The organism is Burkholderia stagnalis, assembly GCF_039848545.1.
GTDB lineage: Bacteria > Pseudomonadota > Gammaproteobacteria > Burkholderiales > Burkholderiaceae > Burkholderia > Burkholderia stagnalis.
In genome coordinates this window covers 3,065,867-3,121,185 of the sequence record NZ_CP156685.1, presented here as the reverse complement: position 1 = coordinate 3,121,185, position 55,319 = coordinate 3,065,867, and the positions used below count along the sequence as shown (strand labels likewise).

The 55,319-nt window shown below is 66.7% G+C and carries 55 protein-coding genes, 1 other RNA gene and 1 pseudogene (2 of these 57 running past the window's edge); 35 read left to right on the top strand and 22 right to left on the bottom strand.

The window, feature by feature from the left end:
* Both ABFO07_RS14450 and ABFO07_RS14445 read left to right on the top strand, forming a co-directional pair.
* A protein-coding gene (locus ABFO07_RS14450) for a hypothetical protein (protein ID WP_059563407.1) crosses the window boundary here: on the top strand, positions 1-156 show its 3' portion. It extends 114 nt beyond the left edge of the window; only the last 156 of its 270 coding nucleotides appear in the window; the start codon falls outside the window, past its left edge; the stop codon is at positions 154-156.
* A gap of 302 nt (positions 157-458) precedes the next feature.
* The gene (locus ABFO07_RS14445; RefSeq protein WP_059993410.1) at positions 459-812 is read left to right on the top strand and encodes a DUF4148 domain-containing protein; all 354 of its coding nucleotides are present in this window, start codon (positions 459-461) and stop codon (positions 810-812) included.
* Between the two features lie 253 nt (positions 813-1,065).
* On the opposite strand, the gene ssrA is transcribed toward ABFO07_RS14445, so the two are convergent.
* The 4 genes from ssrA to ompA form a co-directional block, all read right to left on the bottom strand.
* Positions 1,066-1,435, bottom strand: a transfer-messenger RNA (tmRNA) gene (gene ssrA, locus ABFO07_RS14440).
* A 17-nt stretch (positions 1,436-1,452) separates the two neighbouring features.
* The gene (locus tag ABFO07_RS14435; RefSeq protein ID WP_059884871.1) at positions 1,453-2,169 is read right to left on the bottom strand and encodes an HAD family hydrolase; all 717 of its coding nucleotides are present in this window, start codon (positions 2,167-2,169) and stop codon (positions 1,453-1,455) included.
* A 16-nt stretch (positions 2,170-2,185) separates the two neighbouring features.
* A complete protein-coding gene (gene ubiG / locus ABFO07_RS14430; RefSeq protein WP_059563415.1) occupies positions 2,186-2,884 on the bottom strand; it encodes a bifunctional 2-polyprenyl-6-hydroxyphenol methylase/3-demethylubiquinol 3-O-methyltransferase UbiG in 699 nt (232 codons plus the stop codon).
* Positions 2,885-3,037: 153 nt separating this feature from the next.
* Positions 3,038-3,709, bottom strand: coding sequence for an outer membrane protein OmpA (gene ompA / locus ABFO07_RS14425; RefSeq protein ID WP_059563416.1), 672 nt, complete (start codon positions 3,707-3,709; stop codon positions 3,038-3,040).
* A 512-nt stretch (positions 3,710-4,221) separates the two neighbouring features.
* On the opposite strand from ompA, the gene gyrA reads away from it, so the two are divergent.
* The 16 genes from gyrA (at position 4,222) to cysM (ending at position 22,068) form a co-directional block, all read left to right on the top strand.
* Complete coding sequence (gene gyrA, locus ABFO07_RS14420; RefSeq protein WP_059802226.1) at positions 4,222-6,825, top strand: DNA gyrase subunit A; 2,604 nt, start codon at positions 4,222-4,224, stop codon at positions 6,823-6,825.
* Positions 6,826-6,926: 101 nt separating this feature from the next.
* Positions 6,927-7,523 carry a DUF2059 domain-containing protein gene (locus ABFO07_RS14415; protein ID WP_059802557.1) on the top strand — a complete coding sequence of 199 codons (597 nt, stop codon included), beginning with the start codon at positions 6,927-6,929 and terminating at the stop codon, positions 7,521-7,523.
* A 171-nt stretch (positions 7,524-7,694) separates the two neighbouring features.
* Complete coding sequence (serC, locus tag ABFO07_RS14410) at positions 7,695-8,777, top strand: 3-phosphoserine/phosphohydroxythreonine transaminase (RefSeq protein WP_059802224.1); 1,083 nt, start codon at positions 7,695-7,697, stop codon at positions 8,775-8,777.
* 36 nt (positions 8,778-8,813) lie between these two features.
* Positions 8,814-9,896: a prephenate dehydratase gene (gene pheA, locus ABFO07_RS14405; protein ID WP_059884869.1), complete on the top strand. Its 1,083-nt coding sequence runs from the start codon at positions 8,814-8,816 to the stop codon at positions 9,894-9,896.
* A 186-nt stretch (positions 9,897-10,082) separates the two neighbouring features.
* On the top strand, positions 10,083-11,036 hold the full coding sequence (locus tag ABFO07_RS14400; RefSeq protein WP_347467703.1) for a prephenate dehydrogenase: 954 nt from the start codon (positions 10,083-10,085) through the stop codon (positions 11,034-11,036).
* 12 nt (positions 11,037-11,048) lie between these two features.
* The gene (gene aroA / locus ABFO07_RS14395) at positions 11,049-12,353 is read left to right on the top strand and encodes a 3-phosphoshikimate 1-carboxyvinyltransferase (protein WP_059802222.1); all 1,305 of its coding nucleotides are present in this window, start codon (positions 11,049-11,051) and stop codon (positions 12,351-12,353) included.
* Between the two features lie 13 nt (positions 12,354-12,366).
* Positions 12,367-13,053: a (d)CMP kinase gene (cmk, locus tag ABFO07_RS14390; RefSeq protein WP_347467701.1), complete on the top strand. Its 687-nt coding sequence runs from the start codon at positions 12,367-12,369 to the stop codon at positions 13,051-13,053.
* Between the two features lie 141 nt (positions 13,054-13,194).
* Positions 13,195-14,907 (top strand): 30S ribosomal protein S1, encoded by a 1,713-nt coding sequence (gene rpsA / locus ABFO07_RS14385; protein WP_059563423.1) that lies wholly within the window; start codon positions 13,195-13,197, stop codon positions 14,905-14,907.
* A 22-nt stretch (positions 14,908-14,929) separates the two neighbouring features.
* The gene (locus ABFO07_RS14380; RefSeq protein ID WP_026044908.1) at positions 14,930-15,253 is read left to right on the top strand and encodes an integration host factor subunit beta; all 324 of its coding nucleotides are present in this window, start codon (positions 14,930-14,932) and stop codon (positions 15,251-15,253) included.
* Positions 15,254-15,474: 221 nt separating this feature from the next.
* On the top strand, positions 15,475-15,768 hold the full coding sequence (locus tag ABFO07_RS14375) for a LapA family protein (protein WP_059563424.1): 294 nt from the start codon (positions 15,475-15,477) through the stop codon (positions 15,766-15,768).
* Between the two features lie 58 nt (positions 15,769-15,826).
* Complete coding sequence (gene lapB, locus ABFO07_RS14370) at positions 15,827-16,999, top strand: lipopolysaccharide assembly protein LapB (RefSeq protein ID WP_059909922.1); 1,173 nt, start codon at positions 15,827-15,829, stop codon at positions 16,997-16,999.
* A gap of 93 nt (positions 17,000-17,092) precedes the next feature.
* On the top strand, positions 17,093-18,493 hold the full coding sequence (locus ABFO07_RS14365; RefSeq protein ID WP_059909924.1) for a UDP-glucose dehydrogenase family protein: 1,401 nt from the start codon (positions 17,093-17,095) through the stop codon (positions 18,491-18,493).
* A 7-nt stretch (positions 18,494-18,500) separates the two neighbouring features.
* A complete protein-coding gene (gene rfaE1, locus ABFO07_RS14360; RefSeq protein WP_059563427.1) occupies positions 18,501-19,451 on the top strand; it encodes a D-glycero-beta-D-manno-heptose-7-phosphate kinase in 951 nt (316 codons plus the stop codon).
* A 65-nt stretch (positions 19,452-19,516) separates the two neighbouring features.
* A complete protein-coding gene (gene rfaD / locus ABFO07_RS14355) occupies positions 19,517-20,509 on the top strand; it encodes an ADP-glyceromanno-heptose 6-epimerase (protein WP_059563428.1) in 993 nt (330 codons plus the stop codon).
* A gap of 74 nt (positions 20,510-20,583) precedes the next feature.
* Entirely contained in the window at positions 20,584-20,943 is a 360-nt protein-coding gene (locus tag ABFO07_RS14350; protein WP_059802218.1) for a ComEA family DNA-binding protein, read from the top strand.
* Between the two features lie 222 nt (positions 20,944-21,165).
* Positions 21,166-22,068 (top strand): cysteine synthase CysM, encoded by a 903-nt coding sequence (gene cysM, locus ABFO07_RS14345; protein ID WP_017333096.1) that lies wholly within the window; start codon positions 21,166-21,168, stop codon positions 22,066-22,068.
* 68 nt (positions 22,069-22,136) lie between these two features.
* Here the strand turns inward: cysM and mltB are convergent, their stop codons facing one another.
* Positions 22,137-23,357: a lytic murein transglycosylase B gene (gene mltB / locus ABFO07_RS14340; protein WP_059563430.1), complete on the bottom strand. Its 1,221-nt coding sequence runs from the start codon at positions 23,355-23,357 to the stop codon at positions 22,137-22,139.
* A gap of 168 nt (positions 23,358-23,525) precedes the next feature.
* On the opposite strand from mltB, the gene ABFO07_RS14335 reads away from it, so the two are divergent.
* On the top strand, positions 23,526-24,449 hold the full coding sequence (locus tag ABFO07_RS14335; protein WP_059885058.1) for a histone deacetylase family protein: 924 nt from the start codon (positions 23,526-23,528) through the stop codon (positions 24,447-24,449).
* 16 nt (positions 24,450-24,465) lie between these two features.
* Here the strand turns inward: ABFO07_RS14335 and ABFO07_RS14330 are convergent, their stop codons facing one another.
* A complete protein-coding gene (locus ABFO07_RS14330) occupies positions 24,466-25,371 on the bottom strand; it encodes an alpha/beta hydrolase (RefSeq protein WP_060270515.1) in 906 nt (301 codons plus the stop codon).
* Between the two features lie 229 nt (positions 25,372-25,600).
* On the opposite strand from ABFO07_RS14330, the gene ABFO07_RS14325 reads away from it, so the two are divergent.
* The 6 genes from ABFO07_RS14325 to ABFO07_RS14300 all read left to right on the top strand — a co-directional run bounded on the left by ABFO07_RS14325 (position 25,601) and on the right by ABFO07_RS14300 (position 31,934).
* Positions 25,601-26,635, top strand: coding sequence for a methionine ABC transporter ATP-binding protein (locus ABFO07_RS14325; protein WP_059563432.1), 1,035 nt, complete (start codon positions 25,601-25,603; stop codon positions 26,633-26,635).
* On the top strand, positions 26,625-27,278 hold the full coding sequence (locus tag ABFO07_RS14320; RefSeq protein ID WP_059563433.1) for a methionine ABC transporter permease: 654 nt from the start codon (positions 26,625-26,627) through the stop codon (positions 27,276-27,278). The genes ABFO07_RS14325 and ABFO07_RS14320 overlap by 11 nt, the downstream gene beginning before the upstream one ends.
* 30 nt (positions 27,279-27,308) lie before the next feature.
* Entirely contained in the window at positions 27,309-28,106 is a 798-nt protein-coding gene (locus ABFO07_RS14315) for a MetQ/NlpA family ABC transporter substrate-binding protein (RefSeq protein WP_059802212.1), read from the top strand.
* Positions 28,107-28,335: 229 nt separating this feature from the next.
* Complete coding sequence (locus ABFO07_RS14310; RefSeq protein WP_059891614.1) at positions 28,336-29,085, top strand: electron transfer flavoprotein subunit beta/FixA family protein; 750 nt, start codon at positions 28,336-28,338, stop codon at positions 29,083-29,085.
* A gap of 15 nt (positions 29,086-29,100) precedes the next feature.
* Positions 29,101-30,036 carry an electron transfer flavoprotein subunit alpha/FixB family protein gene (locus ABFO07_RS14305; protein WP_059884855.1) on the top strand — a complete coding sequence of 312 codons (936 nt, stop codon included), beginning with the start codon at positions 29,101-29,103 and terminating at the stop codon, positions 30,034-30,036.
* Positions 30,037-30,143: 107 nt separating this feature from the next.
* Positions 30,144-31,934, top strand: coding sequence for an acyl-CoA dehydrogenase (locus tag ABFO07_RS14300; RefSeq protein WP_322233678.1), 1,791 nt, complete (start codon positions 30,144-30,146; stop codon positions 31,932-31,934).
* Between the two features lie 95 nt (positions 31,935-32,029).
* Here ABFO07_RS14300 and ABFO07_RS14295 read toward each other — a convergent pair whose 3' ends face one another.
* The gene (locus ABFO07_RS14295) at positions 32,030-33,316 is read right to left on the bottom strand and encodes a D-amino acid dehydrogenase (RefSeq protein WP_059921163.1); all 1,287 of its coding nucleotides are present in this window, start codon (positions 33,314-33,316) and stop codon (positions 32,030-32,032) included.
* 144 nt (positions 33,317-33,460) lie between these two features.
* Here ABFO07_RS14295 and ABFO07_RS14290 point away from each other — a divergent pair, with 144 nt between their 5' ends.
* Positions 33,461-33,949 (top strand): Lrp/AsnC ligand binding domain-containing protein, encoded by a 489-nt coding sequence (locus ABFO07_RS14290; RefSeq protein WP_017333107.1) that lies wholly within the window; start codon positions 33,461-33,463, stop codon positions 33,947-33,949.
* Between the two features lie 80 nt (positions 33,950-34,029).
* Positions 34,030-35,202 (top strand): PA0069 family radical SAM protein, encoded by a 1,173-nt coding sequence (locus tag ABFO07_RS14285; protein WP_322233654.1) that lies wholly within the window; start codon positions 34,030-34,032, stop codon positions 35,200-35,202.
* Between the two features lie 52 nt (positions 35,203-35,254).
* Here the strand turns inward: ABFO07_RS14285 and ABFO07_RS14280 are convergent, their stop codons facing one another.
* Together ABFO07_RS14280 and ABFO07_RS14275 are read right to left on the bottom strand one after the other, a co-directional pair.
* The gene (locus tag ABFO07_RS14280; protein WP_059885707.1) at positions 35,255-35,722 is read right to left on the bottom strand and encodes an NINE protein; all 468 of its coding nucleotides are present in this window, start codon (positions 35,720-35,722) and stop codon (positions 35,255-35,257) included.
* Positions 35,723-35,832: 110 nt separating this feature from the next.
* The gene (locus ABFO07_RS14275; protein ID WP_060350741.1) at positions 35,833-36,972 is read right to left on the bottom strand and encodes a PQQ-dependent sugar dehydrogenase; all 1,140 of its coding nucleotides are present in this window, start codon (positions 36,970-36,972) and stop codon (positions 35,833-35,835) included.
* Between the two features lie 154 nt (positions 36,973-37,126).
* Here ABFO07_RS14275 and rpsP point away from each other — a divergent pair, with 154 nt between their 5' ends.
* The 6 genes from rpsP (at position 37,127) to ABFO07_RS14245 (ending at position 41,258) form a co-directional block, all read left to right on the top strand.
* Entirely contained in the window at positions 37,127-37,381 is a 255-nt protein-coding gene (gene rpsP, locus ABFO07_RS14270) for a 30S ribosomal protein S16 (protein WP_006400702.1), read from the top strand.
* Positions 37,382-37,423: 42 nt separating this feature from the next.
* Positions 37,424-38,101, top strand: coding sequence for a ribosome maturation factor RimM (rimM, locus tag ABFO07_RS14265; RefSeq protein WP_322233641.1), 678 nt, complete (start codon positions 37,424-37,426; stop codon positions 38,099-38,101).
* The gene (trmD, locus tag ABFO07_RS14260; RefSeq protein WP_059559236.1) at positions 38,102-38,896 is read left to right on the top strand and encodes a tRNA (guanosine(37)-N1)-methyltransferase TrmD; all 795 of its coding nucleotides are present in this window, start codon (positions 38,102-38,104) and stop codon (positions 38,894-38,896) included. It abuts the gene before it with no gap.
* Between the two features lie 134 nt (positions 38,897-39,030).
* On the top strand, positions 39,031-39,423 hold the full coding sequence (gene rplS, locus ABFO07_RS14255; RefSeq protein WP_006400699.1) for a 50S ribosomal protein L19: 393 nt from the start codon (positions 39,031-39,033) through the stop codon (positions 39,421-39,423).
* Positions 39,424-39,511: 88 nt separating this feature from the next.
* Positions 39,512-40,198, top strand: a complete 687-nt coding sequence (locus ABFO07_RS14250) for a CoA pyrophosphatase (protein WP_059986091.1) — start codon at positions 39,512-39,514, stop codon at positions 40,196-40,198.
* 121 nt (positions 40,199-40,319) lie between these two features.
* Entirely contained in the window at positions 40,320-41,258 is a 939-nt protein-coding gene (locus tag ABFO07_RS14245; protein ID WP_059559225.1) for a CobD/CbiB family protein, read from the top strand.
* Between the two features lie 83 nt (positions 41,259-41,341).
* Here the strand turns inward: ABFO07_RS14245 and ABFO07_RS14240 are convergent, their stop codons facing one another.
* The 3 genes from ABFO07_RS14240 to ABFO07_RS14230 all read right to left on the bottom strand — a co-directional run bounded on the left by ABFO07_RS14240 (position 41,342) and on the right by ABFO07_RS14230 (position 43,924).
* Positions 41,342-41,659: a DUF2007 domain-containing protein gene (locus ABFO07_RS14240; RefSeq protein ID WP_059559221.1), complete on the bottom strand. Its 318-nt coding sequence runs from the start codon at positions 41,657-41,659 to the stop codon at positions 41,342-41,344.
* 64 nt (positions 41,660-41,723) lie between these two features.
* Positions 41,724-42,668, bottom strand: coding sequence for a ribosome small subunit-dependent GTPase A (rsgA, locus tag ABFO07_RS14235; protein ID WP_059559217.1), 945 nt, complete (start codon positions 42,666-42,668; stop codon positions 41,724-41,726).
* Positions 42,665-43,924: a M48 family metallopeptidase gene (locus tag ABFO07_RS14230; RefSeq protein ID WP_059559212.1), complete on the bottom strand. Its 1,260-nt coding sequence runs from the start codon at positions 43,922-43,924 to the stop codon at positions 42,665-42,667. Before ABFO07_RS14230 ends, rsgA begins: the two co-directional genes overlap by 4 nt.
* Before the next feature lie 114 nt (positions 43,925-44,038).
* Here ABFO07_RS14230 and orn point away from each other — a divergent pair, with 114 nt between their 5' ends.
* Entirely contained in the window at positions 44,039-44,665 is a 627-nt protein-coding gene (orn, locus tag ABFO07_RS14225; protein WP_059559208.1) for an oligoribonuclease, read from the top strand.
* 28 nt (positions 44,666-44,693) lie between these two features.
* On the opposite strand, the gene mog is transcribed toward orn, so the two are convergent.
* The gene (gene mog, locus ABFO07_RS14220; RefSeq protein WP_059802955.1) at positions 44,694-45,311 is read right to left on the bottom strand and encodes a molybdopterin adenylyltransferase; all 618 of its coding nucleotides are present in this window, start codon (positions 45,309-45,311) and stop codon (positions 44,694-44,696) included.
* Entirely contained in the window at positions 45,295-45,897 is a 603-nt protein-coding gene (gene yjgA / locus ABFO07_RS14215; protein WP_059559199.1) for a ribosome biogenesis factor YjgA, read from the bottom strand. The genes mog and yjgA overlap by 17 nt, the downstream gene beginning before the upstream one ends.
* 206 nt (positions 45,898-46,103) lie before the next feature.
* Between yjgA and pmbA the strand changes: the two genes are divergently transcribed.
* On the top strand, positions 46,104-47,474 hold the full coding sequence (gene pmbA / locus ABFO07_RS14210; RefSeq protein WP_347467688.1) for a metalloprotease PmbA: 1,371 nt from the start codon (positions 46,104-46,106) through the stop codon (positions 47,472-47,474).
* A 120-nt stretch (positions 47,475-47,594) separates the two neighbouring features.
* Here the strand turns inward: pmbA and ABFO07_RS14205 are convergent, their stop codons facing one another.
* The 8 genes and pseudogenes from ABFO07_RS14205 to ABFO07_RS14170 all read right to left on the bottom strand — a co-directional run.
* Entirely contained in the window at positions 47,595-48,095 is a 501-nt protein-coding gene (locus ABFO07_RS14205; protein ID WP_059802953.1) for a dihydrofolate reductase, read from the bottom strand.
* Between the two features lie 69 nt (positions 48,096-48,164).
* Positions 48,165-49,736 (bottom strand): annotated as a pseudogene (locus ABFO07_RS14200) (sigma 54-interacting transcriptional regulator); the annotation flags it as partial.
* Positions 49,669-51,051, bottom strand: a complete 1,383-nt coding sequence (locus ABFO07_RS14195) for a hypothetical protein (RefSeq protein WP_059907464.1) — start codon at positions 51,049-51,051, stop codon at positions 49,669-49,671. The gene ABFO07_RS14195 and the pseudogene ABFO07_RS14200, both read right to left, overlap by 68 nt.
* Positions 51,052-51,166: 115 nt before the next feature.
* Positions 51,167-51,994 (bottom strand): peptidase C39, encoded by an 828-nt coding sequence (locus ABFO07_RS14190; protein WP_124490287.1) that lies wholly within the window; start codon positions 51,992-51,994, stop codon positions 51,167-51,169.
* A 6-nt stretch (positions 51,995-52,000) separates the two neighbouring features.
* Positions 52,001-52,711: a C39 family peptidase gene (locus tag ABFO07_RS14185; RefSeq protein WP_059564710.1), complete on the bottom strand. Its 711-nt coding sequence runs from the start codon at positions 52,709-52,711 to the stop codon at positions 52,001-52,003.
* Positions 52,712-52,782: 71 nt separating this feature from the next.
* Positions 52,783-54,225, bottom strand: coding sequence for a cell wall anchor protein (locus tag ABFO07_RS14180; RefSeq protein WP_124490288.1), 1,443 nt, complete (start codon positions 54,223-54,225; stop codon positions 52,783-52,785).
* Between the two features lie 24 nt (positions 54,226-54,249).
* Positions 54,250-54,882, bottom strand: a complete 633-nt coding sequence (locus tag ABFO07_RS14175) for a hypothetical protein (RefSeq protein ID WP_059564712.1) — start codon at positions 54,880-54,882, stop codon at positions 54,250-54,252.
* A 38-nt stretch (positions 54,883-54,920) separates the two neighbouring features.
* Positions 54,921-55,319, bottom strand: partial view of a hypothetical protein gene (locus tag ABFO07_RS14170; protein ID WP_124490289.1) — the 3' portion only. The gene runs 78 nt beyond the window's last position; 399 of the gene's 477 nt are visible here — the last part of the coding sequence; the start codon falls outside the window, past its right edge; it ends in the stop codon at positions 54,921-54,923.

Below are 55,319 nucleotides of genomic sequence, written 5' to 3'. Positions count from 1 at the left end.
GAACAGTTCCGCCTGAACGAACATCCGCAGATGCCGTTCGCGGCGTCGGCGCCGTCGAAGAAATATCAGAGCGGCAAGAAGTCCGCGCTGCGCCGCAAGGCGGACCTGGGCGACCCGAACGGCTGCAACCTGAAGTGCCCGATGGACAGCGAATGAAGCCAGGGTGACGGCGTCCGGGCGGTGCCAAAGCGGTATCGCGCCCGGACGGACCGACACGCCTCATGCATTGCGAGCCCCGCGAAGCACGCCGCTTCGCGGGGCTCGCGCGTTTCTGCGCGTGCCGTCAGCCAGTGACGCGGATGACGATCCGGCGCTTATGTAGTGGTTAACCCGCATTCTGGAAGTATGTCTTCCCGAAACCTGCCTTATTCTTAAGCAGCTGCCTACATAAACTTCAGTTGTCGGCGATGAACAAGGTGTTCATCGCGAAAAACGGACAAATCTGGAGGTAGGTCATCATGAAGTCGCTCGTTCAAGTCGCCGTTGTTGCTGCCGCTCTCGTTGCCCCGGTCGTGTCGTTCGCCCAGCCGGGTTCGCAGATCACCCGCGCCCAGGTGCGCGCCGAACTGATCCAGCTCGAACAGGCCGGTTACAACCCGGCGCGCGGGGAAGATCCGCACTATCCGGACTCGATCCAGGCCGCGACGGCGCGTGTTGCAGAGCAGCAGCGCAATGCAGTCGCGCAGGCGCAGGGTGTGGATGCCAGCGGTTACGGCGCGCAAGCGCAGGGCGCATCGGCATCGGGTTCGCGCGCGGCAATCGTGCGTCCGGCCAGTGACGAAGAAATGAAGTCGCTGTATCGCGGCAGCTAAGCTGCGCGTCGCCGGGCATGCCGGACGGTGCGCCGGGTGCGACGATCGGTCGCGTCGCGCCGCGCGACGCCGATGGGCCCGGCATCCGTTACCTCCTGTCGCCGGGGTTCCGGCGGCATTCCGCCTGGCCCGTCGCGGCTAGGCGCTTTTTCCCGAAGGAGGGCGGCAGCGTGCGCAGCAGACGGCGTTTCGCCGGCAACAAAAAACCCCGCAGACGATTGTCGTGCGGGGTTCGTGCGTCGGAACGCGAATTTGGTGGAGGCGGCGGGAATCGAACCCGCGTCCAGAAGCGCTCCACGACCAGTTCTACATGTTTAGTTCTGTCATTTGATTTAACCGCAGCGACGCGGACGAACACGCTGCACTACGGCGATTCGCTAGATTTTCGACCCTGGCGTCGCGACGCCGACAGGGCTTAACTGACGTATATGACCTCTGTCGGTATTGCTACCGGTCTTGCGACACTAGCCCGTCAGTGAACTAGGCAGAGGACGGCGGCCCTTAGGCTGCCAGTGCGAACGTATCGTCGTTTGCAGTTACGTTTTTCCCATTGATTAACGAGGTGACGGGTCCTCGACATGCCCTAGCCGCTTCACAACCCCTGTCGAAACCAGGTCGCCCCCGCGGATAAGATTGACCATTATAGCCCAACATCGCGCAGCAGCTCGCGCAATTGCAAGGTCGTCTCGACGAGATGCTGTGCTTGCCAGTCCACCGGCGCGGCGCCGTCGCCGCAATAGCCGTATGCGGCCGCGATCGTTGCCATACCTGCGGCGCTGCCGGCCTGGATATCGCGCAGATCATCGCCGACATAGACGATGCGTTCCGGCGCGAGCGTCAGTTGCCCGGCCGCGTGCAGCAGCGGGGCAGGGTGCGGCTTCGGGTGCGGCGTTGTGTCGCCCCCGACGACGCACGCGGCGCGCGGGCCGAGACCGAGCAGGCCGACGAGCGGTTCGGTCAGGTGCATCGCCTTGTTCGTGACGATCCCCCAGCGCACGCCGCGCGCGTCGAGTTCGTCGAGCAGCGTATCGATGCCCGGGAACAGCGTCGTGTGCACGCAGAGATCCGTCGCGTAGTTCGTCAGGAACTCGTCGCGCATCGCATCATAGTCGGGCGACTGCGGATGGATGCCGAACGCGCCGCCGAGCAGGCCGCGCGCACCGGCGGACGCCAGCGGCCGCAGCGTGTCGAGCGGCGTCTCTGGCAGCCCGCGCACGCGCTGCATCTTGTTGACGGCGGCCGCCAGATCCGGCGCCGTATCGGCGAGCGTGCCGTCGAGATCGAACAGCACCGCGTCGCAGCGTTGCAGCGGCTGTTCGTCGAGCGTGGCCTGCGTGGGCGAAAGGGGAGTCGTCATGCCGGTCGAATGGTGATCACGCGCCGCGACGGCACGCGACGAGATAGTTGATGTCGGTGTCGTTCGACAGCGCAAAGCGCTTGCCGAGCGGGTGATACGTGATGCCCTTGATCTCCGCGATGTGCAGATCCGTCGCGCGCACGAAGCCGGCCAGTTCCGACGGGCGGATGAAGCGCGCGTAATCGTGCGTGCCCTTCGGCAGCAGCTGTGCGATGTACTCGGCGCCGATCACCGCGAACAGGTAGGACTTCAGGTTGCGGTTCAGCGTGGAGAAGAACACCCAGCCGCCCGGCTTGACGAGCGTCGCGCAGGCCTCGACCACCTTGGCCGGCGACGGCACGTGCTCGAGCATTTCCATGCACGTGACCACGTCGTAGGTGCCGGGTTCGCGCGCCGCGATCGCCTCGGCCGCGATCGCCTCGTAGTCGACCGTCACGCCGCTTTCGAGGCTGTGCAGGTCGGCGACACCGAGCGCTTCGGTGGACAGGTCGATGCCCTTCACCTGCGCGCCGAGGCTCGCCATCGACTCGGACAGGATGCCGCCGCCGCAGCCGATATCGAGTACGCGCTTGCCGGCCAGGTGGGCATGCGCATCGATCCAGCCGAGACGGACCGGGTTCAGGTCGTGCAGCGGCTTGAATTCGGCATTCGGATCCCACCACCGATGGGCGAGGTCGCTGAATTTCTGGAGTTCGTGCGGATCGGCGTTGGTCATGTCGGCAAACGGGCTACGGGAGGAGGGCGACGCATGGCTGCATCAAGCCCCGAGTATATAAGCGGGCGCACGGCGAAGCCAGCGAGCGCCGGAGCGGGCATCAATGAAAAAGCCCCGCCGAGGCGGGGCTTCGAAGCAGGCGAGAGCCGTGGCTTACTGCGCCGGAACGGTCGTCTTCTGCACTTCTTGCGTACCGACCACTTCGACTTCCACGCGGCGGTCCGGTGCGAGGCAGGCGATCAGTTGCTTGCGGTTCTTCTGGTTGCAGCCGGTCGTGACCGGGTTGCGCTTGCCCTTGCCTTCCGTGTAGATCTTGTTGGCCGGGATGCCCTTGCTGACCAGGTACGACTTGACAGCTTGCGCACGGCGCAGCGACAGACGGTCGTTGTACTTGTCCGAGCCGATACGGTCGGTGTAGCCCGTTGCGACGACCACTTCCGTGTTCATGCCCTGGATCTTGCCAGCCAGATCGTCCAGCTTCTGCTTGCCCAGCGGCTTCAGCGTTGCCTTGTCGAAGTCGAACAGTGCGTCGGCTTGGTACGTGATCTTCTGGCTCGAGATTGCCGGAGCAACCGGTGCGACCGGTGCCGGTGCCGGAGCCTGGGCGACCAGTGCGCCATCGCACTTTGCGTTGGCGGTGGCCGGCGTCCAGAATGCATCGCGCCAGCAAAGCTCGTTCGTGCCGTTCATCCAGACGTATTCGCCGGTACCATTCACCCAGTTGTCATTCACGGCTTGTCGCGACGCCGGCACCGACTGTGCCGATGCGGATGCAGCCATAACTGCGGTAGCTGCAATGAACGCGAGCTTTGAAAGTTTATTCATATTTCTCCTCTCGAAATTGAGATTACCGCAGGTTTACTGCGAGCCTGTTGACGGTGACAAGTCATACATTGCTCGAAGTATAACATTGGTGCGGCACAAAAAACGCGGCGCCGCTCTGTGTAGACTTCGAGCAGCGTCTAACTTTCAGTGCGTTGGCATTTTGCCATATCGTTCCCTTCCCACGAAAAAAAATCCTCCCCACCCTAACATCGCCTATCCGTTTGTGGCGCATGCGCAACACCGACCTGCCGTAACTTTTAGAGATTGTCAAGCGTGCACACGCAAAATTGCGCGGGAAGACAGGAATGTTTACACGCGGGCGTGAGACGGCGGCGCGCGGCGCTCGCCGGCGGCGAAGGGAGCGCCGGCCGCGCCGCGACTTTTGCCCTTCTTATATAGAGGGGGCGCCGAATTGGCGCGAGAAGGGCGCATGTTAGAATCTCGCGTTGCGTTGCTGATGCAGCGCCCACGCGAAAGGCGTTTCCGTCTTCGCCCCGAATAGATACGGATACATGGATCAATTCGCCAAAGAGACCCTGCCCACCTCCCTCGAGGAGGAAATGCGCCGTTCGTATCTCGATTACGCGATGAGCGTAATCGTCGGACGTGCCCTCCCGGATGTCCGCGATGGCCTGAAGCCCGTGCACCGGCGCGTCCTGTTCGCGATGCACGAACTGAACAACGACTGGAACCGCGCGTACAAGAAGTCGGCGCGTATCGTCGGCGACGTGATCGGTAAATACCACCCTCACGGCGATAGCGCGGTCTACGAGACGATCGTGCGGATGGCGCAGGATTTCTCGCTGCGCTACATGCTGGTCGACGGGCAAGGCAACTTCGGCTCGATCGACGGCGACAATGCCGCCGCGATGCGTTACACCGAAATTCGCATGGCGAAGATCGGTCACGAGCTGCTCGCCGACATCGACAAGGAAACCGTCGACTTCGGCCCGAACTACGACGGCAGCGAGATGCAGCCGCTGATCCTACCGGCGCGGATTCCGAACCTGCTGATCAACGGCTCGTCGGGCATCGCGGTCGGCATGGCGACCAACATCCCGCCGCACAACCTGAACGAAGTCGTCGACGCTTGTCAGCACCTGCTGAACAACCCGGAAGCGACGATCGACGAACTGATCGAGATCATCCCGGCGCCCGACTTCCCGACGGCCGGCATCATCTACGGCGTCGCCGGCGTGCGCGACGGCTACCGGACGGGCCGCGGCCGCGTCGTGATGCGCGCGGCCACGCACTTCGAGGAGATCGACCGCGGCCAGCGCATGGCGATCATCGTCGACGAGCTGCCGTACCAGGTGAACAAGCGTTCGCTGCTCGAACGCATCGCCGAACTCGTCAACGAGAAGAAGCTCGAGGGCATCTCCGACATCCGCGACGAGTCCGACAAGAGCGGCATGCGCGTCGTGATCGAGCTGAAGCGCGGTGAAGTGCCGGAAGTGGTGCTGAACAACCTGTACAAGGCGACCCAGCTCCAGGACACCTTCGGCATGAACATGGTCGCGCTCGTCGACGGCCAGCCGAAGCTGCTCAACCTGAAGGAAATCCTCCAGTGCTTCCTCGCGCACCGCCGCGAAGTGCTGACGCGCCGGACGATCTACGAACTGCGCAAGGCGCGCGAACGCGGCCATGTGCTCGAAGGCCTCGCGGTCGCGCTCGCGAACATCGACGACTTCATCGCGATCATCAAGGCCGCGCCGACGCCGCCGATCGCGAAACAGGAGCTGATGGCGAAGTCGTGGGATTCGTCGCTGGTGCGCGAGATGCTCACCCGCGCCGAAACCGAGAATGGCGCGGCGGGCGGGCGCGACGCGTACCGTCCGGAAGGGCTGAACCCTGCGTTCGGCATGCAGGGCGACGGCCTGTACCGTCTGTCCGACACGCAGGCCCAGGAAATCCTGCAGATGCGCCTGCAGCGCCTGACCGGCCTCGAGCAGGACAAGATCATCGGCGAATACCGCGACGTGATGGCGCAGATCGCTGACCTGCTGGATATCCTGGCCCGCCCCGAACGGATCACCTCGATGATCGGCGAGGAGCTGACGTCGGTGAAGGCCGAGTTCGGCGACGCGCGCCGCTCGAAGATCGAGCTGAACGCGACCGAGCTGAACACCGAAGACCTGATCACGCCGCAGGACATGGTCGTCACGATGTCCCATTCCGGCTACGTGAAGTCGCAGCCGCTGTCCGAATACCGCGCGCAGAAGCGCGGCGGCCGTGGCAAGCAAGCGACGCAGATGAAGGAAGACGACTGGATCGAGACACTGTTCATCGCGAACACGCACGACTATATGTTGTGCTTCTCGAACCGCGGCCGCGTGTACTGGATCAAGGTCTACGAAGTGCCGCAGGGTTCGCGCAACTCGCGCGGCCGCCCGATCGTCAACATGTTCCCGCTGCAGGACGGCGAGAAGATCAACGTCGTGCTGCCGGTCAAGGAATTCTCGGCCGACAAGTTCGTGTTCATGGCGACGTCGCTCGGCACCGTGAAGAAGACCCCGCTCGAGGCGTTCAGCCGCCCGATGAAGAAGGGCATCATCGCGGTCGGCCTCGACGACGGCGATTTCCTGATCGGCGCGTCGATCACCGACGGCGCGCACGACGTGATGCTGTTCTCCGACGCGGGCAAGGCGGTGCGTTTCGACGAGAACGACGTGCGCCCGATGGGCCGCGAGGCGCGCGGCGTGCGCGGCATGCAGCTCGAGGACGGGCAGCAGGTCATCGCGATGCTGGTCGCGGGCAGCGAGGAGCAGTCGGTGCTCACCGCAACCGAGAACGGCTACGGCAAGCGCACCCCGATCACCGAGTACACGCGTCACGGCCGCGGCACGAAGGGCATGATCGCGATCCAGACGTCCGAGCGCAACGGCAAGGTGGTCGCCGCGACGCTCGTCGATGCCGAGGATCAGATCATGCTGATCACGACGGCCGGCGTCCTGATTCGCACGCGTGTTTCCGAGATTCGCGAAATGGGGCGCGCCACGCAAGGTGTTACACTCATCAGCCTCGACGAGGGTACCAAGCTCTCCGGCCTGCAGCAGATCGCGGAAGCCGAAGAGGGCGACGGCGAGGCCGACGAGGCGTCGGACGGCGAAGCCTGACCAAGGATGTGACTCTCGAGCGGCCCCAGGCAGGCGCGCCACGTAAAAGGCGCGCCGCGTGAGGCGAAGTACTTATTCATATTTCCAAGAAGGGAGTGATGATGCAAAAGCAATTCAAGCAACTGGTCCTGCTGGCTGCCCTGGTGCCGACGTTCGCAATGGCGCAAGCGCTGTCGAACCCCGCACCGGCTCCGGCGGCAGCTGCGCCGATCGACGCCGACAAGAAGGCGGCGATCAAGGATCTGCTCGATGCGATCGACGCGCCGAAGCTCGTGTCGGCAATCGGCAACAGCGCCGAAATGCAGGCGAAGCAGCTGGTTCCGGCGATCCTGTCGGACGCGCTGTCGGAAAACAAGACGCTGAACGACAAGCAGAAGCAGGCTGCGGTCCCGACGCTGCAGAAGAACGCAGTGCCGAAGCTGGTCGACGGCGCGGGCAAGGTGTTCGCGACGCAGGCGTTCAGCAGCGATGCGATGCAGGCTCAGTATGACGCCTACGCGAAGTACTACAGCACGTCGGAAATCAAGGATCTGACGACGTTCTACAAGAGCCCGACGGGCCGCAAGTTCATCCAGGTGCAGGATCAGGTTGGCCGCGACGTGGTCAACGGCCTGATGCAGAAGTACATGCCGCAAGCGATCCAGGCAACGCGCGCCCAGGCCGACAAGGAAGTCGCGGCGGTCAAGCCGGGCAAGTAAGCCGTCTCGGCCCGCCCCTGGCCGTGCGGCCGGGTTTGGCGACAGCCTGACGACAGTGCGATAATGGCCGTTTGCGCGCGAGCGCAAGCGGCCATTTCTTTTCTGGCGCGGCTCATTTGCAACTGACTTGCCGGCGGCTAGCCGGCCGCGTTCCCTCCCGAGGTTTTCACGATGCGCGTCTTTAATTTCTCCGCTGGTCCCGCGGCAATGCCGGAAGAAGTGCTGCGGCAAGCCGCCGACGAGATGCTCGACTGGCATGGCAGCGGCATGAGCGTGATGGAGATGAGCCATCGCGGCAAGGAATTCACGTCGATCCACGAAACGGCGCTCGCCGACCTGCGCGAGCTGCTCGACGTGCCGGCGAGCCACCGGATCCTGTTCCTGCAGGGCGGCGGCATCGGGGAGAATGCGATCGTGCCGATGAACCTGCTGGGCACGCGCAAGACGGCCGATTTCGTCGTGACGGGCTCGTGGTCGCAGAAGTCGTTCAACGAGGCGAAGAAGTACGGCACGCCGCACCTGGCCGCGACGGGCAAGACCGACGCCGGCTACACGCGTGCGCCGGCCCGCGCGGAATGGCAGCTGTCGGACGATCCGGCTTACGTGCACCTGTGCACGAACGAGACGATCGACGGCGTCGAGACGTTCGAGATCCCCGATCTCGGCAACGTGCCGCTCGTCGCGGATGTCTCGTCGCACATCCTGTCGCGCCCGATGGACGTCGCGAAGTACGGCGTCATGTTCGGCGGCGCGCAGAAGAACATCGGGATGGCAGGCGTCACGCTCGTGATCGTCCGCGAGGACCTGCTCGACCGCGCGCTGTCGATCTGCCCGTCGGCGTTCGACTGGAAGACGGTCGCCGAGAACAACTCGCTGTACAACACGCCGCCCACCTACGCGATCTACATCGCCGGCCTCGTGTTCCAGTGGCTGAAGCGGCAGGGCGGCCTGCAGGCGATCGAGGCCCGCAACATCGAAAAGGCGAAGCTGCTTTACGACACGATCGATGCAAGCAGCTTCTATCTGAACAAGGTCGAGCCGGCGGTGCGTTCGCGGATGAACGTGCCCTTTTTCCTGGCCGACGAAACGCGCAACGAAGACTTCCTTGCCGGCGCAAAGGCGCGCGGGCTGCTGCAGCTGAAGGGCCACAAGTCCGTCGGCGGTATGCGGGCGTCGATCTACAACGCGGTGCCGCTCGAGGGCGTGAAGGCGCTCGTCGAGTACATGAAGGATTTCGAGCAGCACCGCGCCTGACGGCGGCGGCGCTGGTCAACAGCACGGCAACTACGCATGGACGACGAACTGAATTCCCGCCTGAAACCGCTGCGCGACCGCATCGATGCGATCGACGCGCAGCTGATCGAGCTCCTGAACCAGCGCGCCGCGGTGGCGCTCGAGGTAGGCGAGGTCAAGAAGCATTTCAACGCGCCGGTATTCCGGCCGGAACGCGAGCTGCAGGTGATCGCGCGCCTGCAGGACATGAGCGCGGGCCCGCTCGCGAGCGACCACATCAGCGCGATCTGGCGCGAGATCATGGCCGCGAGCCGCGCGCTCGAACAGACGATCCACGTCGCGTTCCTCGGGCCGGTCGGCACGTATACCGAACAGGCGATGTTCGAGTATTTCGGCCAGTCGATCGAAGGGCTGCCGTGCCCGTCGATCGACGAGGTGTTCCGCTCGGTCGAGGCGGGCGCCACGGCGTTCGGCGTTGCGCCGGTCGAGAATTCGACCGAAGGCGCGGTGTCGCGCACGCTCGACCTGCTGCTGCAGACGCAACTGCTGATCAGCGGCGAACTCGCGCTGCCGATTCACCACAACCTCCTCACGCAGGGCGGCACGCTGGATGGCGTGAAGCGCGTGTGTGCGCACGCGCAGGCGCTCGCGCAGTGCCAGCAATGGCTGTCGGCGAATGCGCCGCAGCTCGAGCGGCAGGCGGTCGCGAGCAATGCGGAAGCTGCGCGCCTCGCCGCGGCCGATCCGACGGTCGCGGCCATTGCCGGCGACCGCGCGGCCGCGCACTACGGCCTGCAGATCGCGTTCGCGCTGATCCAGGACGATCCGCACAACCGCACCCGCTTCGTGATCGTCGGCAAGCATCCGGCGGGGCCGACCGGCAACGACCAGACGTCGCTGATCGTGTCGGTGAAGAACGAGCCGGGCGCGGTGTTCAAGCTGCTCGAGCCGCTCGCGCGGCACGGCGTGTCGATGACGCGCTTCGAGTCGCGTCCGGCGCGCGTCGGCACGTGGGAGTATTACTTCTACATCGACATCGAAGGGCACCGGGACGACGCATCGGTTGCGGCCGCACTGACGGAACTCGGCAAGAAGGCCGCGTTCCTGAAGGTTCTCGGCTCGTATCCGCGCGCGCGCTGACGCGGCCCGTGCGGCCTGCGCCGGCATGGCGCGGGTCGTGCCGAAGCAGGCGAGGCAGGCTGGTGGCGCTGCCGAAGGCGGGGCGGGCGGCGTCCGGCGCGGTGTGTGCGCGCCGGTTGTCGGCCCACCCGGAATCTGGACCCCGCGTGGCGCGGCACCGCCGCTACGCGTAACTTGGCTCTTGTCGTGTCAGGCTTTGCATTCAACAAACTGGTCATCTTCGGCGTCGGCCTGATCGGCGGATCGCTGGCCCGCGCGCTGCGCGAGCGCGCGCCGGGCGACGCGGGCGAGATCGTCGGCGTCGGACGTTCTGCTGCGTCGGTCGCGCGGGCGCTGGCGCTCGGCGTGATCGATCGCGCCGCGGCGCTCGACGACGACGCGCAATTGCGCGACGCGCTCGCGGGCGCCGATCTGGTGCTGCTGGCCGCGCCGGTCGCGCAGACGGGCCCGCTGCTCGCGCGCATCGCGCCGTGGCTCGACGGCGCGACGATCGTCACCGATGCGGGCAGCACCAAGTCGGACGTCATCGCGACCGCGCGCGACGCGCTCGGCGCGCGCATCGCGCAGTTCGTGCCCGGCCATCCGATCGCCGGGCGCGAGTCGAGCGGCGTCGAGGCCGCGCTGCCGGACCTGTACGTCGGCCGCAATGTCGTGCTGTGCCCGCTGCCCGACAATCCGGCGGCGTCGGTCGCGCGAATCGATGCGATGTGGCGCGCGACGGGCGCCGACGTGCGGACGATGAGCGCTGCGCAGCACGACCGCGTGTTCGCGTCGGTGAGCCATCTGCCGCACCTGCTGTCGTTCGCGCTCGTCGAGCAGATTCTCGGCGAGGCGGACGCGGAACTGAAATTCTCGTACGCGGCGGGCGGATTCCGCGATTTCACGCGGATTGCCGCGTCGAGCCCGGAAATGTGGCGGGACATCTGCGTCGCGAACCGCGCCGCGTTGCTCGACGAGCTCGACGGCTACACGCGCGTGCTTGCGCGGCTGCGGGCCGCGATCGACGCCGGCGACGGCGCGGCGCTCGAGGCCGTGTTCGCGCGGTCGCGCGATGCGCGTTCGGCGTGGCAGGAGCGCGGCGGCAAGCCCGCATCCGGCGAGCCGGTTTCCGGGCAGCCGGCCCACACGATCAGGAAATAACAGGAAGCCCTCATGGAACATCTCGATCTCGGCCCGTACTCCAGCGCGTCGGGCACCGTGCGTCTGCCCGGCTCGAAGAGCATCTCGAACCGCGTGCTGCTTCTCGCGGCGCTCGCCGAAGGCGAAACGACCATTACCAACCTGCTCGACTCCGACGACACGCGCGTGATGCTCGACGCGCTCGGCAAGCTCGGCGTGAAGCTCGCGCGCGACGGCGACACCTGCGTCGTCACCGGCACGCGCGGCGCGTTCACCGCGAAAACGGCCGACCTGTTCCTCGGCAACGCGGGCACCGCGGTGCGGCCGCTCACGGCGGCGCTCGCGGTGAACGGCGGCGACTATCGCGTGCACGGCGTGCCGCGCATGCACGAGCGGCCGATCGGCGATCTCGTCGACGGGCTGCGGCAGATCGGCGCGCAGATCGACTACGAGCAGAACGACGGCTTTCCGCCGCTGCGCATCAAGCCGGCGTCGATCACGGTCGACGCGCCGATCAGCGTGCGCGGCGACGTGTCGAGCCAGTTCCTGACCGCGCTCCTGATGACGCTGCCGCTCGTGAAGGCGAAGGACGGCCGGATCGTCGTCGAGGTCGATGGCGAGCTGATCTCGAAGCCGTACATCGAGATCACGATCAAGCTGATGGCGCGCTTCGGCGTGATCGTCGAGCGCGAAGGCTGGCAGCGCTTCATCGTGCCGGCCGGGGTCCGCTACAAATCGCCGGGGCAGATCATGGTCGAGGGCGATGCGTCGTCGGCGTCGTATTTCCTCGCGGCCGGCGCGCTCGGCGGCGGGCCGCTGCGCGTCGAGGGCGTGGGGCGCGCGAGCATCCAGGGCGACGTCGGCTTCGCGAACGCGCTGATGCAGATGGGCGCGAACGTGACGATGGGCGACGACTGGATCGAAGTGCGCGGCATCGGCCACGACCACGGCAAGCTCGAGCCGATCGACATGGACTTCAACCTGATTCCCGATGCGGCGATGACGATCGCGGTCGCGGCGCTATTCGCCGACGGCCCGAGCACGCTGCGCAACATCGCAAGCTGGCGCGTGAAGGAAACCGACCGCATCGCGGCGATGGCGACCGAACTGCGCAAGGTCGGCGCGAGCGTCGAGGAGGGGCCGGACTATCTCGTCGTCACGCCGCCGGCGCGATTGACGCCGAACGCCGCGATCGATACCTACGACGATCACCGGATGGCGATGTGCTTCTCGCTCGTGAGCCTCGGCGGCGTGCCGGTGCGCATCAACGACCCGAAATGCGTCGGCAAGACGTTCCCCGACTATTTCGACCGCTTCACCGCGCTCGCGAAGGCCTGACCCCGTATTTTCGATGAAATCCAACCGACCCTTTCACCCGACCTCGGTCATCACGATCGATGGCCCGACCGCATCCGGCAAGGGCACCGTCGCGGCGCTCGTTGCCGCCCACCTCGGCTTTCACCTGCTCGACAGCGGCGCGCTGTACCGTCTCGCCGCGCTCGCGAGCATGCGCTACGACATCGCAGCCGAAGACGTCGACGCGCTCGTGAAACTGATCGACGATCTCCACATCACATTTCGCGAGGGCTGCGCGCAGCTCGACGGCGTCGACGTGTCGAACGACATTCGTGCGGAGGCGGTCGGCAATCGCGCGTCCGCGATCGCCGTGCATGCACCGGTGCGCACCGCGCTCGTCGCCCGCCAGCGCGCGTTCCGCAAGACGCCGGGCCTCGTCGCGGACGGCCGCGACATGGGCACGGTGATCTTCCCGGACGCCGTGCTGAAGGTGTTTCTGACGGCCAGCGTCGAGGCGCGCGCGGCCAGACGGCATAAGCAATTGATGCAAAAAGGTTTTTCTGCTAATATTGATAACTTGCTCCGGGATCTTCGAGAACGCGACGCGCGCGACAGCAATCGTGCGGCCGCGCCGTTGAAGCCCGCGGCAGACGCCAGGCTGCTCGATACGTCGGCGCTCTCGGTCGATCAGGCGGTCGATCAAGTGCTGCAGTGGTACCGGGCGCCCGGTCAGCCCGCCTGAGAAGGCGGGGTGGCGGTAGGTGCTTCGCGCGCAAGCGCGAAGCGTGTTTCAACCCTTAACCCCGTGTGGCTTTCGCTCTGGCCCTCGTAGCCGACCATTCCGGACGGCGCGGCCCTGCGATCCATGCACAATCAGATTTTTATGTCCGACCTGCAAACCTCCAACCCGAATACCGAATCCTTTGCGGCTCTGTTCGAAGAGTCGCTGACCCGCCAAGACATGCGCGCCGGCGAAGTGATTTCCGCCGAAGTCGTGCGCGTCGACCACAACTTCGTGGTCGTCAATGCAGGCCTCAAGTCCGAGGCTTACATTCCGATCGAGGAATTCCTGAACGATCAGGGCGAGGTTGAGGTGCAGGCGGGCGATTTCGTGTCCGTCGCGATCGACGCGCTCGAAAACGGCTACGGCGACACGATCCTGTCGCGCGACAAGGCGAAGCGCCTTGCATCGTGGCTGTCGCTGGAAAAGGCCCTCGACAACAACGAACTCGTCACCGGCACGATCACCGGCAAGGTGAAGGGCGGCATGACCGTGATGGTCAACGGCATCCGCGCGTTCCTGCCGGGTTCGCTGGTCGACACGCGTCCGGTCAAGGACACGACCCCGTACGAAGGCAAGACGCTCGAGTTCCGCGTCATCAAGCTCGACCGCAAGCGTAACAACGTCGTGCTGTCGCGCCGCGCAGTGATCGAAGCAACCCAAGGCGAAGAGCGCGCGAAGCTGCTCGAGACGCTGAAGGAAGGCGCGATCGTCAACGGCGTGGTCAAGAACATCACCGACTACGGCGCGTTCGTGGACCTCGGCGGCATCGACGGCCTGCTGCACATCACCGACATCGCATGGCGCCGCGTGCGTCACCCGAGCGAAGTCCTGTCGGTTGGCCAGGAAGTCACCGCGAAGATCCTCAAGTTCGACCAAGAGAAGAACCGCGTCTCGCTGGGCATCAAGCAACTGGGCGACGATCCGTGGGAAGGCATCTCGCGCCGTTACCCGTCGGGCACGCGCCTGTTCGGCAAGGTCACGAACATCACCGACTACGGCGCATTCGTCGAAGTGGAATCGGGCATCGAAGGCCTGGTCCACGTGTCGGAAATGGACTGGACGAACAAGAACGTCGCTCCGTCGAAGGTTGTCCAGCTGGGCGACGAAGTCGAAGTCATGGTCCTCGAGATCGACGAAGACCGTCGTCGTATCAGCCTCGGCATGAAGCAGTGCAAGCCGAACCCGTGGGATGACTTCAGCCGCAACTTCAAGAAGGGCGACAAGATCACGGGCGCGATCAAGTCGATCACCGACTTCGGCGTGTTCATCGGTCTGCCGGGCGGCATCGACGGCCTGGTCCACCTGTCGGACCTGTCGTGGAGCGAAGCTGGCGAGGAAGCCGTCCGCAAGTACAAGAAGGGCGACGAAGTGGAAGCGATCGTGCTCGGCATCGACGTCGAGAAGGAACGCATTTCGCTGGGCATCAAGCAGCTCGAAGGCGACCCGTTCAGCAACTACGTTGCAATGAACGACAAGGGTTCGATCGTCGACGGCGTGGTGAAGTCGGTCGATGCGAAGGGTGCCGTGGTCACGCTGACCGGCGACGTCGAAGGCTACCTGCGCGCGTCGGAAATCTCGCAAGACCGCGTGGAAGACGCTCGCAACGTGCTGAAGGAAGGCGACAAGGTCAACGCGATGGTGATCAACATCGATCGCAAGTCGCGCGGCATCAACCTGTCGATCAAGGCGAAGGATTCGGCCGAGCAGCAAGAGGCGATCCGTGGCCTGCAGTCCGACAGCAGCGCAGCGGCAACCGGCACGACGAACCTCGGCGCGCTGCTGAAGGCCAAGCTCGACGGCCAGAACCAGTAAGCCTTACGAGGTCTGCTGAAGTATGACCAAATCCGAGTTGGTCGCACAGCTGGCATCGCGATTTCCGCAACTTGTTCTCAAGGATGCGGATTTCGCGGTGAAAACGATGCTCGATGCGATGTCCGAAGCTCTGTCCAAAGGGCATCGCATCGAAATTCGGGGCTTCGGCAGCTTCGGCCTCAACCGTCGCCCGGCGCGCGTCGGGCGCAACCCGAAGTCGGGGGAGAAAGTGCAGGTGCCCGAGAAGTTCGTGCCGCACTTCAAGCCCGGCAAGGAATTGCGCGAACGCGTCGACGGCCGGGCCGGCGAACCGTTGAAGCCCGAGGACCCGGACGACGATCGTTGAACGTCATCCGGCCTGCCTGGAACCCATCCAGCAAAGGCTGAAGAAGAGCGCCCCCTCGCGGGGCGCTTTTTTGTTTTCGCGGCAAGCATTCGATGCGTGCCGGCGCACGCGCGAAACGGATGCGCTGTCGCAGAAACGCATCCTTTACAATACGGGTCGATTCGGCGTGGCGAGGGGGAGTCGCGTGCGCCGCGGTGAAATCTCAATCAAGAGAGGGCTTCATGAAATTTATCGTCTGGCTGATCCGGGTATTGGTGTTCGTGCTGTTGCTGGTGCTCGCACTGGCCAATACGCAAACCGCGACGCTGAATTTCCTCGCCGGGTACGCCTGGCAAGCTCCGTTGATCCTGATCGGTCTCGCCTTCTTCGCGGTCGGCCTGGCGGCCGGCCTGCTGTCCGCGCTGCCCTCGATCTTCCGCATGCGCCTCGAGAACGGGCGCCTGAAGCGCGACTTGCGCACGGCGCGCGAAACCCCGGCCATCGTCGACCAACCGCCGATGCCGCCGGTCATTTAACGACCCTGTGAGCCGCGCGAAACGCCGCGCGGTTTTCGTTTCCGCTTCGATATTTCGCATGGATCTGGATTTCTGGTGGTTGCTCGCGATTCCGGTCGCTTTTGCGCTTGGCTGGGCCGCATCGCGCTATGACCTGAAGAATCTGCTGTCGGAGAGCGCCAATCTGCCGCGCTCGTATTTCCGCGGCCTGAATTTTCTGTTGAACGAACAACCCGACAAGGCGATCGACGCGTTCATCGAGGTCGCGAAGCTCGACCCCGAGACGGTCGAACTGCACTTCGCGCTCGGCAACCTGTTCCGCCGCCGCGGCGAGACGGATCGCGCGATCCGCGTGCATCAGAACCTGCTGAGCCGCACCGACCTGCCCGTCAACGAGCGTGATCACGCGCTGTACGAACTCGGCCAGGATTTCCTGAAGGCCGGCCTGCTCGATCGCGCGGAAGAAACCTTCCACATGCTGGCCGACGGCGACCGCGCGCTCGGCGCGCAGCGTGCGCTGCTGACGATCTACGAGATCGAGAAGGACTGGAACAAGTCGATCGACACCGCGAAGCGCATCGAGTCGATGGGCGGGGGGCAACTCGGCACCGAGATCGCGCAGTTCCATTGCGAGCTCGCGCAGGAGGCGCTGCAGCGCAAGAACGCCGCGGCTGCCGCGGAGCAGCTGCGGCTCGCGCTGGTCGCGAATCCGCAGAACGTCCGCGCGACGATCCTGTCCGGCGATGCGGCGGCGGCGGCGGGCGACCACGCGGGCGCGATCGGGCACTGGAAGCGCGTCGAGGCGCAGAACCCGGCCTACCTGCCGCTCGTCGCCGACAAGCTGATGAAGGCTTTCATCGCGCTCGACCGGGCCGGCGAAGGCGCGGAGCTGCTGATGGGCTACGTCGACCGCTATGCGTCGAACGACCTGCTCGAGATCGCGTACCAGCACATCGCCGCATTGCGCGGGCAAGATGCCGCGCACGTGCTCGCGCGCACGCAGATGGAGAAGTCGCCGAATCTGTCGGGCATGCTGCACCTGCTCGATGCGCAGATCGCGGCGGCCGACGAACCGCGCCGTAAGGAGCTTGAAATGATGCGTGCGCTGATCAAGCAGCGCACCAAAAATCTGCCGCGGTATACGTGCCAGAATTGCGGTTTCCGGGCACGGCTCTTTTACTGGCAGTGCCCCGGTTGCAGCGGTTGGGAAACCTATGCGCCGCGCCGCGTCGAACCTGCCGTGCCGAACTGATCGGCGCGGGCGGGACGAACGCGATGCGGATGCCGCCGGGCCCGGCCCGGCGGCCAAGTCAGTCAATCACCGGGAACCCTTACCGGAACATCTATGAAAATCACCATCATCGGCACCGGGTACGTCGGTCTCGTCACGGGCTCCTGTCTCGCGGAAATCGGTCATGACGTCTTCTGTCTCGACGTCGATCCGCGCAAGATCGACATCCTGAACAACGGCGGCATGCCGATTCACGAGCCAGGGCTGCTCGACATCATCGCGCGCAACCGCGCGGCGGGGCGCCTGCGCTTCTCGACCGATGTCGAGGCGAGCGTCGCGCACGGCGAGATCCAGTTCATCGCGGTCGGCACGCCGCCCGACGAAGACGGCTCCGCCGACCTGCAATACGTGCTCGAGGCGGCACGCAACATCGGCCGCCACATGACCGGCTTCAAGGTGATCGTCGACAAGTCGACCGTGCCGGTCGGCACCGCGCAGCGCGTGCGCGGCGTGGTCGACGAGGCGCTGGCCGCGCGCGGCCTCGCGGGCAGCGTCGCGCACCGCTTCTCGGTCGTGTCGAATCCCGAATTCCTGAAGGAAGGCGCGGCGGTCGAGGACTTCATGCGCCCGGACCGGATCATCATCGGCGTCGATGACGACGAGGTGGGCGTGATCGCGCGCGAGAAGATGAAGAAGCTGTACGCGCCGTTCAACCGCAATCACGAGCGCACGATCTACATGGACGTGCGCTCGGCGGAATTCTCGAAGTACGCGGCGAATGCAATGCTCGCGACGCGCATCTCGTTCATGAACGAGATGTCGAACCTGGCCGACAAGGTCGGCGCCGACATCGAAGCCGTGCGGCGCGGGATCGGCTCCGATCCGCGCATCGGCTATCACTTCCTGTATGCGGGCGTCGGCTACGGCGGCTCGTGCTTCCCGAAGGACGTGCAGGCGCTGATCCGCACCGCGGGCGAGAACGGCCAGCCGCTGCACATCCTCGAGGCGGTCGAGGCGGCCAACCACGCGCAGAAGAGCGTGCTGATCGGCAAGATCGAGCAGCGCTTCGGCGCGGATCTGAGCGGCCGCGAGTTCGCGGTCTGGGGCCTCGCGTTCAAGCCGAACACCGATGACATGCGCGAGGCGCCGAGCCGCCGCCTGATCGCCGCGCTGCTCGAGCGCGGCGCGACGGTGCGCGCGTACGACCCGGTCGCGATCGAGGAGGCGCGGCGCGTGTTCGCGCTGGATCTCGGCGCGGACCCCGATGCGCTGTCGCGCCTGCATTTCGTCGACACGCAGGACGTCGCGGTGACCGGTGCGGATGCGCTCGTGATCGTCACCGAGTGGAAGGAATTCAGGAGCCCCGATTTCGCGCGCCTGAAGGCGGAACTGAAAGCGCCGGTGATCTTCGACGGGCGCAACCTGTACGAGCCGGATGCGATGGCCGAGCTCGGCATCGACTACTACGCGATCGGGCGTCCGCATGTCGATCCCCAGACCGTTTCCCGTGGATGACCGGACGATGAACGCCCCTCGTGAAATCGGCCCGGTGCCGCGCGAGCAGATCGCGCGCTCGCGCGTGCTCGTCGTCGGCGACGTGATGCTCGATCGCTACTGGTTCGGCAATGTCGACCGCATCTCGCCGGAAGCGCCGGTGCCCGTCGTGCACGTGCAGCGCCAGGAAGAGCGCCTCGGCGGCGCGGCGAACGTCGCGCGCAACGCGGTGACGCTCGGCGGCCAGGCCGGGCTGCTGTGCGTCGTCGGCTGCGACGAGCCGGGCGAGCGGATCGTCGAGCTGCTCGGCACGAGCGGCGTGACGCCGCACCTCGAGCGCGATCCGTCGTTGCCGACGACGATCAAGCTGCGCGTGCTTGCGCGCCAGCAGCAACTGCTGCGCGTCGACTTCGAGGCGACGCCGACGCACGAAGTGCTGCTTGCCGGGCTCGCGCGCTTCGACGCGCTGCTGCCGCAGCACGACGTGATCCTGATGTCGGATTACGCGAAGGGCGGCCTTACGCACGTGACGACGATGATCGCGAAGGCGCGCGCGGCCGGCAGGCCCGTGCTCGTCGATCCGAAGGGCGACGACTGGGAGCGCTATCGCGGCGCGTCGTTGATCACGCCGAACCGCGCGGAGCTGCGCGAGGTCGTCGGGCAATGGAAATCGGAAGACGACCTGCGCGGGCGGGTCGCGAAGCTGCGCGCGTCGCTCGACATCGACGCGCTGCTGCTCACGCGCTCGGAGGAGGGCATGACGCTGTTCTCCGGCGCGGGCGAGCTGCATGCGCCGGCGCTGGCGCGCGAAGTGTTCGACGTGTCCGGCGCGGGCGACACGGTGATCGCGACGGTCGCGACGATGCTCGGCGCGGGCGTGCCGCTCGTCGACGCGGTCGTGCTTGCGAATCGCGCGGCGGGGATCGTGGTCGGCAAGCTCGGCACCGCCACGGTAGACTACGACGAACTGTTTCACTGAGCGCATGCGCGCGGCGCGCTCGTTGCGCCGCGCGCTGCCTCGCCACTTTTTCAGACAGGACGACCATGACCCTCATCGTCACCGGCGCGGCCGGTTTCATCGGCGCGAACATCGTCAAGGCGCTCAACGAGCGCGGCGAGACGCGCATCATTGCGGTCGACAATCTGACGCGCGCGGACAAGTTCAAGAACCTCGTCGATTGCGAGATCGACGACTACCTCGACAAGACCGAATTCGCCGAGCGCTTCGCGCGCGGCGATTTCGGCAAGGTGCGTGCGGTGTTCCACGAAGGCGCGTGTTCGGACACGATGGAACACGACGGCCGCTACATGATGGACAACAACTTCCGCTACAGCCGCGGCGTGCTCGATGCGTGCCTCGCACAGGGCGCGCAGTTCCTGTACGCGTCGTCGGCAGCGACCTACGGCGGCTCGACGCGCTTCGTCGAGGAGCGCGAGGTCGAGGCGCCGCTCAACATCTACGGCTATTCGAAGTTCCTGTTCGACCAGGTGATCCGCCGCGTGCTGCCGGGCGCGAAGAGCCAGATCGCCGGCTTCCGTTACTTCAATGTGTATGGCCCGCGCGAGACGCACAAGGGCCGCATGGCATCGGTCGCGTTCCACAACTTCAACCAGTTCCGCGCGGAAGGCAAGGTCAAGCTGTTCGGCGAATACAACGGCTACGCGCCGGGCGAGCAGACGCGCGATTTCGTGTCGGTCGAGGACGTCGTGAAGGTGAACCTGTTCTTCTTCGATCATCCGGAGAAGTCGGGCATCTTCAACCTCGGCACCGGCCGCGCGCAGCCGTTCAACGACGTCGCGACGTCGGTGGTCAACACGCTGCGCGCGCTCGACAGCCTGCCGCCGCTGACGCTCGCACAGCAGGTCGAGCAGGGGCTGATCGAATACGTGCCGTTCCCGGACGCGCTGCGCGGCAAGTACCAGTGCTTCACGCAGGCTGACCAGACGAAGCTGCGCGCGGCCGGCTACGATGCGCCGTTCCTGACGGTGCAGGAAGGCGTCGACCGTTACGTACGTTGGCTGTCCGGCCAGGTTTAAGCCGGCGCGCCGATTCCTTAGACTGGGTCTCACGGTCGGCGGCCGCCGGCCGTTTTCACTTGGAGATCCGGAACATGATCAAGAAATGGTTCGCTGCGGCAGCCCTGTTCGGCGCGATCGCGTCGGCGTGGGCGGCCGTCGACGTCAATGCCGCGAGCGAGGATGCGCTCCTCGGCATCAAGGGCATCGGGCCCGCGAGGGCCAAGGCGATTCTCGACGAACGCAATGCGCGGGGGCCGTTCAAGAATGCGGACGACCTCGCGGCACGCGTGAAGGGGATGGGCGGTCACACCGTCGAGCGCCTGCAGCGCGAAGGGCTGACGGTTGGCGCGGCGCCGCCGGCTGCCGCGGCGAAATCCGCTGCCGCACCGACTGCCCCGGCCACGGCGACTGCGCCGGCCAAGCCCGGCGCGGCGCGCACCGCACAGAAATAGCGTTCGAGCGATCGCGTACGCGAGCCGGACGAACAGGCTCCTTCAGCCGTCGTCATTGCGACGGTTTCCCGCGGCATGCCGCGGGTTTTTTGCGTGGCGATGCCGCGCGCATGTCGTCGCCGGGTGGCGGGTATTCCATCGCGGCGAAGGGGGTAGAACGCGTGTGCTGCGTCGCTGGTTTACAATCGACCGATTGATCAGCCTCGTACTCACGGTATCTCCATGGCTTACAAAACTATCGAAGACACGATCGGCAACACGCCGCTCGTGCAACTGGTCCGCCTGCCGGATGACGAGATTCGCGCGCGCAACAACGTGATTCTCGCGAAACTCGAAGGCAACAATCCGGCGGGGTCCGTGAAGGATCGTCCGGCGCTGTCGATGATCCGCAAGGCCGAGCAGCGTGGCCGCATCAAGCCGGGCGATACGCTGATCGAGGCGACGAGCGGCAACACGGGCATCGCGCTCGCGATGGCCGCGGCGATCCGCGGCTACAAGATGGTGCTGATCATGCCGGAGGATCTGTCGGTCGAGCGCCGCCAGAGCATGGCCGCATACGGCGCGGAAATCATCCTCACGCCGGTGAAGGGCGGGATGGAGCTGGCGCGCGATCTCGCGGAGCAGATGCAGCGCGAAGGCAAGGGCGTGATCCTCGACCAGTTCGCGAACCTCGACAACCCGCTCGCGCACTACGAAGCGACGGGGCCGGAAATCTGGCGCGACACGGACGGCCGCATCACGCACTTCGTGTCGGCGATGGGCACGACCGGCACGATCATGGGCGTGTCGCAGTATCTGAAGGAGCGCAACGAGAAGATCGAGATCGTCGGCGCGCAACCGGAAGAGGGCTCGCGCATCCCGGGCATCCGCAAGTGGCCGGAAGCCTACCTGCCGAAGATTTTCGATCGCAGCCGGGTCGACCGCGTCGAGAGCGTGAGCCAGGCGGCCTCCGAAGCGATGGCGCGCAAACTCGCGGCCGTCGAAGGGATCTTCGCGGGCATCTCGTCGGGCGGAGCGTGCGAAGTCGCGATGCGCATCGCGCGGCAGGTCGAGAACGCGACGATCGTGTTCATCATCTGCGACCGCGGCGACCGCTACCTGTCGACGGGCGTGTTCCCCGCGTAAGCGACATCGTTCGCACGCAATAAAAAAACGCCGCGATGCGGCGTTTTTTGTTGTCCGTGCGTGATGCTTTACTGCGGTGCCTGCGTATTCGAGTCGGCGGGCGCGAGCGCACCGTTCGCTTCCATCTGCGCCTTCACGCTTTCGCCGAGCTCGTAGACCGCGAGCGCGTAGAAGAAGCTGCGGTTGTAGCGCGTCAGCACGTAGAAATTCTTGAGCCCGAGCATGTATTCGGTCGCGCGCCCCGGCGACGGCAGATCGACGACGGTCACCGGCGTGTCTGCCTCGCCGGCCACGTTGATCGTCGGCTCGTTGAGCGTCAGGCCCGCGCGCAGCAGTTGCGACAGTGCCCAGTGCGGCTCCGGCTGCCCGTCCGCCGCGGCTTGCGCGATGCCCTGGCTGCCCGTGTCGGGCGCGATCTGCCAGACCACCGGCCGGTTGGTTTCCCAGCCGTGCTGCTTCAGGTAGTTCGCGACGCTGCCGATCGCATCGGCCGGGCTGTTGCGCAGGTCGACGTGGCCGTTGCCTTCGAAATCGACCGCATATTCGCGGATGCTGCTCGGCAGGAACTGCGGGATGCCGATCGCGCCCGTGTACGAGCCGAGCACGGTCGTCGGGTCGAGCCGGCTGTCGCGCGTCCAGACGAGGAAATCCTCGAGGTTCTTGCGGAACGTCGCCTGGCGGCTGTCGCGGTTCGGCGTGTCCGGATAGTCGAAGGTGAGCGTCGTCAGCGCGTCGAGCACGCGGAAGTTGCCCATGTAGCGGCCGTAGATCGTCTCGACGCCGATGATGCCGACGATCACCTCCGGCGGCACGCCGAATTGCTCCGACGCGCGCTGCAGCGTCGCCTGGTTCGCTTTCCAGAACTTCACGCCCGCATTGATGCGGATCGGCTCGATGAAGCGCGAGCGATACAGGCGCCAGTTCTTGACCGACGGCGTCGGCGCGGGCTTCACGAGCTTGACCGCGGTCGCCGAGTAGCTCACGCGTGAAAACAGCGTGCGCAGGCTCGCCTGATCGAAGCCGTGGCGGCTCGCCATCTCGTCGATGAATGAATCCACCTGCGTATTGTTCGCGTAGCGCTGCGGGACGATCTCTTCCTCGAAGGTCTGCCCTTGCTGCGCCGCCTGTTGCGGCTGGGCCTGCGCGACGAGCTTGCCGGCGGGCTTCGCCGTCTTCGTCTGCGCGCCGGCCGGCGCGGCACAGAACGCGGCGGCGAGGACGGCGGCAATGAACGGGAGACGGAGGCGGGACAGCGCGGCGGGAGATGCGGCAGGCTTGTTGTAATTCATGACGAACCGGGTCGGACAGGGCGAATGTGTTCGGCGCAGTATACCCGACGCATCTGGCACATCGGGGCGGTTCGGCCTTCCGTTGTGGTAAGTTAGCGGCGAATTCGCGACAGACGATGGACCTTATCGATGGAGACCTGCGGCGCCGGCGCGCCGCGGACGACGCTTATGGCAACCGCCTTTTATACGCACCCCGACTGCATGCTGCACGAGATGGGGGAATGGCATCCGGAATGCCCGGCCCGGCTGTCGGCGATCCAGGACCAGCTGATTGCCAGCCGCATCGACGACCTGATCGCGCACGAGACCGCGCCGTTCGCGAGCGAAGTGGCGCTCGCGCGCGTGCATACGCAGGCGCATATCGACTATATCCGAAGCATGACGCCGGTCGACGGCTACGTCGAGATCGATCCCGATACGCTGATGAACCGCGATACGTGGCGCGCGGCGCTGCGCGCGGCCGGCGCCGCGATCGCGGCGACCGACGCGGTGATCGAGGGGCGCTACGACAATGCGTTCTGCAGCGTGCGGCCGCCCGGCCATCACGCGGAGCCGGCGCGCGCGATGGGCTTCTGCTTCTTCAACAACGTCGCGATCGCGGCGCGGCATGCGCTCGACGTGCACGGGCTCGAGCGCGTCGCGATCGTCGACTTCGACGTGCATCACGGCAACGGCACCGAAGCGGCGTTCGCGAACGACGAGTGCGTGCTGATGTGCAGCTTCTTCCAGCATCCGCTGTATCCGTTCTCGGGCGCCGAGCACCAGGCGCCCAACATGGTCAACCTGCCGATGCCCGCGCGCAGCAACGGGATGGCGATCCGCGAGGCGGTCGACATGTTCTGGCTGCCGCGCCTCGAAGCGTTCAAGCCGCAGATGCTGTTCGTGTCGGCGGGCTTCGACGCGCACCGCGAGGACGATATCGGCGGCCTCGGCCTTGTCGAGGCGGACTTCGAATGGCTGACCGCGCAGGTCGTGGACGTCGCGCGCCGTCACGCGCAGGGCCGCATCGTCAGCTGCCTCGAGGGCGGTTACAACCTGTCCGCGCTCGGGCGCAGCGTCGTCGCGCATCTGCGCGCGCTGGCCGGCATCTGACGCCGCGCCGCCGCGCTCAGCGCGCCGGCGCGCGCGCGTGAATCCACGCGATCAGCGCGCCGATCACGCGCTCGCGGTCGAGATCGTTCATCGTCTCGTGGAAGCCGCCCTCGTATAGCGTGAGCGTGCGGTCGGGCGAGCCGACACGCGCGCCGAACGCGCGGCTGCCGTCGGGCTCGGTCAGCTTGTCGTCGGTGCCGTGATAGACGAGCACCGGCACGCGCAGCGCGCCGCGGCCGCGTTCGATGCGCGCCATCGCATCGAGGATCTCCGCGCCGGTGCGCGCGGGCACGGCCGCGTGATGCACGAGCGGGTCGGTGCGGTTGGCCTCGACCACCGCCGGATCGCGCGACAGCAGCGCCGGATCGATCCGGATCGCCGGAAAGGTCGGCCACACGCGGCTGATCACGCGGCTGACCGCGAGCATCCAGCGCGGCACGTCGCGGCCCGGCGCCAGCGCGGGGCTCGACAACACAAGGCCCGCGAGCGTGCGGCCGCGTGCCGCCGCGCGCTCGATCGCATACAGGGCGGCGACCGCACCGCCCATGCTGTGCCCCATCAGGAACAGCGGCGTGCCGCCGCGCGCGGCCTCGTCGACGAGCGCATCCGCGTCGTTCAGGTAGCCGTCGAAGCGCTCGACCCACGCGCGCTTGCCGGGCGACTGGCCATGCCCGCGCAGGTCGACGGCGAGCACGTCGATGCCGGCCGCGTTCAGGCGCGCGGCGAGCGCGGCGTAGCGTCCCGCATGCTCGGCGAGGCCGTGCACGAGCGCAACCGTCGCGCGCGGCGTGCCTTCGCCGGCCAGCCAGCGGTACGACGCCAGCTCGAGCCCGTCGGCAGTGCGCAGCCGCCCCATGCGCGGCGGGTGCGACGCGGGTGGGGCGGAGGCGGGTGCGGCGGCCGGGCTCGGGGTGGCAGTCATCTGGCGTGTCTCCTTCGTTCGTTGGCAATCGCGCTCCCGATCATAGACGCCGCGCCGCCGCCACGCGCCAGCGCTGCCCTCTAATTTCGATCAGTTATGAAAAGATCGAAATCGATTATTAAGGGGAATTAGTGGATTGCGGTAGAATCGCCGGCTATTCCAGATGCATCGGCGGCCGACTGGCGGGGCCTGCACAGGCAGCTCCACAGCCGTCCGCCGTTTTGTTTACATGATCGAATTACGTAATCTGTCGCAGCGCTTCCCGGGGCCGAATGGATGGGTCGAGGCGCTGCACAACGTCAATCTGACGGTTCCCCAGGGCGAGGTGTTCGGCATCATCGGCCGCAGCGGCGCCGGCAAGAGCACGCTCGTGCGCACCATCAACCTGCTGACCCGGCCGACCGAAGGCAATGTCGTCGTCGGCGGGCGCGACCTGACGCTGCTGCCCGCGCGTGCGCTGCGTGAAGCGCGCCGCGAAATCGGCATGATCTTCCAGCACTTCAACCTGCTGTCGTCGCGCACGGTGTTCGACAACGTCGCGCTGCCGCTCGAGCTGGCCGGTGCGAGCCGCGCCGACATCGAGGCCGCGGTGCTGCCGCTGCTCGACCTCGTCGGGCTGTCCGCGCAGAAGGACCGCTATCCGGCGCAGATCAGCGGCGGCCAGAAGCAGCGGGTCGGCATCGCGCGCGCGCTCGCGAGCGAGCCGAAGGTGCTGCTGTCGGACGAAGCGACGTCGGCGCTCGACCCGGAAACGACCCGCGCGATCCTCGACCTGCTGAAGCGCATCAACCGCGAGCTCGGCCTGACGATCGTGCTGATCACGCACCAGATGGAAGTGATCAAGCAGGTCTGCGACCGCGTCGCGGTGCTCGATGCCGGGCGCGTGGTCGAGGAAGGCAAGGTCATCGACGTGTTCCTGCAGCCGCACCACGAAGTGACGCGCGCGCTGATCGGCGACGTGATCGCGCAGGAGCTGCCGCCCGCGCTGAAGGCGCGCGTGGCCGAGCGGCTCAAGACCGGCAGCGGCCACCTGCTGCGCCTCGCGTTCACGGGTTCGGGCGTCGACCAGCCGATCCTGTCGGAGACGATCCGCCGCTACGAGCTCGATTTCAACATCCTGCACGGCCAGATCGACGAGATCCAGGGCCAGGCATTCGGTTCGCTCGCGGTGCTCGCGGGCGGCGAGCCGGGCAAGGTCGGACAGGCGCTCGCGTTCCTGCGCGAGCAAGGCGTGGTGGTGGAGGAGCTTTCGTATGTTGAGTGAAATGTTCGACATGTTCGTGCAGTCGTTCTGGGAGACGCTGATCATGGTCGGCATCTCGGGCGTGGTCGGCGCGCTCGTCGGGCTGCCGCTCGGCGTGCTGCTGTACCTGACCGACCGCCAGGGCGTGCTGCAGAACCTTGCGGTGAACCGCGTGCTCGGCGGTATCGTGAACGCGGTGCGTTCGACGCCGTTCATCATCCTGCTGGTCGCGGTGATTCCGTTCACGCGGCTCGTCACCGGTTCGTCGATCGGCACCGCCGCGGCGGTCGTGCCGCTGACGCTCGCGGCGGCGCCGTTCATCGCGCGGCTCGTCGAGACCGCGCTGCGCGAAGTGGACCGCGGGCTGATCGAGGCCGCGCAATCGATGGGCGCGACGACCTCGCAGATCGTCTTCAAGGTGCTGCTGCCGGAATCGCTGCCGGGCGTCGTCGCCGGGCTGACGATCACGTTCGTGTCGCTCGTCGGCTATTCGGCGATGGCGGGCGCAATCGGCGGCGGCGGGCTCGGCGACCTCGGCATCCGTTACGGCTACCAGCGTTACCTGCCGGAAGTGATGTGGACGGTGGTCGCGATCCTGATCGTGTTCGTGCAGCTGGTGCAGTCGTTCGGCGACTGGCTCGTGCGGCGGCTCAGCCACAAATAAGACGACATTCTTGCGCTTGGGGGAAAGACGATGCAACGACGATTCATGCTGAAGCTGGCGGCGGCGCTCGGCGCGGCCACACTGTTCGCGGCGGGCGCAACGGCCCGCGCGGAGACCATCAAGGTCGGCGTCACGGGCGGCCCGCACGCGCAGGTGATGGAGGCGGTGAAGAAGGTCGCGGCAAAGAGCGGCCTCGACATCCGGATCATCGAGTTCTCCGACTATGTGCAGCCGAACGCGGCGCTCGCCGCCGGCGACCTCGACGCGAACAGCTACCAGCACGATCCGTATTTGCAGGCGCAGGTGAAGGACCGTGGCTACAAGCTGATCAAGGTGGCCGAGACCGTGACGTTCCCGATGGGCGTCTATTCGAAGCGCGTGAAGTCGCTGGCCGAGCTGAAGCCCGGCGCGCGCGTCGCGATCCCCAACGATCCGACGAATGGCGGCCGCGCGCTGCTGTTGCTGCAGAAGCAGGGCGTGCTGAAACTGCGTGCGGATGCGGGGCTGAAGGCGACGCCGCTCGACATCGTCGACAATCCGAGGAAGCTGAAGATCGTCGAGCTCGATGCGGCGCAGATTCCGCGCTCGCTCGGCGACGTCGACGCGGCAGCGATCAACACCAACTTCGCGATGGAAGCGGGGTTGAAGCCCAAACAGGACGCGATCGCGATCGAGGGTCCGAACGGCCCGTACGCGAACATCATCGCGATCCGCGAGGCGGACCGGAACAAGCCGTGGGTCGCGCAGCTGGTCGCGGCCTATCATTCGGCCGAGGTGAAGCAGTTCATCGAAGGCAAGTTCGGCGGCGCGGTCGTCGCCGCCTGGTAACGTGCGGTGCACGGGGCGCCCGGCGGCGATTAGAGTCGATGATCGAAAACCCGGGCTTTGCGTCCGGGTTTTTTCTCTTTTAAAATAGAACGACCGTTCGATATCATTGGCGCGTCGCCAAGAAGCGGTATCCTCGACATCCACGATGGATGGGTCCGCTTGGCCGCGCAGTCACGAGGCCTCGCTATAAAATGGCCTCTGGTCGTATTCGTAACTTTGGAGCGTGTGCATGAAAATCCTGGTGCCAGTGAAAAGAGTGGTCGATTACAACGTGAAGGTCCGCGTGAAGTCGGACAACACGGGCGTCGACATTGCGAACGTGAAGATGTCGATGAACCCGTTCGACGAAATCGCGGTTGAGGAAGCGGTGCGCCTGAAGGAAGCGGGCGTGGCGACCGAAGTGATCGCGGTGTCGGTTGGCGTGACGCAAGCGCAGGAAACGCTGCGCACGGCGCTCGCGATCGGCGCGGATCGCGCGATCCTCGTCGAGTCGAACGACGGCGTCGAGCCGCTGGCCGTCGCGAAGATCCTGAAGGCGCTGGTCGACAAGGAACAGCCGCAGCTGGTGATCCTCGGCAAGCAGGCCATCGACGACGACTCGAACCAGACGGGCCAGATGCTGGCCGCGCTGGCGGGCCTGCCGCAGGCGACGTTTGCATCGAAGGTGACGGTGGCGGACGGCAAGGCCACGGTGGCGCGTGAAATCGACGGCGGCGCGGAAACGCTGTCGCTGACGCTGCCGGCGGTCGTGACGACCGACCTGCGCCTGAACGAGCCGCGCTACGTGACGCTGCCGAACATCATGAAGGCGAAGAAGAAGCCGCTGGAAACCGTGAAGCCGGAAGACCTGGGCGTGGACGTGACGCCGCGCCTGAAGACGCTGAAGGTGGCGGAGCCGCCGAAGCGCGCGGCCGGCGTGAAGGTGCCGGACGTGAAGACGCTGGTCGAGAAGCTGAAGACCGAAGCCAAGGTGCTGTAAGGGGAGCGGAAAGAAATGACGATTCTGGTAATTGCAGAACACGACAACGCGTCGATCAAGGCGGCCACGCTGAACACGGTGGCGGCGGCGACGAAGATCGGCGGCGACATTCACGTGCTGGTTGCAGGCCACAACGCGCAGGGCGCGGCGGATGCGGCAGCGAAGATCGCTGGTGTTTCGAAGGTGCTGCTGGCCGACGCGCCGCAACTGGCCGAAGGCCTCGCGGAAAACGTCGAAGCGACCGCGCTGAACATCGCGAAGGATTACTCGCACATCCTCGCGCCGGCGACCGCCTACGGCAAGAACATCGCGCCGCGCATCGCCGCGAAGCTGGACGTCGCGCAGATCTCGGACATCACGGCAGTCGATTCGGCCGACACGTTCGAGCGCCCGATCTACGCGGGCAACGCGATCGCAACGGTGCAATCGAGCGACCCGATCAAGGTGATCACGGTGCGTGCGACGGGCTTCGATCCGGTGGCGGCCGAAGGCGGCAGCGCAGCGGTCGAGAAGATCGAAGCGGCAGCCGACGCAGGCAAGTCGCAGTTCGTGAGCCGTGAAGTGACGAAGCTGGACCGTCCGGAGCTGACGTCGGCGAACATCATCGTGTCGGGCGGCCGTGGCCTGGGCAGCGGCGAGAACTACACGAAGGTGCTGGAGCCGCTGGCCGACAAGCTGTCGGCGGCACTCGGCGCATCGCGCGCCGCAGTCGACGCCGGCTACGTGCCGAACGACTACCAGGTCGGCCAGACCGGCAAGATTGTCGCGCCGCAGCTGTACATCGCGGTCGGTATCTCGGGTGCGATCCAGCACCTGGCCGGCATGAAGGATTCGAAGGTGATCGTCGCGATCAACAAGGATCCGGAAGCGCCGATCTTCAGCGTGGCCGACTACGGCCTCGTCGGTGACCTGTTCACGCTCGTGCCGGAACTCGTGAGCGAACTGGGCTGATGCGGCGTGATGCGCCGCAGCTGATGCTTCAGCGGTAAGCACACGATACGAGGGGCGCGACGAGCGCCCCTTTTTTTACGCCATAAGCAGAAGAAGGAGGAGCAACGATGAGCTACATCGCCCCCGTCAAGGACATGCTGTTCGTGCTGAAGGAACTCGCCGGCATCGACGCCGTCGCGCAGTTGCCGGGCTTCGAGGATGCGGGTTTCGACACCGCGCAGGCCGTGCTCGACGAATCCGCGAAATTCTGCGGCGAGGTGCTGGCGCCGCTGAACGTCGAAGGCGATCGCAACCCGAGCAGCCTGAAGGACGGCGTCGTGACCGCGACGCCGGGCTTCAAGGAAGCGTTCCGCCAGTTCGTCGAAGGCGGCTGGCAAGGGCTGCAGCATCCGGCCGAATACGATGGCCAGGGCCTGCCGAAGCTGATCGCGACGCCGTGCATCGAGATGCTGAACGCGTCGAACCTGTCGTTCGCGCTGTGTCCGCTGTTGACCGACGGCGCGATCGAGGCGCTGCTGACCGCGGGCACCGAGGAGCAGAAGCAGCGCTACGTGCCGAAGCTGATCTCCGGCGAGTGGACCGGCACGATGAACCTGACCGAGCCGCAAGCGGGCTCCGACCTCGCGCTGGTGCGCTCGCGTGCCGAGCCGCAGGGCGACGGATCGTTCAAGGTGTTCGGCACCAAGATCTTCATCACGTGGGGCGAGCACGACATGGCGGACAACATCGTCCACCTGGTGCTGGCGCGCACGCCGAACGCGCCGGAAGGCGTGAAGGGCATTTCGCTGTTCATCGTGCCGAAGTTCCTGGTGAACGAGGACGGCTCGCTGGGCGCGCGCAACGACGTGCATTGCGTGTCGATCGAGCACAAGCTCGGCATCAAGGCGAGCCCGACCGCGGTGCTGCAGTACGGCGACCACGGCGGCGCGATCGGCTATCTGGTCGGCGAGGAGAATCGCGGGCTCGAGTACATGTTCATCATGATGAACGCGGCGCGCTTCGGGGTCGGGATGCAGGGGATCGGCGTGGCCGACCGCGCATACCGGAAGGCGGCGGAATTCGCGAAGGAGCGCGTGCAGAGCCGGCCGGTCGATGGCTCGGCCAAGGAATCGGTGACGATCATCCACCACCCGGACGTGCGCCGGATGCTGGGCACGATGCGCGCGCTGACCGAAGGCGCGCGGGCGCTGTCGTACGTGGCGGCGGCGCACAGCGACGTTGCCCACCGCCATTCGGACGAGGCGACGCGTGCGCGTCATCAGGCAATCTACGAGTATCTGGTGCCGGTGGTGAAGGGCTGGAGCACGGAGATGGTGAACGACGTGGCGAGCCTGGGCGTGCAGGTGCACGGGGGGATGGGCTTCATCGAGGAAACGGGCGCGGCGCAGTACTACCGCGATGCGCGGATCCTGGCGATCTACGAAGGCACGACGGCGATCCAGGCGAACGACCTGGTGGGCCGCAAGACGGTGCGCGACGGCGGCGCGGTGGCGAAGGCGCTGATCGGCGAGATCGGTCAGACGGCTGAAGCGCTGGGCAAGCTCGACGGCGCGGCGGCGGCATCGACGAAGGCGCAGCTGGAGAAGGGCGCGCGGGCGCTGTCGGCGGTGGTCGATTACGTGGTGGCGAACACGAAGCGCGACCCGAATGCGGTGTTCGCGGGCAGCGTGCCGTACCTGAAGCTGGCGGGCGTGGTGCTGTGCGGGTGGCAGATGGGCCGCGCGCTGGTGGCGGCGCACGCGAACCGCGCGAGCGACCCGGCGTTCTACGACGCGAAGATCGCGATCGCGCAGCACTATGCGGAACACGTGCTGGTGCAGGCGGAAGGGCTCGAAGCGTCGATCGTCGGCGCGAAGGGCGGCGACGGCGTGCTCGCGCTGACGGAAGACCAGTTCTGATCGGGGAACGGTATCCGTTGAAAAGCTGAAAGGCGCCCGAGGGCGCCTTTCAGCTTTGCTTGCTCGCGGCCCGCACGGCAGCGGGCCGGCGCGACTTACGCGTAGGCGGGGCGCGTCTGGCCGGCCACGTCCTTCAGGTAGCGATGCACCGACAGGTCGTCTGCCTGAATTGCGGGCATCTTGCCGGAGATCAGGTCGGCGATCAGCTGACCCGAACCGCACGACATCGTCCAGCCGAGCGTGCCGTGGCCGGTGTTCAGGAACAGGTTCGACACCGGCGTGCGGCCGACGATCGGCGTGCCGTCCGGCGTCATCGGGCGCAGGCCCGTCCAGAACGTTGCCTTCGACGTATCGCCGCCGCCCGGGAACAGGTCGTTCACGCACATTTCGAGCGTTTCGCGGCGCGCGTCGCGCAGGCGCTTGTCGAAGCCGACGATCTCCGCCATCCCGCCGACGCGGATGCGCCGGTCGAAGCGCGTGATCGCGATCTTGTAGGTTTCGTCGAGCACCGTCGACACGGGCGCCGCCGCTTCGTCGACGATCGGCGCGGTGATCGAATAGCCCTTGAGCGGATAGACCGGAATCTTCATCAGGTTCGAGATGAAGCGCGTCGAGTACGAACCGAGCGCGACGACGTACGCATCCGCGCGCACCATCTCGCTGCCGCACTGCACGCCTGCGATCTTGCCGCCCGCGATCGCGAGCGCGTCGATCGGCGTGTTGTAACGGAACTTGACGCCGAGCCCTTCGGCGAGCGCGGCAAGGCGCGTCGTGAACAGCTGGCAGTCGCCCGTCTCGTCGCCGGGCAGGCGCAGGCCGCCCGTCAGCTTGTGCGACACCGCGGCGAGCGCCGGCTCGGCGTTCTTCAGCTCGGCGGGCGACAGCAGTTCGAACGGCACGTTCGCGTCGCGCAGCACGGCGATGTCCTTCGCTGCGCCGTCGAGCTGCTGCTGCGTGCGGAACAGCTGCAGCGTGCCGCCCGTGCGGCCTTCATATCCGATGCCGGTGTCGGCGCGCAGCGCCTGGATGCAATCGCGGCTGTATTCGGCGAGCCGGACCATGCGGCCCTTGTTGACCGCATAGCGCTCGGCCGTGCAGTTGCGCAGCATCTGCCACATCCATTGCAGCTGGAAGCGGGTGCCGTCGAGGCGGATCGCGAGCGGCGCGTGCTTTTCGAACATCCATTTGACGGCCTTCAGCGGCACGCCGGGCGCGGCCCACGGCGCCGCATAGCCGGGCGAGATCTGGCCTGCGTTCGCGAAACTCGTCTCGAGCGCCGGACCGGCCTCCCGGTCGATCACCGTGACTTCATGACCGGCGCGCGCGAGGTAATACGCGCTTGCCACGCCCACCACACCGCTGCCCAGAACGACGACTCGCATAGCTGCTCCACAAGGAAGAATCGGATCGAGGCCGGTCGCACCCGCGACTCCGTGTAACCTCTATCTGACCTAGTTTTTTGCGCTATGGTATTGTCGAATGACCAGGTTTTGTTATCGTATTTTTTCGCTTTTCAGCAGAATCACATGAGAACTCAACGGCAGCCGGTACGCACGCTCGACAAGCTCGACCGGCGCATCCTCAAACTGCTTCAGAACGACGGCCGGATGGCGATGAAGGACCTCGCCGAGCAAGTCGGGCTCACCGTCACGCCGTGCATCGAGCGCGTGCGGCGCATGGAGCGCGACGGCGTGATCACCGGCTATCACGCGCGCGTCGATCCGGCCCAGCTTGGCGCGGCGCTGCTCGTGTTCGTCGAGATCACGCTCGGCCACAAGGGCGGCAACATGTTCGAGCAGTTCCGCCGGGAAGTGATGAAGATCGACGAGGTGCTCGAGTGCCACCTCGTGTCCGGCGACTTCGACTACCTGATCAAGGCGCGCATCGGCGAGATGGCCGACTACCGCAAGCTGCTCGGCGACATCCTGCTGCAGCTGCCCGGCGCGGTGCAGTCGAAGAGCTATGTCGTGATGGAGGAAATCAAGGAGACGCTGACGATTTCGGTCGACGAATAGGCGCCTGATTTCACCCTTGGCACGTCGCGCCGAATACTGTATAAATATCCAGTATTCGGCGCGAATGATGGGGTGTGGAGATGGGCGGTCGATCCGACAACGAATTTCCGGTTGCGCCGCCCATGCCCCGCAAGGGGCGCGGGGCGGTCGACAACCTGCAGGGGCGGTACGAAACGGCGTTGCGCGAGGCGGTCGACGATGGCTGGGCGCACGAGGCGGATGATGCCGACCTGCCGGCGCCGCTGCGCACGCAGGTGTTCGAGGAGCGTGCGAAGAGCATCCTCACGCGCAACCAGTCGCCCGACATTCCGTTCAGCGTGTCGCTCAATCCGTATCGCGGCTGCGAGCACGGCTGCATCTATTGCTTCGCGCGGCCGACGCACAGCTATCTCGGCCTGTCGCCGGGGCTCGATTTCGAGAGCCGCATCTATGCGAAGGTCAATGCGGCCGAGCTGCTCGAGCGCGAGATCGCCCGGAAAAGCTACGTGCCCGAGCCGATCGCGCTCGGCGTCAATACCGATGCCTATCAGCCGGTCGAACGCGACTTGCGCATCACGCGCAGCGTGATCCAGGTCATGCACGATCACGGGCTGCCGTTCGCCGCGATCACGAAATCGTCGCTGATCGAGCGCGACCTCGACCTGCTCGCTCCGATGGCCGAGCGCGGGCAGGTGATGGCGGCGGTCACGATCACGACGCTCGACGCGGATCTCTCGCGCACGCTCGAGCCGCGCGCGGCGACGCCGGCCCGCCGGCTGCGCACGATCCGCGCGTTGCGCGAAGCGGGGGTGCCGGTCGGCGTGAGCATCGCGCCGGTCATCCCGTTCGTCACCGAGCCGGACATGGAACGGGTGCTCGAGGCATGCGCGGAAGCGGGCGCGACACACGCGAGCTACATCATTCTGCGGCTGCCGTGGGAGGTCGCACCGCTGTTCAGGAACTGGCTGGATGCGCATTTCCCGGATCGGGCGGAGCGCGTGATGAACCGGGTGCGCGACATGCGCGGCGGCAAGGACTACGACTCGGATTTCGGCAAGCGGATGAAGGGTGAGGGGATCTGGGCCGATCTGCTGAAGCAGCGCTTTCGGCAGGCGGTCAAGCGGCTGGGGTTGAACGAGCGCGCGAACGGTATTCTCGATCTGTCGCAGTTTCGGGGCGCTCGGGATGTTGCGGGAACGGGGGCCGTGCCGCGTGTGAATGCGCGGTCAGCCGGCGCGGCGCTACGCGACGATTCGCAGCTGAGTTTGTTCTAATCGAGCGCACGTCGCGTCGCCGGCCCGGCAGGCGCCCCGTGCGTCGTCCTTGTTACTGGGAAATCTGCTTGGCCGCTTCGACCTGCGTTTCGAAATACGTCTGAAACGACAGCGCGAGCGCGGTCATCAGCAGGAACGCGCCGATCAGCAGCGAGAAAATCACGACGAAGATCACCGTCCAGCCCGAACGGCTGTGCCGGCCGGTGTCGGCGTTGAATTGCGCGTCCCACTTGTCATCAGCGCGCAGGCCGTAGACGATCGCGGCGAGAAACGCCGCCAGCAGCGAGATCGCGCCGGGAACGGCCAGCCACCAGCCGAGGCCGGCGGTGCGCTGGGTGGCCGCGAGCAGCAGGAAGCCCGGGACGCCGACGATCGTCGCGAGCAGGTGCGCCCAGCCATAGACGTCCCGGAAACCATACAGGTAGAAACGGTGCGCGCCGATCGAACCGAACAGGAACGCGAGGGCGGCGGTGAGCGTCTTGGAGCGGAAGCGGCGGAGCGGGGCGGTGCTGCTGGACATGGATGGCGGGCAGATTGTCGTTGGCATGGGCTGCCGGCAAGGCGGCGCGGGCGTGCGGCCCGGCACGCATTCTACGATGCCGCGGGTGAGGCGGTCACCTGCGGTCTGCGTCACGGTGCCGCATAGGTCACGCGATAGATCGCGCCGGCATGATCGTCGCTGACGAGCAGGGAGCCGTCGGGCAGCGGCAGCACGTCGGCCGGCCTGCCCCAGACGGTGCCGTCGCGCCGCAGCCAGCCCGTGATGAAAGGCGTCTGGCGGGCGTGGCTGCCGTCCGCCGAGACGACGACGCGCATCACGCGGTAGCCGACCTTCGTGCTGCGGTTCCACGATCCGTGCTCGGCGATGAAGATGTTGTTGCGGTATGCGGCGGGAAACATCGTGCCTGTATAGAAGCGCATGCCGAGCGCCGCGACGTGCGCGCCGAGCTTCAGCACGGGCGCGGTGTAGCGGCGGCAGGCGTCCGGGCTGCCGAATTCGGGGTCGGGCGTGTCGCCGCCGTGGCAATACGGAAAGCCGAAATCGAGGCCGGCGCGCGGCGCGCGATTGAGCTTGTCGTCGGGCACGTCATCGCCCATCAGGTCGCGGCCGTTGTCGGTAAACCACAACTCGCCCGAATCCGGATGCCACGCGAATCCAACCGTGTTGCGCACGCCGCGCGCGACCACCTCCCGATGGCTGCCGTCCGCATTCATCCGCGCGATGACTGCGTAGCGGTCGCGGTCGGCGACGCACACGTTGCACGGCGCGCCGGTCGGCACGTACAGCTTGCCGTCGGGGCCGAACGCGATGAATTTCCAGCCGTGATGGTGTTCGGTCGGCAACGCATCGGTGACGACGACGGGTTTGGGCGGTGCGGCGAGCTGGTCGTCGATGCGGTCGAGGCGCACAATACGCGACACGGCCGACACGAACAGCGCGCCGTCGCGATAGGCGACGCCGACCGGCATGTCGAGCCCGGATGCGATCACGTAGCGCGCGCTGATCTGCCCCTTGTGCACCACGAGGGCATGCACGCGGCCTTCGCGGCTGCCGACATACAGGATACCGCGTGGCGACCACGCCATTTCCCGTGCGGCCGGCACCGCGTCGGTCAGCACAGACACGCTGAAGCCGGGTGGCACGACGAGTTCGTCGACCGGCAGCCGGCCGGCGGCGAAGGTCGTGGCGGAGGCGAGGCAGGCGATGCCGGCAAGCAGCCCCGCAAGGCGGCGCTCAGCGCGGCGCGCCACGGCGCGAAGCGGTGGCATGGCGGCGTCGGACGGTGATGGACAGCACGATTGTATGCCCGGCCGGAAGGGCGTTTGCCGATTTTTTGCGCGTAAGTGTTTGTTGTGCCACTGGTTTTCAGCTATAATCGCGTGTTTCAGTAGTTTCGAACCCGGTTTTCCCGAAGGATTTCATATGGTTATCATCCGTCTGGCTCGCGGCGGCTCGAAGAAGCGCCCGTTCTACAACATCGTTGCTACCGATTCGCGCAACCGTCGTGACGGCCGCTTCATCGAGCGCGTCGGCTTCTACAACCCGGTCGCGACGAAGGGCGAAGCGCTGCGTATCGCTCAAGATCGTCTGACGTACTGGCAAGGCGTTGGCGCGCAACTGTCGCCGACCGTCCAGCGTCTCGTGAAGGAAGCGCAAAAGGCGCAACCGGCTGCCTAACATGGCGCGGTGTGCCGGTCGTGCCGGCTGCGAGGTGTATTGATGTCGGATCACGATTCCGGTAACGCAAGGCGCGGGCGAGCGTCGTTTGGCGCATTCGTCCGCAAGCCGGTCGAGCGCGGTTCTGCCGCGAACGCCGGCCAGGCTATCGAGCAGGGCGGTCTTGAAGCAGCGTCATCCCTGCCCGACGATGCCGTCGAGGTCGGGGCGGTGGTCGATGCCTACGGCCTGAAGGGCTGGATCAAGGTCGCGCCTCATGCCGATACCGGTCGCGGCGGCGATGCGTTGCTCAACGCGCGCCGCTGGTGGCTGGAGCGGGGCGCCGAGCGTCACGTCGCACGCGTCACGCAGGCGAAGACGCACGGCGATACGGTCGTCGCACAACCCTCCGGGGTAGGCGATCGCGATGCCGCGCTGTCATTGCGCGGGTTTCGCGTGTTCGTGCGCCGGGAAGATTTTCCGGCGCTGGCGATCGACGAGTTTTACTGGGTCGACCTGATCGGTCTCGATGTCGTCAACGAGCAATCGGTGGCGCTCGGGAAGGTGGTCGGGATGATCGACAACGGCGTGCATTCGATCATGCGCATCGAATATCCGGCGACCGGGAAAGACGGCCAGCCGGCGAGCGCCGAACGGCTGATCCCGTTCGTCGGGGTGTACGTCAAAACGGTGGATCAGGCGGCGCGTCGCATCGTCGTCGACTGGGAAGCCGATTACTAAATGAATCAGGTCACGGAGCGCGCGGTGCAGTTCGATGTCGTCACGCTCTTTCCCGAAATGTTTCGCGCGCTGACCGACTGGGGTATCACCAGCCGGGCCGTGAAGCAAGGGCGTTTCGGGTTGCGTACCTGGAACCCGCGTGATTTCACGACGGACAACTACCGCACGGTCGACGATCGGCCTTATGGTGGCGGTCCGGGCATGGTGATGCTGGCGAAGCCGCTCGAGGCTGCGATCGGTGCCGCGAAAGCGGCGCAGGCGGAGCAGGGCGTCGCGAGCACGCGTGTCGTGATGATGTCGCCGCAGGGCGCGCCACTGTCGCACGACCGTGTGGTGCGGATGGCGCAAGAGCCCGGCGTGATCGTGCTGTGCGGCCGCTACGAAGCGATCGATCAGCGTCTGCTCGATCGTTGCGTCGACGAGGAAATCAGCCTCGGCGATTTCGTGTTGTCCGGCGGCGAGCTGCCGGCGATGGCGATGATGGATGCCGTCGTGCGCCTGCTGCCCGGCGTGCTGAACGATGCGCAGTCGGCCGTGCAGGACAGCTTCGTCGGCGGCCTGCTCGATTGTCCGCATTACACGCGTCCCGAGGAATACGAGGGAGTGCGCGTGCCGGACGTGCTGCTCGGCGGCCATCATGCCGAGATCGAGCGCTGGCGTCGCCAGGAAGCATTGAGGAACACGTGGCTGAAGCGTCCGGACCTGATCGCCCGGGCGCGTCGCGACAAGTTGCTGAGCCGTGCCGACGAGGCATGGCTTGCGAACCTCGCACGCGAAGCGAAGGACGCCTCCTGAGGCGAGATTCGCGGGCGGGAATTGGCGGTGCCGTGCATGCGTGCGCGGCGCCTGATGTGAACCCATCCTCTATCGGGGCCATGCCTGGAATCAGGCGGGCGCAAACGCCGACAAGATGGTTTTAGGAGTCAGTGATGAATCTGATTGCAAAGCTTGAGCAGGAAGAAATCGAGCGCGCGCTCGCAGGCAAGACGATCCCCGAATTCGCCCCGGGCGACACGGTGATCGTGAACGTGAACGTGGTTGAAGGTAACCGCAAGCGCGTTCAGGCTTACGAAGGCGTCGTGATCGCGAAGCGCAACCGTGGCCTCAACTCGTCGTTCATCGTCCGCAAGATTTCGTCGGGCGAAGGCGTCGAGCGTACGTTCCAGACCTACTCGCCGCTGCTGGCGAGCATCGTCGTGAAGCGCCGCGGCGACGTGCGTCGTGCGAAGCTGTACTACCTGCGCGAGCGTTCGGGCAAGTCGGCTCGTATCAAGGAAAAGCTGGTGTCGAAGGATCGCGCCGCAGCAGCTTCCCAAGAGTAAGAGCTGTAAGGAAAAAGCACCCACCCGGGTGCTTTTTTCATTCCGGCGCGACAATACGCTCAGAGCAACCCGAATCAAGAGAGCCCCATTGAACCGCCGCCCCATCATCGATCCCGAAGTGCTGCCGGTCGAAGGCACCGGCGCAGGCCTGCCGCCCATCGATTACGACCGGATGACGCCAGCCGGGATGCGCGAGCGCTTTGCCCGCACGCTCGAATGGATCACGGAACCCGCCGAGGTCCGTCTTCAGGACGGCGTCGATCTGCGCAGCGCCGCCGTGCTCGTGCCGCTCGTCGTTCGTGACGGCGGCTTGACCGTGTTGCTCACGCAGCGCGCCGATCACCTGAACGACCACGCGGGGCAGATCAGCTTTCCCGGCGGCCGACGCGAGCCGTTCGACCGCGATGCGACCGCGACGGCGCTGCGCGAGGCGAAGGAGGAGATCGGGCTCGCCGGCGAGCGGGTCGAGATCCTCGGCTCGCTGCCGGATTTCCTGACGGGCACCGGCTTTTGCGTGTCGCCGGTCGTCGGGCTCGTGCATCCGCCGTTCACGGTGCAGGCCGATACGTTCGAAGTCGCCGAGATCTTCGAGGTGCCGCTCGCGTTCCTGATGAATCCGGCGAACCACGAGGTGCGCGTGTTCCGCTGGGATGGCGGCGAGCGTCGTTTTTTTGCGATGCCTTATCCGAGAGGCGACGCGCACGGGCATTACTTCATCTGGGGCGCAACTGCCGGCATGTTGCGCAATCTGTACCGCTTCTTGGCGGCCGGCTGAACATGCGCGCCGCCCGGCGCGCGTGCGCGGCCGCCGGCCGGCGGCGCCGGCAAGCCATGCGTGGCTTACGCTGTGCTATCGTTATGCAAAAAATGACATAACTCCGAAGACGGCGCCACGCATGACTTTCTTTTCGGTTCTCCTCGCCCTCATCATCGAACAGGTCCGCGCGTTGTCGCCGAGCAATCCGGTGTTCGCGCTGTTCCAGTTTCATGCGGAAACCGTCGCACATGGCCTCGACGCCGGCAAGCAGAAACACGGCATCCTCGCGTGGCTCGCGGTCGTGTTGCCGTGGGTGCTGGTCGTCGCACTGGTCTACTTCCTGCTGTACAAGGTGAGCTTCGTGCTGGCGTTCCTGTGGAACGTCGTGGTCGTGTACTTCACGCTCGGCTTCCGCCAGTTCAGCCATTACTTCACCGATATCCATCTCGCGCTCAACAACGACGACGTGCCGCGTGCGCGCGAAATCCTGCAGGAGTGGACCGGCATCGACACGGTCGACATGCCGGTCGGCGAGATCGTCCGCCACACGCTGATTCACGCCGTCGTCGCGTCGCATCGCCATGTGTTCGGCGTGTTCTTCTGGTACGTGCTGCCGGTCGGCCCGGCCGGCGCGGTGCTGTACCGCATTTCCGAATACCTCGCGCGCAGCTGGTCGGCGCCGGCCGATGATCGCACCGCGGCCTTCTCGACGTTCGCGCAGCGCGCGTTCTTCGTGATCGACTGGGTGCCGTCTCGGCTGACCGCGCTCGGCTTCGCGATCGTCGGCAACTTCGAGGATGCGATCTACGCGTGGCGCAACCACACCCGCCAGTGGCCCGACCCGAATGACGGCGTGCTGCTGGCCGCGGGTAGCGGAGCGCTCGGCGCCCGGCTTGCCGGGCCGCTTGCGGAGCCGTCGAGCCTCGATGCACTGGCGGTCGGCGACAGCGGCCCGCTGACGGTCGGGGACGATTGCACGCCGCGCACGCTGCAGTCGGCCGTCGGCCTCGTCTGGCGCGCGGTGATTCTGTGGATGCTTCTGCTGCTGATGCTGACGATCGCCGTCTGGGTGTCCTGATACGGGCGACACGGGCGTCGTCATACGCAATGAAAAGGCCGGCTCGATGCCGGCCTTTTTGCTGGCGGCTCGCCGCGCCGGCGTCAGTCGTCGCGCGGGTCGCGCACTGCACCGCAGCGCCAGCATGCGGTGAACTGCGCTTCGAGCTGCTCGCCGCATTGACGGCATCGCCATGACGCGTCGCCCGCTGCCGGGCCGTGCGATGCGGCGTCGAGCAGGCGGCGCGCGAGCGCGTCATCGCGCTCGTCGTCGAGCCAGACCTCGGGCGCGCATGCGTCGGCGGGCAGGCCGCCGAGCGCGCCTGTCGCGTAGCGGTTGTGTAGTTCGCAGCCGATGCCGGCCGCTTCGAGCACGTTCACCCAGTGCTGCGCGGTCGCGAGATCGGGTGCCTTGAAACGCATCGCGGCTCCTGTCGGCGAGGGGGCGGGGAGCGACCGGGGCGGACCGACATGCCCCGGCCGGCCATCAGCGCACGACCTGGCTTGCCTCGTGCACCAGTTGCGCATACAACGCATGCCGCGTCGGCGCCACGCGGCCGTCGGAGACTGCCTCCAGGATCGCGCAGCCGGGCTCGTGCAGATGATGACAATTATAGAAACGGCAGTGCGCGAGCAGCGGGCGGAACTCCGGGAATGCGCGCTCGAGGCGGCCTTCCGTCAGATGATAGAGACCGAATTCCTGGAAGCCCGGCGAATCGATCAGCGCACCGTCGCCGCCCGGCAGCGGATAGAGGCGCGTGAACGTCGTCGTATGCCGGCCGCTGTTGAGCGCGGCGGAGATTTCCCGGGTCGCGGCTTCCGCGTCGGGCACGAGCAGGTTCACGAGCGTCGACTTCCCCATGCCCGACTGGCCGAGCAGGATCGTCGCGTGCCCGGCCAGATGCGGGGCCAGCTGCGCGCGCGCGTCGTCGGGGCGGCCCTTGACCGACAGTTCCAGCACGTCGTAGCCGAGCGCGCGATACGGCGCGAGCCGTTCGCGGGCGACCGGCAGCGCGGCTTCGACGTCGATCTTGTTCAGCACGATCAGCGGCTTCAGGTCGTTCGCCTCGGCGGCGATCAGCGCGCGGCCGAGCAGATCCTCGCTGAAATAGGGCTCGGTCGCGAGCACGATCAGCAGCTGGTCGAGGTTGGCCGCGAACAGCTTCGACTTGAACTGGTCGGAGCGGTACAGCAGATTGCGCCGCTCGCCGATCTCGACGATCACGCCCTGGTCGGCGGACGCATGTTCGTACGCGACGCGGTCGCCGACCGCGACGTCGCTCTTCTTGCCGCGCGGGAAGCACTGCAGCATCGGGCCGCCGTCGTCGGGGGCGACGATGTAATGGCGGCCGTGCGCCGCGATCACGCGGCCTTCGGCACGTTCCGCGCGCGATGCGCGCGGGGCCGGCTTGCGGGAGGTCGGCCGGCTCATGCGTGCTGCAGCAACCGGTCGATCCGCTGCGAAGCGGGCGGGTGCGAGTAGTAGAAGGCCGTGTAGACGGGGTCGGGCGTGAGCGTCGACGCGTTGTCCTCGTACAGCTTCACGAGCGCGCTGACGAGATCCTGCGCGGCGGTCTGGCTGGCGGCGAACGCGTCCGCTTCGAACTCGTGCTTGCGCGACGTCAGGCTGCCGACCGGCGTCGCGAAGAACAGGAACACCGGAATCGCGAGGAAGAACAGCACGAGCGCGGCACCGGCGTTGCTGGAATCGAGCGACGGCATCACGCCGAGCCCGGTGTAGAACCATGCGCGCTGCGCGAGCCAGCCGAGCAGCGCGAGCAGCGCGAGGCTCAGCACGAACGACACGAGCATGCGTTTCATCACGTGGCGGCGCTTGAAATGGCCGAGCTCGTGCGCGAGCACGGCCTCGATCTCCTCGCCGGACAGGCGGGCGAGCAGCGTATCGAAGAACACGATCCGCTTCGACGCGCCGAAACCGGTGAAGTACGCGTTGCCGTGCGCGGAGCGGCGGCTACCGTCCATCACGAACAGGCCCTTCGCCGCGAAGCCGCAGCGCTGCATCAGCGACTCGATGCGCGCGCGCAGCGCGTCGTCCTTCAGCGGTTCGAACTTGTTGAAGAGCGGGGCGATGAAGGTCGGGTAGATCAGCAGCACGAGCATCTGGAACGCGACCCAGACGATCCAGGTCCACAGCCACCACAGGCTGCCGGCCTGGTTCATCAGCCAGAGCACGACGAACAGCAGCGGCAGGCCGAGCGCGGCGCCGAGCAGCGCATTCTTCAGCAGATCGGCGAAGAACAGGCGCTTGGCCATCCGGTTGAAGCCGAAGCGCTGCTCGATGCCGAACTGGCGGTAGTACTCGAACGGAACGTCGATCACGCTCGTGATCGCGAACACCGCGGCGACGAGCGCGACCTGCTGCCCGTAGCCGCGGCCGAGCCAGCCGGACAGCAGCGTGTCGAGCGCGCCAACGCCGCCGAGCAGCGTGAGCGCGACGAGCACCGCCGCGCTGACGACGATCTCGACCATCGCCAGCCGGGTGCGCTCGACCGTGTAGTCGGCCGCGCGCTGGTGCGCGGAGAGCGGGATGGTCGAGCTGAACTGGGCCGGCACGCGGTTGCGGTGCGCGGCGACGAAGCGGACCTGCCGCGAGGCCAGCCACAGCTTGGTGACGACCATCGCGAGCACGGCAAGCGCGAACAGCAGGGTGAACGAATAGGGTGACATCGAAGGCGCCAAAGGGTTCTATGCGAGAATTATATGTTCTTGCGGACGGGGCCCGCTGACGCGTCGCCTGCCGACGCCGCGCAGCGCGCCGCCCGCCAATTTCCAGGACGACTCATGACCGATACCCCCGCTTCCGCCAGCCAGCCCGAACTCGTGCGCAACGAGATGAATCTCGTCTGGCTCGACATGGAAATGACGGGCCTCGACCCGGATAATGACCGCATCATCGAGATCGCGGTCGTCGTGACCAACTCGACGCTCGAGATCGCGGTCGAAGGCCCGGTGTTCGCGATTCACCAGAGCGATGCGACGCTCGCCAAGATGGACGACTGGAACAAGAACACGCACGGCCGCTCGGGGCTGATCGACCGCGTGCGCGCGTCGACCGTGACCGAGGCGGACGCCGCCGCGCAGCTCCAGGCCTTCCTCGGCCAGTACGTGCCGCCGGGCAAGTCGCCGATGTGCGGCAACTCGATCTGCCAGGACCGCCGCTTCATGGCGCGCTGGATGCCGGAGTTCGAGCGCTTCTTCCACTACCGCAACCTCGACGTCAGCACGCTCAAGGAGCTGTGCCGCCGCTGGCAGCCGGCGATCTACAAGGGGTTCCAGAAGCGCGCGATGCACACCGCGCTGGCCGACATCCACGAGTCGATCGACGAGCTGAAGTACTACCGCCAGCATTTCCTGATCCCGGCCACGCCGGCCGCCGCGAGCGCCGGCGAATCCGCGCCGGCCGCCTGAGCGGGCCGGCCTTGCGGGCCGCGCCGCGTCAGCGCGGCGCGCGCTGCGCGCTTTTCGGCCGGAACGCCGCGACCACCGCGGCATCGGTCTCGATGTACGGGCCGCCGATCAGGTCGATGCAGTAGGGCACCGCGGCGAAGATGCCCGGCACGGTCGTGTTGCCGCTCGCGTCGCGCAGCCCTTCGAGGGTTTCCTTGATCGATTTCGGCTGGCCCGGCAGGTTGATGATCAGCGCCGCGTGGTCGGCCGTCTCGCGGATCACCGCGACCTGCCGCGACAGGATCGCGGTCGGCACGAAATTCAGGCTGATCTGCCGCATCTGCTCGCCGAACCCCGGCATTTCCTTCGTCGCCACCGCGAGCGTCGCCTCGGGCGTCACGTCGCGGCGCGCGGGGCCGGTGCCGCCGGTCGTCAGCACGAGGTCGCAGCCGGCCGTGTCGACCAGCTCGACGAGCGTCGCGGAGATCGTCGCGGCGTCGTCCTGGATCAGCCGCGTCTCGGCGCGCCACGGCGAGCTCAGCGCGGCGCCGAGCCACGCCTGCAGCGCCGGAATGCCCTTGTCCTCGTAGACGCCGGTGCTCGCGCGGTCGCTGATCGACACGAGGCCGACCAGCAGCTCGTCCGGGTGGTTACGCTTCGTCGTCATCGTCCTCTCCGGCCGGCGCGTCTTCCTCGTCGTCCGCGCCGGGCGTGCCGCTCGCCGTCTTGATCCACTGGAACAGCTCGCGGAAGTAGCGCGGCGGCTTGCCTTGCTGCGCTTCCTTGCGCGCGTTGCGGATCAGCGTGCGGCCTTCCTGCACGTCGGCTTCCGGGTGCTGGCGGACGAATTCGGTCAGCGCGTCGTCGTTGGCGAGCAGCTGCTCGCGGGTGCGTTCGATCCAGTGCAGGCGGGCCGTCGCGGCCTTGTTCACGCCGCGCTGAGCGTCGAGCGCGGTGCGCAGCGCGGCCGTCTCGTCGTCGGTCAGCGAGCGCATCACGCGGCCGACATACTGGAGCTGGCGGCGCTTGCCTTCGTGATCGGTGATGCGGCGCGCCTCGCGCACCGCGTCCGCGAGGTCTTCCGGCATCGGCATGCGCTTGAGCGCGTCTTTCGGCAGGTCGACGAGCGCCTGGCCGAGTTCCTGCAGCGCGTGCATGTCGCGCTTCAACTGGGATTTGCTGGGGCGATCGTAGCCATGGCCGGCGTCGTCGTCGGCGTGCTCGATCGGCTGAATACGGGTTTTGCGTGTCATGGGCGGCATTGTATCGCGCCGCGGCCGCCCCAAGCTTCTCCGTTACGGCGTCCCGGACCCGAAATGAAACGGCCCCGACGCCGACTGCGTTCGCTGCGCCCCGAGGGGGCGATCAGTGCGCTTGGGGCGGCCCGGCACTGCTATGATCGCGGGATACGACAATTTTGAACACGCGGGCCGCGAGCCCGTCACCGGATATCACGAAGATGGCTGCCAATCTCGACACGCAAGCGCGCTATTTCCCGCATACGCAGGACCAGCTGAAAGAAATCGCCTCGGACATCCTCCGGCACGCGAAGGCGCTTGGCGCATCGGACGCCGCGACCGAAATCTCCGAAGGCGACGGCCTGTCGGTGTCGGTGCGCCGCGGCGAGGTCGAGACGATCGAGCACAACCGCGACAAGATGGTCGGCGTGACGGTGTTCATCGGCAAGAAGCGCGGCAACGCGAGCACGTCGGATTTCTCGCCGGCCGCGATCAAGGACACCGTCGCCGCCGCGTACAACATCGCGCGCTTCACCGCCGAGGACGACGCGGCCGGGCTCGCCGAAGCCGAGCTGCTCGAGATCGACCCGCGCGACCTCGATCTCTACCACCCGTGGGACCTGAGCGCCGACGAAGCAGTCGAGCTCGCGCGCCGCGCGGAGGACGCCGCGTTCGCGGTCAGCCCGCAGATCCGCAATTCGGAAGGCGCGAGCGTGTCCGCGCAGCATTCGCAGTTCGTGCTCGCGACGTCGCGCGGCTTCCTCGCCGGCTACCCGTACTCGCGCCACTATGTCGCATGCGCGCCGATCGCGGGCAGCGGCCGCCACATGCAGCGCGACGACTGGTATTCGTCGAAGCGCAGCGCGGCCGACCTCGCGGCGCCGGAAGCGGTCGGCCGTTACGCGGCCGAACGCGCGCTCGCGCGGATGGGCGCGCGCCGCCTGGATACGCGCAAGGTGCCGGTGCTGTTCGAGGCGCCGCTCGCGGCCGGCCTGCTCGGCGCGTTCGTGCAGGCGGTGAGCGGCGGCGCGTTGTACCGCAAGACCTCGTTCCTCGTCGACAGCCTCGGCAAGCCGGTGTTCGCGCCGCATGTGCAGATCGTCGAGGATCCGCACGTGCCGCGCGCGATGGGCAGCGCGCCGTTCGACGAGGAAGGCGTGCGCACCCGCTCGCGCAGCGTCGTCAAGGACGGCGTCGTCGAGGGGTATTTCCTGTCGACCTATTCGGCCCGCAAGCTCGGCACGCAGACGACCGGCAACGCCGGCGGCTCGCACAACCTGTCGCTGCGCAGCGCGAACACGCAGCCGGGCGACGATTTCGACGCGATGCTGAAGAAGCTCGGCACGGGCCTGCTGCTGACCGAACTGATGGGGCAGGGCGTGAACTACGTGACCGGCGACTATTCGCGCGGCGCGGCGGGGTTCTGGGTCGAGAACGGCGTGATCCAGTATCCGGTCGAGGAGATCACCGTCGCGAGCACGCTGCAGGAGATGTTCCGCCACATCGTCGCGATCGGCGCGGATTCGATCGTGCGCGGCACGAAGGAAACCGGCTCGGTGCTGATCGAGCAGATGACGATCGCCGGGCAGTGACGCGCGCGGCGCGCCGATGATGCGGCGCCGCATCGCGCGGCGTTCGCCGGCCCGAGCGGCCGCACCCATGAAAAAGCCCGACCGGCGGATGTGCCGGTCGGGCTTTTTCGTTGCGGTGCGTCAGCCGCGCTGGCGCGCGTAGACGACGAACGCGTAGCCGAACGCGTTCGGCGCGGCGGCCTGGTGCGGCTCGCGCGACACTTCGCGCCAGTGCGCGGGGTCGGGCGCGGGGAACGACGCGTCGCCGTCGAAGTCGGCGTCGATCTCGGTGACGACCAGCTTGTCGGCGAGCGCGAGGCCTTCCGCGTAAAGCTGCGCGCCGCCGATCAGGAACGCCTCGGCCGCGCCGTCCCGCGCGGCGAGCGCGAGCGCGTCGGCGAGCGACGTGACGGTGTCGCAGCCGTCGAAGCGGCGCGCCGCATCGCGCGTGACGACGATGTTGCGGCGCCCCGGCAGCGGCCGGCCGATCGATTCGTGGGTCTTGCGGCCCATCACGATCGGCGCGCCCATCGTCGTGCGCTTGAAGAAGGCGAGGTCCTCGGGAAGTTTCCAGGGCAACTGGTTGTCGCGGCCGATGATGCCGTTGCGGGCACGCGCGACGATCAGGGTCAGCGTCGTCATGAATGGTGGGAAGCGGAAAACGGGAACGGCGCCGATTCTACCGGAATGCCGGCGCGCGTCCCGTGTGGCCTACTGCCCGTGTTCGTCGTCGCCCGCCGCCGCCGCGCGCTGCTCGGTGTCGGACAGGTCGCGCAGCCCGTGCGCGCCCATCAGCCGGTACAGCGTCACGCGCGAGATCCCGAGTTCCGCGGCGGCCTCCGCGAGCCGGTGACGGTGGCGCAGCAGCGCCGCTTCGATCGCGCGTTTTTCCGCGCGCTCGCGGGCCTCGGCGAGCGTCGTCGACTGCTGGGCCGTGTACTGCCCGAGATCGAGATCGGACGCCGAGATCAGCCGGCTGTCGGCCATCACGATCGCGCGGCGGATCCGGTTGATCAGCTCGCGCACGTTGCCGGGCCACGGATAGTTGTACAGCGCCTCGATCGCGCACGGCGTGAAGCCGCGGATCTTGCGCGCACCGTCGCTGCGGAACTTCAGCAGCACATGATGCGCGAGCAGCTCGATGTCCTTGCCGCGCGCGCGCAGCGGCGGTTCGTCGATGCGCAGCACGCACAGCCGGTGGAACAGGTCCGCGCGGAAATGGCCGTCGCGCATCGCCGCTTCGAGATCGACGTGCGTCGCCGACAGGATCCGCACGTCCACCGCGATCGATTCGTGGCCGCCGAGCCGCTCGATCCGGCCTTCCTGCAGGAAGCGCAGCATGCTCGCCTGGCTCTCGAGCGGCATGTCGCCGATTTCGTCGAGGAACAGCGTGCCGCCGTGCGCGGCCTCGACGCGGCCGATCTTGCGCTGGTTCGCGCCGGTGAACGCGCCGCGCTCGTAGCCGAACAGCTCCGACTGCAGCAGGTGATGCGGGATCGCGCCGCAGTTGATCGCGACGAACGGCGCCTTGCGGCGCGTCGAGCGCTCGTGGATCGCGAGCGCGGTCAGCTCCTTGCCGGTGCCCGATTCGCCGGAGATGAACACCGTCGCGTCGGTGTTCGCGACCTTGCGGATCGTGCGGAACAACTGCTGCATCGCGTCGCAGGTGCCGACCATCTCGTCGTCGCCGGTCGCGGCGACGTCGCTCGCGAGCTCGAGATCGCACAGCGTCACCATCCCGTACGCGTGGCCGACGAGGTAGTCGATCGTCGTGTGCGTCGGCGGGCCCTTCACGTAGTCGAAGCAGCACTGGCGGATCAGCTTGCGGATCTCGGGCTCCGCGAGGCGCGCGGGATCGGCGAGCGCGATCCAGCCGATCTGCTGGTGGCGCAGGATCGGCTCGAGCGCGGCGATGTCGCGCATCGCGAAGCCGTCGAGATCGACGATGCCCGCGTGCGCAAGCTCGGGCTTCACGAGCCGCTGCGCGTCGTGCGCGGATTTCGCGCACAGCACCTCCCAGCGCCGCTCTCGCAGATGCGCGACGAGCGCCGCATCGGGGCGGCGCGACAGATACACGAGTGGCCGGACTGCAGGCAGGTGGCCGGTCCCGGCCCCGTCGGAGTGCGCGATCGTGAGTCGCGGCGCGAAGCCCGGCGGGGCGGCTGATGAGACGGGGCGGGAGTCGTGCACGATATCCTCGCTACGGTGTCGCGCTTCAGAACGTATACGGGAAGCGCAGGCCGACGATGAAGTTCGGCGCGTCGGGCGTGAGCCCGATCGCGACCGACGCATTCATCGTCAGGTGCTTGTTGAACACATGATTGAGACCGAAACCCAGCGTCGACGCGGTCGTCTGGCTGCCCGGCACCCGCTGCCAGTTGCCGCCGGGCGCCTGCGTGCGGGTCGACGCTGCGATCGCCATCGTGTAGGAGATGCTCGCCGAGTCGCGCTCCGAGAACGCGAGCGCGACGCCGCCGCCGAACTGGACGATGTCGGCAAGCTTCACCTTCGCGGGCTGGGTCTGCCCGACCACCGACGAGATGTCGGAGAACGAGCGCGCGACGTTGTACGTATAGGAGACGCTGCCGAACAGCACGACCGGGTCGTAGGTCTTCAGCGCCGACACGCCGGCCGTGATGCTCCAGAAGCCGGTGCCGGTCGGCAGCTTGCTCGGCGCGACGAGGTTGGTGTTGTTCGGGTCGGACTGCAGCAGCTTGATGCCGAACGGCGACGTGCCGGTGGGCGACTTCACGCGCAGGCTGCCGACGATGTCGGGCACGCTGCCGTGCTCCTTCACGAACTGGTAGTAAATGCCGAAGTTCACGTCGCCGAGCGCGTGCGAATTCACCGACGTGTCGGACAGCGTGTTGGCCGCGCCGCCGGCGCCGCCGTTCATGAAGGTCGCGGTGCGGTACATGTAGGGCACGTCGACGTCGACGCTGATGCGGTCGGTGAGCCCGTAGCGCACGTCCACGTCGGACATCAGCTGGTGCGACTTCGTCTGGCCGAGATTCAGGTTGCCGAGGAAGATCGCATCGAGCGCGAGGAAGCCGGAGAGCTGCAGCTGCCGGCGGTCGTAATAGGTGTCGCTGATCCCCCAGTCGATCGTCAGCTTGCGGGCGAACAGCGGCGCATGCTCGCGCTGCGCGACCGCTTCCTCGGCGGCCGTGCGGGTGGGTTCCGCGGCTTTCTGCGTGGTGCCGATCGTGCCGGGCATGCCGGTATCGGCCGCGCCCGCGCCCGAACCTGCAGGCGGCGGCGGATTGACCGGCACGCCGGTCGCGGTGCCGGTGCCTTCGCCCGGCGCGGGCGTGACGGGCGTGTACTGCGAGACGAGCGTGCCCGGCGCGGCGCCGGGCGCGCCCGGTTCGCCGCGGCCGCGCCGCGCCATCTCGAGATCGATGACCTGATGTTCGAGCGCGTTGATCTTGCGCTGCTGCTCGTCGACGACTTTCATCAGCATGTTGAGCCGCTCCTCGAGCGATTGGTCGGCGAGCGCCTGGGCGTGCGCGCACTGCATGAATACGAAGCAGAGGACCGCGGCCGGTATGGCGGCAAGCGAGGCGCGCGGCTGATCTGTTGACGACTTGTGTGACATGTCCTTCCCCCCGGATGGGGCGGCTGCGCGGCGAACCAAGGGGTTCGCTCCGCGGCCGCCTGAAACGGCGCACGCACGCGTGGCCGATGCGATGTCGCGGCTTGCGCGCCGCCTGTCATCTCCTCAAGAGGGCGCCGCTTTGCAGCGCCTGCAGGACGCCCATCTGACGGAGCGTCGCGGGTGACATCTGTTGCGTATGCAACAGGATTTGCAGCTGGTTCGAGACGATCTGGCGATTGCCTGCGACCTGCAGCAGTTGCGCGATCGCGCCGGCCTGCTGGTTCGCGGCCGGGGTGATCGACTGGGTGGCGAGCCCGGCGGGCGTCTGCAGCACGAGCGAGACGCCGTTGCTGCCGAACGAGACGCCGGCCTTCACCGTGCCGGACGCATCGGTCGCGAACGCGCTCGAATTCGACGTCGAGCCGGGCATGGCCGCCGGCGCCGGGTTCTGCGCATTGAAATCGATGACGGCGGCGTTGCTGCCGGCATTGTTGTTGCCTGCGACCTGCGTGACCTGCGAGATGCCGTTGACCGATACCGATTGCCCGCCCGTCGCGACGGCGTGCGGGTTCGCGCCGCTCGGCCCGCCGTGGCCGCCGACGACCTTCGCGAGCGTCGTGACATGCGCGTCGAGCTGATTCGCGGCATTCGTGGCGGCCGTCAGCGTGCCCTGTGCGATCGCCAGGGCGCCGTTCGGCAGCTGCCATTGGGACACCAGGTTCACGACGAACCCGGAAATCATCGAAGCGCCGGCATATTTGCCGGTCTGGTGGGCGAGGACGTCGTCGTCGACGAGCTGCATGGCCGGTGCAGGCAATCGGTTGTCGAACGGACGTGTTGCATTGAGCGCGCCGGGCGCGTTTTCGGCTGCAACGGCGCTGCTCGCGTAGCCGCACATGGTGGCGCACCAGGCGAGGCAAAGCGGCGAGAGGTAGCGTTTCATGACGGGTCAGAACAAGTCTGCCTTGATCAAGCCGAATTCAACGAAGGGAACCGCGGCGGAGCCCGTGTTGAGCGCCTGATCGCGCAACTTGAGCGCCAGCGATTCGTTGTTCTGCAAAAGAGGCGAGTCCTCCCTGAAGGGTTTGCCCAGCACGGCGAACACGAGGCCGTTCCAGGTCTTGGCGAAATCCTGTTCGAGCAGAATGCGGTTGCCGAGCGCCGGGTCGGCAATGAAGACCCGGCCGTTCTCCGCATGCTTGACGATCACGAAATGCTCGTAGCCGTCGAGATCCATCAGCACGAGCACGGGAATCTGCAGGTGGTACAACGCGTCGATGCCGACCCGGAAACCGCGGCCGCGCAGCCCGAGCGTCTCGACGAACTTCTTCATGTCGAGCATCGAGAAGCCGTTGCGGACCACGACCTCGGGCGTCGAGAACGCCATCATCCGCCGGATCATTTCGGTTTCCGGAATATCGATGTCGTAGCCGTACTTGAGCAGCGTCGCGAGCGCGGCCGAGCCGCAGCTGAAGTCGAACTGCTGGTTGACGACGTCGCGATAGCGCAGGTCGCGGATCGATTGCAGATGCTTCGTGAGCGGGACGCCCGCGAGCGTGGACGTATCGATGCTCGACTGCGCGAAGCCTGATGTGCACCCGATGCCGCTGGCGATGACGACGGCGATGCGCAGCGACACCCGCCGATATTCCCCGGACATGCTGTTCTCCTGCTGCGCGCGTCGCGCCGCACGATGTGCGGCACGGCGCGCGCTCCCCCCGGTTGCAGCGGTCAATGACCGTTGTTGAGCGCAGCGATCGCGAGACCGTTGTGCTGCAGGTTGCCGATGCCGCCGGCAATGTTCACGCCGATGTTGCCGCTCGAGCCATGCAGCGTATTGGCGCCGAGCATCGCGTTGCCTTCGAAGCGGCCGGAGGCCTGGGCCGCCGCGCTTTGCGTGTTGTCGTCGGTGGCGACCATCGCGACCGTGTTGACCTGGCTCGCGCTGACGGTCGTCACGGCGCCGGCAAGGCTGTTGTTCTGCACGTTGCCGATACCCGACGCGACGTTCACGCCGACGTTGCCCTGCACGGCGGACAGCGAGCCGTCGCCGACCGATGCGTTCAGCTTGAAGTTGTTGACGGTGGCCCTGCCCGCCGACGACTGGTTGCTGAAGATCTGTGCGTTGCCGAACACGTTGCCGACATCCACCGACGCGAGCGCGACGTCGTTGCTCTGCACGTTGCTGATGCCTTCCGCGATGTTCACGCCGAGGTTGCCGGTGACGCCCGATGCCGCGTTGGCGCCGGTGCCCGCGTTCAGCACGCCGGGCTTGCGCGTGTCGATGTGCTGCGTGACGCTGCCCGTCGTCTTCACGTCGGTCTTGTCGACGTCGAGGTTGAAGGCCCACGACTTGCTCTTCGAGTGCTTTTCGCTGCCGCTTGCTTGCGCGGACTGGCTCGACGACGAGGACGACGATGCATCGTCGTGATGCACTCTCGCCCGGTACCCGGCTTCGCTCGAAGACGAATTCGAACTCGTCGTCGTGCTGCCCGCGGCATCATGCGTCGTGCTGCTCGACGCTGCGTTGTCCCACGCCACGGCGGCGGAGCCGGTCGCATTGAAGCGGGCGTCGAAGTTCACGTTTTCGCTGCTGCTGCCGTTGCGGCGGTTGCCGCTGTGGGCGTGCGATTCGTTCAGGCTCGCGGCTGCGGACACCGTGGCGTTCACCACGCCCGCGATGGCCTTGTGGCCGCTGCTGGCGCTCGTGTCATGCGTCGACGACGTCGTGTGCGACATGCTGCTCGACTGCGACCGTTCGGCTTCCGCCGACGCCCAGGCCGTCACGCTGCGCGAATCGTGCGACGACATGTGCGTTTCGCTCGAACGCGACGACGACATCCGTTCGAACGACTCGCTCGACGAGGACGACGAACTGCCACGCACCGAGACGTTCTTGTCCTCGTTGTTGAAGGTCGTCGTCACTGCGCCTTTCAGGTAGCTCTGGTAGTTCGGGTCGAGCCGGGCGCCGGAAAGGTTGACCGACTGGGTGTTGTTGATCACCGCCCCCGCGGTGCTCGTCACGGTGACGCATCCGAACAGCCGGACCCAGCCGCGGATGCCGACGGTCTCGGTCACGCCTGTCGTGTTGAACAGATACGCCTTGGGCGGTGCGGCATACACGGACCCTGCCGCAGTGACGAGAACCGCCGCTGCAATGAGTGTGCGCTTCATGGTTCACTCCGTTTCGGTGATGGCTTAGTTAAAAAGAGTGCCCGCCGGGGGACGGAGCACAAAACTGTTCGCCGTTGCATTACCGGCGCCGGAGGTCTGGTTGACTTGTACGATGCCGCTGATATGCTTGAAAGCGTCGCCGCTAATCGACACTTCATGCATACCCCGCCCGCCCACCGGGAGTCCCAGTCCACCGTGTCGCGGGGCTGTCTCGGATAGTTCGGTATCCGAGACAGCCCTCACTCCCGCGCCCAGCGTGCCGAGCACGGTGCTGTTGCGCTGAAGATTGCCCACCCCTGCGCTCTGGTTCACCATCACCGCGCCCGAGATGTTCGAAAATGCCGAGCCCTCGATGCGCGCGGCCGTATCGCCCACGCGGGCGGACGTGCTCGCCGCCTGCGTGATGCCGACATGGCCGGCGCCGAGCGCGCCCGTTCCCAATGCCAGCTGGTTGCTTTGCGCGTTGTCGAGGCCGGCGGTTTCATTGATCGTGATCGCGCCGGTCGTGCCGTTCGCCGCGCCCGTCGCGATCGTCGCGGTGCCGCTGACGATCGCCGGGCTTGCCGGCACGTTCTGCGCGCATGCGCCGCGCGCGGCGAGCAGCGCGATCAGGGCGACGGCGATCGCGCCGAGATGCGTGCCGAGATGCGGCCGCATGCCTGCGCGGCGATGCGCCGAGCGTGAGGGCCGCGCGTTCATTTGGCGGCTCCGAGCGCGCTCGTGAGCGGCGCCAGCGCGCCCGTCACCGAGCCCGCGATCATGCCGCCGATGCCGCCCGTCGCCGGCGCGCCGCCGACGGCGCCGCGCACGATCGACCCGCCGCCCGCGTCCCCCGCGAGCGCACGCGTGACGGCTTGCATGCCGAGGTCGCCGAGCATGCCGCCGGGTGCGACGCCGTTCGAGCCGTGCGCATTCGTCAGGTCGAGATCGGACACCATCGTCGCCATCATCGGGTTGAAGGTGTTGGACGGGAACGTTGTCGCGCGGGACAGCACGGGATCCTGATCCGTCGGCACGTTGTGATACGCGACCCGCGGCGTGACATTGCGCAGCACGATGATGTCGCCGGGATTGGCGACCTGTGCGTGTGCCGC

Bases quoted from the DNA above. Each gene is read 5' to 3' on its own strand.
- lapB (WP_059909922.1), top strand. From the start codon at position 15,827: ATGGATCTGGATTTCTGGTGGTTGCTCGCGATTCCGGTCGCTTTTGCG.
- ABFO07_RS14230 (WP_059559212.1), bottom strand. From the start codon at position 43,924: ATGTCACCCTATTCGTTCACCCTGCTGTTCGCGCTTGCCGTGCTCGCG.
- mog (WP_059802955.1), bottom strand. From the start codon at position 45,311: ATGACGACGAAGCGTAACCACCCGGACGAGCTGCTGGTCGGCCTCGTG.
- ABFO07_RS14375 (WP_059563424.1), top strand. From the start codon at position 15,475: ATGAAATTTATCGTCTGGCTGATCCGGGTATTGGTGTTCGTGCTGTTG.
- ABFO07_RS14205 (WP_059802953.1), bottom strand. From the start codon at position 48,095: ATGACGACGCTGACCCTGATCGTCGCGCGTGCCCGCAACGGCATCATC.
- ABFO07_RS14305 (WP_059884855.1), top strand. From the start codon at position 29,101: ATGACGATTCTGGTAATTGCAGAACACGACAACGCGTCGATCAAGGCG.
- ABFO07_RS14415 (WP_059802557.1), top strand. From the start codon at position 6,927: ATGCAAAAGCAATTCAAGCAACTGGTCCTGCTGGCTGCCCTGGTGCCG.
- ubiG (WP_059563415.1), bottom strand. From the start codon at position 2,884: ATGACCAACGCCGATCCGCACGAACTCCAGAAATTCAGCGACCTCGCC.
- trmD (WP_059559236.1), top strand. From the start codon at position 38,102: ATGAATCAGGTCACGGAGCGCGCGGTGCAGTTCGATGTCGTCACGCTC.
- ABFO07_RS14435 (WP_059884871.1), bottom strand. From the start codon at position 2,169: ATGACGACTCCCCTTTCGCCCACGCAGGCCACGCTCGACGAACAGCCG.
- ABFO07_RS14310 (WP_059891614.1), top strand. From the start codon at position 28,336: ATGAAAATCCTGGTGCCAGTGAAAAGAGTGGTCGATTACAACGTGAAG.
- rplS (WP_006400699.1), top strand. From the start codon at position 39,031: ATGAATCTGATTGCAAAGCTTGAGCAGGAAGAAATCGAGCGCGCGCTC.
- ABFO07_RS14280 (WP_059885707.1), bottom strand. From the start codon at position 35,722: ATGTCCAGCAGCACCGCCCCGCTCCGCCGCTTCCGCTCCAAGACGCTC.
- ABFO07_RS14175 (WP_059564712.1), bottom strand. From the start codon at position 54,882: ATGCGGCCGCATCTCGGCACGCATCTCGGCGCGATCGCCGTCGCCCTG.
- ABFO07_RS14335 (WP_059885058.1), top strand. From the start codon at position 23,526: ATGGCAACCGCCTTTTATACGCACCCCGACTGCATGCTGCACGAGATG.
- serC (WP_059802224.1), top strand. From the start codon at position 7,695: ATGCGCGTCTTTAATTTCTCCGCTGGTCCCGCGGCAATGCCGGAAGAA.
- ABFO07_RS14330 (WP_060270515.1), bottom strand. From the start codon at position 25,371: ATGACTGCCACCCCGAGCCCGGCCGCCGCACCCGCCTCCGCCCCACCC.
- rpsP (WP_006400702.1), top strand. From the start codon at position 37,127: ATGGTTATCATCCGTCTGGCTCGCGGCGGCTCGAAGAAGCGCCCGTTC.
- ABFO07_RS14195 (WP_059907464.1), bottom strand. From the start codon at position 51,051: ATGTCACACAAGTCGTCAACAGATCAGCCGCGCGCCTCGCTTGCCGCC.
- ABFO07_RS14325 (WP_059563432.1), top strand. From the start codon at position 25,601: ATGATCGAATTACGTAATCTGTCGCAGCGCTTCCCGGGGCCGAATGGA.
- rsgA (WP_059559217.1), bottom strand. From the start codon at position 42,668: ATGAGCCGGCCGACCTCCCGCAAGCCGGCCCCGCGCGCATCGCGCGCG.
- mltB (WP_059563430.1), bottom strand. From the start codon at position 23,357: ATGAATTACAACAAGCCTGCCGCATCTCCCGCCGCGCTGTCCCGCCTC.
- gyrA (WP_059802226.1), top strand. From the start codon at position 4,222: ATGGATCAATTCGCCAAAGAGACCCTGCCCACCTCCCTCGAGGAGGAA.
- ABFO07_RS14315 (WP_059802212.1), top strand. From the start codon at position 27,309: ATGCAACGACGATTCATGCTGAAGCTGGCGGCGGCGCTCGGCGCGGCC.
- ABFO07_RS14320 (WP_059563433.1), top strand. From the start codon at position 26,625: ATGTTGAGTGAAATGTTCGACATGTTCGTGCAGTCGTTCTGGGAGACG.
- ABFO07_RS14285 (WP_322233654.1), top strand. From the start codon at position 34,030: ATGGGCGGTCGATCCGACAACGAATTTCCGGTTGCGCCGCCCATGCCC.
- ABFO07_RS14380 (WP_026044908.1), top strand. From the start codon at position 14,930: ATGACCAAATCCGAGTTGGTCGCACAGCTGGCATCGCGATTTCCGCAA.
- rfaD (WP_059563428.1), top strand. From the start codon at position 19,517: ATGACCCTCATCGTCACCGGCGCGGCCGGTTTCATCGGCGCGAACATC.
- ABFO07_RS14300 (WP_322233678.1), top strand. From the start codon at position 30,144: ATGAGCTACATCGCCCCCGTCAAGGACATGCTGTTCGTGCTGAAGGAA.
- ABFO07_RS14290 (WP_017333107.1), top strand. From the start codon at position 33,461: ATGAGAACTCAACGGCAGCCGGTACGCACGCTCGACAAGCTCGACCGG.
- pmbA (WP_347467688.1), top strand. From the start codon at position 46,104: ATGGCTGCCAATCTCGACACGCAAGCGCGCTATTTCCCGCATACGCAG.
- ABFO07_RS14185 (WP_059564710.1), bottom strand. From the start codon at position 52,711: ATGTCCGGGGAATATCGGCGGGTGTCGCTGCGCATCGCCGTCGTCATC.
- ABFO07_RS14180 (WP_124490288.1), bottom strand. From the start codon at position 54,225: ATGAAGCGCACACTCATTGCAGCGGCGGTTCTCGTCACTGCGGCAGGG.
- ABFO07_RS14190 (WP_124490287.1), bottom strand. From the start codon at position 51,994: ATGAAACGCTACCTCTCGCCGCTTTGCCTCGCCTGGTGCGCCACCATG.
- ABFO07_RS14350 (WP_059802218.1), top strand. From the start codon at position 20,584: ATGATCAAGAAATGGTTCGCTGCGGCAGCCCTGTTCGGCGCGATCGCG.
- pheA (WP_059884869.1), top strand. From the start codon at position 8,814: ATGGACGACGAACTGAATTCCCGCCTGAAACCGCTGCGCGACCGCATC.
- cmk (WP_347467701.1), top strand. From the start codon at position 12,367: ATGAAATCCAACCGACCCTTTCACCCGACCTCGGTCATCACGATCGAT.
- rimM (WP_322233641.1), top strand. From the start codon at position 37,424: ATGTCGGATCACGATTCCGGTAACGCAAGGCGCGGGCGAGCGTCGTTT.
- ABFO07_RS14295 (WP_059921163.1), bottom strand. From the start codon at position 33,316: ATGCGAGTCGTCGTTCTGGGCAGCGGTGTGGTGGGCGTGGCAAGCGCG.
- ABFO07_RS14275 (WP_060350741.1), bottom strand. From the start codon at position 36,972: ATGCCACCGCTTCGCGCCGTGGCGCGCCGCGCTGAGCGCCGCCTTGCG.
- rfaE1 (WP_059563427.1), top strand. From the start codon at position 18,501: ATGAACGCCCCTCGTGAAATCGGCCCGGTGCCGCGCGAGCAGATCGCG.
- ABFO07_RS14365 (WP_059909924.1), top strand. From the start codon at position 17,093: ATGAAAATCACCATCATCGGCACCGGGTACGTCGGTCTCGTCACGGGC.
- ABFO07_RS14445 (WP_059993410.1), top strand. From the start codon at position 459: ATGAAGTCGCTCGTTCAAGTCGCCGTTGTTGCTGCCGCTCTCGTTGCC.
- ompA (WP_059563416.1), bottom strand. From the start codon at position 3,709: ATGAATAAACTTTCAAAGCTCGCGTTCATTGCAGCTACCGCAGTTATG.
- orn (WP_059559208.1), top strand. From the start codon at position 44,039: ATGACCGATACCCCCGCTTCCGCCAGCCAGCCCGAACTCGTGCGCAAC.
- ABFO07_RS14245 (WP_059559225.1), top strand. From the start codon at position 40,320: ATGACTTTCTTTTCGGTTCTCCTCGCCCTCATCATCGAACAGGTCCGC.
- rpsA (WP_059563423.1), top strand. From the start codon at position 13,195: ATGTCCGACCTGCAAACCTCCAACCCGAATACCGAATCCTTTGCGGCT.
- cysM (WP_017333096.1), top strand. From the start codon at position 21,166: ATGGCTTACAAAACTATCGAAGACACGATCGGCAACACGCCGCTCGTG.
- yjgA (WP_059559199.1), bottom strand. From the start codon at position 45,897: ATGACACGCAAAACCCGTATTCAGCCGATCGAGCACGCCGACGACGAC.
- aroA (WP_059802222.1), top strand. From the start codon at position 11,049: ATGGAACATCTCGATCTCGGCCCGTACTCCAGCGCGTCGGGCACCGTG.
- ABFO07_RS14240 (WP_059559221.1), bottom strand. From the start codon at position 41,659: ATGCGTTTCAAGGCACCCGATCTCGCGACCGCGCAGCACTGGGTGAAC.